This window comes from Ensifer sp. ENS11 (genome assembly GCF_014851895.1).
Taxonomy (GTDB): Bacteria; Pseudomonadota; Alphaproteobacteria; order Rhizobiales; family Rhizobiaceae; genus Ensifer; species Ensifer canadensis.
In genome coordinates, this window is record NZ_JACVAN010000002.1 from 169,966 (window position 1) to 226,820 (window position 56,855).

Here is a 56,855-nt window from a genome sequence, read left to right on the forward strand (position 1 = left end):
CAGACACCTATTCGCCCGCCATGATCATGGGCCTGATGCGTCTTTTCGAGTTCTGCGCACTGTTCGCCATCGGCTATGTCATCAATGCGCTTTATGTGCAGCCCGGCTTCGATCAGCTGCCGCTTTACCTGACGATCCTCGTTGGTGGCTCCGCACTAGCCGTTGCCGCGATGCAGATCGCCGACACCTACCAGGTCCCTGCTCTTCGCGCCTGGTTGCGCTTTACTCCGCGTATCCTCGCCTCTTGGGCGATCGCATTCGGCGGCATTGCCATCGCGCTTTTCTTTCTAAAGTCCGGTCATCAATATTCGCGTGTGTGGTTCGGCGGCTGGTTCGTCGCCGGTGCGCTCTTCCTCGTGGCAGAACGCGCATTCATTGCCTATTCCATCCGGCATTGGGCCCGCAACGGAACGATGGAGCGTCGTGCCGTCGTCGTCGGCGGCGGCCAGCCGGCCAAGGATCTGATCCGCACACTCGAACATCAGACCGACAACGACATCAGGATCTGTGGCATCTTCGACGATCGCGACGAACGTCGGTCTCCGAATGTCATCGCCGGCTACCCCAAGCTCGGAACGGTCGACGAGCTGGTGGAATTCGCGCGCCTGGCGCGCATCGACATGTTGATCATCTCGCTGCCGTTGACGGCGGAGAAACGCATCCTGCAGCTCCTGAAGAAGCTCTGGATACTGCCGGTCGACATCCGTCTTGCAGCGCACGCCAACAACCTGCGCTTCCGGCCGCGCAGTTATTCCCACGTCGGTGAAGTGCCGATGCTGGATATCTTCGACAAACCCATCGCAGACTGGGATTCCGTCGCCAAGCGTGGCTTCGACATCTTCTTCAGCATCGTCGCCCTGGTGTTGTTGTGGCCGGTGATGCTGGGGGCTGCGATCGCGGTCAAAGCCACCTCGCCCGGCCCCATCATCTTCAAGCAGAAGCGCCACGGTTTCAACAACGAGACCATCGAGGTCTACAAGTTCCGCTCGATGTACACGCATTTGAGCGACCCGAGCGCCCGCAACGCTGTGACGAAGGGCGACCCCCGCGTCACGCCGGTTGGGCGTTTCATCCGCAAGTCCTCGATCGACGAACTGCCGCAGATCTTCAACGTGCTCAAGGGCGAGCTCTCGCTCGTCGGCCCGCGCCCGCATGCCGTGCTAGCGCAGACGCAGAACCGCACCTATTCCGACGTCGTCGAAGGCTATTTCGCCCGTCACCGCGTCAAGCCCGGGGTCACCGGCTGGGCGCAGATCAACGGCTGGCGCGGCGAGATCGACAGTGACGACAAGATCCGCCTGCGCACGGCCTTCGACCTCCACTACATCGAGAACTGGTCGCTGCTCTTCGACCTGAAGATCCTGTTCCTGACACCGTTCCGGCTGCTCAACACGGAAAATGCCTATTGAGCACCGTCGACACACCACCGCCGATCGTCTTTAGACCCCAGCTCGCCGCGCTTTCGCTCTTCGGCTCATGGCTGGTTGCGCTTGTGGTGTTTCTGTCGGGTTTCGTGATTGCCGAACCAGCGCCCTACGAGCTATTCCTGGTGGTCCTCATTGGGCTCTGGGCGCTCTTCGGCCTGAAAATCTCGCGCTATGTCGCGCCGCTTCTTACTCTGCTCACCCTGTTCATGATCGGCGGGATCCTGTCGCTGATGACGATGGTCGACCTGACCAAGGGGCCGATGTACATGGCGGTCTCCGGATTTCTGGCGCTGTCGGCGGTCTTTTACGCCGCCATCATCGAGGATCGCTATCAGCGGCTCCGGCTGATCTTCAACGCCTGGGTCACGGCTGCCGTCCTGACCGCCCTGCTTGGTATTCTCGGCTACTTCGGCGCAATCCCGGGCGCTGAAAACTTCACACTCTACGACCGGGCCAAAGGCGCCTTCCAGGACCCGAACGTGTTCGGCCCATTCCTGTCGGTTCCCGCACTCTATCTAATCCACGGGTTGTTGACGCAGCCGATCCACAAGGCCCCGCCCAAGATCGCCGCGCTTCTGGTGCTGGCGCTCGGCGTGTTCCTGTCGTTCTCGCGTGCTGCATGGGCGCTCAACCTTTTCTGCGTGGTTGCCTTCGTCTTCGTGATGCTGCTCAAGGAGCGCAACGGCCTCTTCCGCCTGCGCATCCTCGTCGTCGCCCTGGTCGGCGGTGTCTTTGTTGTCGGCGCCCTGCTGGCCGCGCTGCAATCGGAGCAGGTGGCAACGCTCTTTTCCAGCCGCTCGCAGCTCGTGCAGGACTATGACGGCGGCCACCTCGGCCGCTTCGACCGTCACCGCATCGGTTTCCTGATGTCGATGGAGAAACCGCTCGGCATCGGTCCGATGGTCTTCAGCACGATCTTTCCCGAGGACGAACATAACGTCTGGCTGAAGTCGCTGACATCCTACGGCTGGCTCGGTTTCGTCAGCTACGTCACGCTTATCATCTGGACGCTGTCGCTCGGTTTCCGCTTCCTGCTGCTCGAGCGCCCCTGGCAGGTTTATCTGATGATCGCCTGGGTCGCGCTGATCGGTCATGTGGGCGTCGGCAATGTCATCGATACCGATCACTGGCGTCATTTCTACATGCTTCTCGGCATCATCTGGGGATGTGCCGCCCTCGAATACCGCCATCGTCGAACAATGCGGGCCGGATGGCAGCAATGAACATGGAATATCCTTTGCCAAATCGCCCCGCCGCCGCGCCGCTGCGCCTGCTCGAAGTCCTCGAGCCGAGCGGTGGCGGATCGGGCCGGCATTTCATCGATCTCTGCCGCGGCATGCATCTCCGCGGGCATCACGTCGAGGCGGTCTACTCACCGGTGCGAGCCGAGGAAAGTTTCGTGCGCGAGCTGAAGGCTATTGGCCTTCCCGCTGTTCACGCCGTCGACATGAAGCGTGCCCCAGGGCCCACCGACATCCCAGCCTTCCTGACGCTGCGTCGTATTATGCGCGATCATGGCCCTTTCGATATCGTTCACGGCCACAGCTCCAAGGCCGGAGCGTTGACGCGCCTGCGCTTGCCCGGTCGCCATTTGCCGCGCATCTACACGCCGCACGCTTTCCGTACGCTGGATCCGACACTGGGACGCGGCGGCAGGCTGATCTATGGCGCGATCGAATGGGGTCTCGCCTGGTTCTATACCGACCATCTCATCTGTGTGTCCGACGACGAGCGCTCCCACGCCGTTTCGCTATACATGCCGGAGGAGCGGATGTCGGTGATCGTCAATGGCGTTGCTCCGCCCTCACGGGATATGGCAACGACCATAAGGGCTAGTTTCGGCATTGCGCCGAACGCATTTGTCTTCGGGTTCATCGGCCGGCTGACCGCGCAGAAGGCACCCGAACGGCTCGTTGCCGCCTTTAAGAACATCGCCGCGACGGTGAAAGACAGTCATCTCGTCATGGTTGGCGCCGGCGAGCTCGAAGGCACGGTTCGCACCGCCATTTCCGAGAGCGGCCTACAGAACCGGATGCATCTGACATCCGCATTCACAGGTCCGCAAGCGGCCCCTGCCTTCGATGTGCTGGTCATGCCGAGCCGCTACGAGGCGATGTCCTACGTCATGCTGGAGGGGGCGGCGGCCGGAAAGCCGATCATTGCCAGCGATATCGGCGGCGCACGAACCGTGATCGAGGATGGTCACAACGGCTTCATCGTGCAGAATACCGACGATATCTCGGAACTTGCCAAGACTATGGCTGCGTCCGCTACGCCAGCCACCTTCAGGAAGCTCGCGGCGGCAGCCGACAGCCTCAAGGAGCGCTTCACGCTCGACGCGATGCTCGACCAAACCGAGATGCTCTATTGGAAGCTGGCGGAACGACGACGTATCAGGGTAACCGCCTGATTACATAACACGGTTTTGGGACGACGACCTGCATGACGACATGTAGGCATACCGCAAACATTGCGAAACCGTAGCTTTTCATCTAAGTCGAAATAATATCTGGAAGCTATACTGGGGCGGGAATGGCCGAAATCAACTATCCCTTCAGGGCTCAAGCCGACGCGACTTCGATCGCTGACAGGGGGGTACTGGAGCGTCTCTCCACTTGGTATGAAACGCTGAAGGTCGAACGGCGCGAACGGCGCAAAGCGACATCCGTTAGCCTGCGTTGCGTCAGTCATCACGGCCAAACGTCACTATATCCCGACGAACTTCCGCTTGTTTTCCTGACGCACAACGACGCAAAGCTGGTTCCCGCATTCCTTTCGCACTATCGGCAGCTAGGTGTAACGCGCTTCATTTGCGTGGACGACGTCTCCACGGACGGAACAAGAGAATTCCTCCTCAAACAGGACGATGTGGACCTGTGGGTTTCGCCTGTCCGCTACAAGGACGCACGCCGCGGCCGAGCATGGCGCGAGACACTTTTGGGCCTCTATGGCGGCCCAAGGTGGTACGTCAATGTCGATTCCGATGAATTCCTCGTCTATGACGGGTTCGAAACCAGGACACTCTGGTCTGTTATACACTGTCTTGAAAAGGCAGGCGCGCTGAGACTGCCGGCGCCCATGCTCGATATGTATCCCATCGACCTATCTAAAGCGGACGCCAATCTGCTGAGCTCGCGCGCGCCTTGGGAAATCGCGGACCACCTCGATAGCTCCGGGTACACGCTGTCTACAACCAAACGGGCGATTTCAATCAAGGGCGGAGCGCGCAAACGAGAATTCGACGCAGACCTCGAACTCATCAAGTACCCCCTGATATACTGGGACGATGACTGTCGCTTCGGCCCCAGCATACATCAACCGCTTCCATATCGGAGAAACTTCGCGAGCATGATGGGCGCCCTGCTCCACTTCAAGTTTTTCTCAGACTACGAGAAGGAAATAACGGAGGCTGCACGCGACGGGCAATATTTCGACAATGCGGCTGCGTATTCGAAGATGACGGATGTCATCGCGAAAAAAGGGACGCTGCAGCTACAGTCCGACGACTCATTGAAGTTTACCGGCTCGCAGCAGTTGCTCGACCTTGGCTTCATTACGCCAATTGCTCCAACTGAGCCCAGACGGTAACACGTGTAGCCATGCCTGAAAAATCCAAGATCGTCGTCGTCTTTCCGGTCCACAACGGCGCAAAAACGCTTGAGCGAAGTCTGCAGAGCATTGCGGACCAATCCCTGTCCGATTTCAGGGCACTTATCCTGGAAAATGGCTCGACCGACGACACCTTAGAGATCGCCAGAGCATTTTGCGCAAGGGATCCGCGATTTTCCGTTATTCAGAACGCCAATTTTCTGAGCGCGCTCGAGCAATTTGCCAAGGCGTTCAGAATAGGCGCATGCGAAGGCGAATACTTCTGCCTTCGCGCGTGCGACGACACGTCAACACCCGACTTCCTGCAGGAACTCGTCGCATCGCTGGATGCGGATCCAAGTAAAATGCTGGCCGTGGGCAACGTCGAGCGCGTCGACGGCACAAAAGTAAAACACGCCAAGCCGAACCAGGACATTTTCCGTTTCAAGGAACGCTACGTACGCGGCCGAGCCCCGCGGAATCTCATGTATCCGTCCGAGTGGATCTACGGCGTCTTCCGGTCTGCTGCAGCCGACGAGATCGTTCTCAAGCGGTGGCACGAAGGCGCGGTCTGGGCGCTCAGCTCCTATGTCGTCACGGAGTTCGTCGTTCGCGACCTCGTCGCCTACACCGACGGCCCTGTCTACGAATTCACCGAGGGATCCGGTTCGGACAAAAAATACATGGTGACATCCATCACAGCAAAAATTCGAGCTCGCTGGCAATACACGATCGGCTGCTACAAGCTCAAAGACAAGCTTCCTCCCGCATCCCTCTACAGCCGATTGATGCTATTCCGCATGTGCTGGAACGATGCCAGGCGTAAGACCAGGTATCGGATTTTCGGCCTCTGACGCTCAGACGGGTGAGTTGGCGGCGCCGTATAGCCGCCTAGTTGGCGACAACGGAAAATCAACAAACGAAGGAATTTATCAATCACCCCTTGGGGGCTTGGTGATTGAAATGGTCGGAGCGGCGGGATTCGAACCCACGACCCCTTGACCCCCAGTCAAGTGCGCTACCGGGCTGCGCTACGCTCCGGACCGAGGAAATCCCTATATTCTCAACGCTTAGAGCGCAAGCGGGAATTTCGGGCCCGGCAGGAAAAAGGAACAAACGGCGTGGATAAGTGGAAAATGGGACGAGAAGTCCCACAGGTCAAAACTTTGCGATTGTCGGTCTAGAATACACTCCATGTGAACGCGGCGGTCACTGCCGGCAACGGTTGTCGCCACACCGCCGCTTCGCCCCTCCCTTCACAGGGCTGGCAACCCAGCTAGGCCCGTCTTTCTGCAGCGCAAACGAGCGATTGGTCTCCCGCAGAATTAAGCCGTTGACTTCTGACCAGCATCAGAACATTTGTAGAACAAATTGGAGGCTTTGCCATGTCAGAGAAATTTATCATCATGCCCTTTAAACGCGTTCGCGGTGGGCTCGCGCCCGGCGAGATGCGTGCCGCCACGACCGCGGCTGGGGCAGAGAAGGTTGCGGCGGCTATGGCGCCGAGGCATGTCGGCGTCGCCGCCTATGCTGTCCAGGTGGACGAAGAAAGCGGCGACATGAGTAGCCCTCGCCTATTGGTCCAGTTCGGCGAGATTGCGGATCTGAACGCTGCCTGACATGCAGGACCGCTTTCCGCCTATCCGCGATCTTCCAGAACCATCAGGACCTCGCGCAAAATAGCTCAGGCCCTGGGGTCCCTTTGCGATCAGCTCTCGCTCTCAGGCGAACGCCGACGGGTGTACGTCGAATGAGTCACGGCTAAAGGCCCGCCGCAGCCCCCTTGAATCACCGTCAATTTAAGGAGTTGTGCAGTCCATCAAAGGACACCCAAAGAACACCCTTAGCGCGCACCTGCATCGGTGAAGTGATTCGACTATGCGACAGGATCGAGGCGTGCTTCATCAGCTCGGGACCGGCGTAGTTGCCGCAATCCTCCGGCGTGACCTGCACAGCCCCTCTACTTTCGCGGCCTGCGCCTCTGCCTCGCCGACGCGCAACCTTCGCTGCCGAATCAGCAGGCGCCAGTTACCGCGCCTGATCAAGCAAACGCTTGCATTCCAGGAGATCGTAAAGCGCCTCTTGAAGCAGCGCCCGATCTTCCTTGCCGACGGAGGAGGACTTGCCGAGAGAGATTTCCGGAACGTCGTCATTGCCGCCGCCGAAGGAGAAAAAGCGGCGGCTGGCTGGCGCCTTGGCGCGACCGACGATCTGATCCTCGTCGGACAAGCCGGCCTTCGGCGGTAGCGGCTCCTCGTTGCTCGAGGCGGCCAGGGCCTCAACCGTCGCCAGATCGCCGCTGGCGATCGCCGCCACGAATTTGTTGCCGTTGGCCTTCAGCAGCTTCTGCACGCCTTTGATCGTGTAGCCATGATCATAGAGCAGGTGACGGATGCCCTTCAGCAGGTCGACATCTTCAGGGCGATAATAACGCCGGCCGCCACCACGCTTCATCGGCTTGATCTGCTGGAAGCGTGTTTCCCAGAAGCGCAGGACGTGCTGCGGCAGATCGAGATCGTCGGCGACCTCGCTGATGGTGCGAAAAGCGTCGGGGCTTTTTTCCATTTCGTTCCCATTCCATGTCATGCGACTCAGGGCAAGCCTAAGCGCAATGAACCGATGTCGTGCGATGATCGCACGAATCGGCTCCATTTCAACGGCTTATGGATGGGTTTTCAACCACATTGTGGTTGCCGACCTCCGCTTACGATACGGGAGAGGCCGGCTTCAGCTTGGCCTTGCGGCTCAGATGCGATTTCAACACCCGCTGCTTCAGGACGTTAGACGCCTTGAAGGTCATCACCCGCCGCGGCGAAATCGGCACTTCCTCACCGGTCTTCGGGTTGCGGCCGATGCGCTCGTTCTTATCGCGAACTTGAAAGGTCGCGAAGGAGGATAGTTTCACACTCTCGCCACGCACGATTGCGTTGCATATTTCGTCAATGACGGTTTCCACCAACTCGGCAGACTCTGTACGAGACAGACCCACCTTGCGAAAAACCGACTCAGCCAAGTCTGCTCGTGTTACTGTTTTTCCGCTCATCTTCCCCCACCGATGTCTGGCACGCCGATCAGCGACCGAAGACTATTGCCCTTGCCTTTTGCGGTCAAGCGCCTGCGTTGCCTCAGCATTTTTTACCAGCGTATCAGAACGGAGCCCCATGTGAAGCCACCCCCCATGGCTTCAAGCAGAACGAGATCGCCCTTCTTGATCCGGCCGTCCGCCGCCGCGGTGTTCAGAGCCAGCGGAATGGACGCGGCAGAGGTGTTGCCATGGAGATCGACTGTTACCACAACCTTATCGAGCGGGATGCCGAGCTTCTTGGCCGAACCATCGATGATACGGCGGTTGGCCTGGTGCGGCACGAGCCAATCGATGTCTTCCGCCGTCGTTCCCGTGGCCTCGAAGGCGGCCTCGATCACGTCGGTGATCATGCCGACGGCATGCTTGAAGACTTCGCGGCCTTCCATCTTGAGATGGCCGACGGTACCCGTTGTCGATGGTCCGCCATCGACATAAAGCTTTTCGCGATGCGCACCATCGGAGCGCAACTTGGCAGTGAGCACGCCGCGATCGGCAATCGTGCCCTCGCCTTTCTGGGCTTCCAGGATGATCGCGCCAGCGCCATCGCCGAAGAGCACGCAGGTCGTGCGATCGGACCAATCGAGAATGCGTGAGAACGTCTCGGCACCGATCACCAGAACACGCCTTGCCAGCCCACCACGGATATAGGCGTCCGCCGTCGTTACCGCGTAGATGAAGCCCGAACAGACCGCCTGCAGATCGAAGGCCGCGCCATGGTGCATGCCGAGCCGGTTCTGAATGTTGACCGCAGTTGCCGGAAAGGTGTTGTCTGGCGTTGACGTCGCCAGAATGATCAGGTCGAGATCAGCCGCCGTCAGCCCGGCATTGTCCAGTGCTGCGCGTGCAGCGGCCTCGCCAAGCGACGCCGTGGTTTCGCCTTCGCCGGCGATGTAGCGCTGGCGGATGCCGGTGCGCTGCACGATCCACTCGTCTGACGTATCGACCTTGGATTCCAGCTCCTGATTGGTGACAATGCGCTTCGGCAACGCTGCACCGAAGCCGCGAACGACGGAACGGATCATTTATTCAAACCTCATCATTCATGCCGGCGGGAAGCGCGCTCGGCGGCTCGGCGCCATGGTACTTCGCCAGATCGATCTCGATCTTCGCCTTCAGGCCATTTTTCACCATGTCATAGCCGACGTCGATAGCGGCCGCAAAGCCCTCGCCATCGGCGCCACCATGGCTCTTGATCACGACACCATTGAGGCCGAGAAAGACGCCGCCATTAACCTTGCGCGGGTCCATTTTTTCGCGCAGGCGGTCGAAGGCACCTTTGGCCAGGATGTAGCCGATCTTGGCCATCAGCGTGCGCGACATGGCCGCGCGGAGATATTCGGCGATCTGTCGCGCCGTTCCTTCGGCGGCCTTGAGCGCGATATTGCCGGAGAAGCCCTCGGTGACAACTACGTCGACGGTGCCGCGTCCGATATCGTCGCCTTCGACGAAACCGTAATAATCGAAGCCTTCGATATTGGCGTCACGGATGAGGCGCCCGGCTTCCTTGACTTCTTCCTGGCCCTTGATTTCTTCGACGCCGACATTGAGCAGGCCGACGGTCGGGCGTTCTATCTCGAACAACGCTCGTGCCATGGCGCCGCCCATCAGCGCGAAATCCATGAGCTGCTGCGCATCGGCACCGATGGTGGCGCCGACGTCGAGCACGATGCTCTCGCCCTTGAGCGTCGGCCAGATCGCGGCGATCGCCGGGCGCTGGATGCCCCGCATCGTGCGCAGGCAGAAGACCGACATGGCCATCAGCGCGCCGGTATTGCCGGCCGAGACGACGACGTCGGCCTCACCGGCGTTGATCGCATCGATCGCCCGCCACATGCTCGACTTGCCGCGGCCGCGCCTCAGCGCCTGGCTCGGCTTCTCATCCATGGCGACTGCGATCTCGCAATCGTGGAAGGTGCTATTGGCCTTGAGCTTGGGGTGTTTGGCCAAGATATCAGCGCATTGCGCTTCTATGCCGAACAGGACAAACCTTATGTCCGGATGACGTTCAAGCGCCCGTGCGGCGCCCGGGATGACGACTTCAGGACCATAGTCGCCGCCCATCACGTCAAGAGAAATTCTGACCACGCGTGTCTTATCCTTTTTTCCTGCCACACAACACGTGCTGCCGTGGCGCACGCTTTCGAACGCAACGACGATACATATTGCTTCTGACGCTTGAGCCAGGCACGCGGCAGGTCGCTGCGGCGGCTCATTTGGCCGGAGTCGGGCCAAAATACTGCTTTTCGCCCGCGTGACAACCGAATTGTAGGGGAGGCTTTGGCGGCCTCAGTCCTTTTTCCAGTCCTTCAGCGCTGCAAACGGGTTCGGCTTCTCGTCGTCGGCCGCCGTGCTTTCGATGCGCGCACCGAAAGTCACGCCCGGTTTGCGCGGATAAGGTTCGATCGCCAGCGCCACATGCTCGCTGACGACGACGCCGGCATCGATCGTGTCGCCGGTAAAGGTATCGGGGATATCGGGGCCGTCGGGGCTGAGGATCATCTCACCGCCATCATTGCTGGCCTGGCGGGCGAGCCTCGATCCTTCCGGTACGAGGATAGAATCGATGGATTCCTTGATATCGGCCTCGACTGGCTCGAGGGTCACGACGCAGGACTGCACGATCCGAGCGGTAACGTCACCCTTGATCTTGACACCGTCCTTCTTCCAGCGCGCGATCTGCAGATCCGCTGAAAGCGACAGGACTTCGCGCACATCCCAGAGTTCGGCAAGCGCTTGCCGTTCGCTCTCGTTTGCCGAGAGCCGCACGGTCACGGCATTGGCCGAGATATGCCCGACCTTCACCGGGTAGGAGAATGCCGGTCGGCTATCGTCTTTCATGATCAGATCCTTCCTCGCGCGGGCGCCGTTGCCGGCACGCTCTTCGCGGATAGTGCCGCACGCCAGGTTCAAGGGCGCACGGGCATCGATGGCGTCTCTTACTCTCCGGCGGTGGGGATGCGCAACTGGCCGGTTTCGACGCGCTCTTCCGGTTCAGTCGCGAGCCGCTCCTCGACAGAGAGGAGATAGGCAGCCAGGCCATCCATCCCCGGCTCACCCTGATCGCCCTTCGGATAGAAGTTACGCTTCAGCGCCGCAGCAAGCGAGGACGCATCTCGACCTTCGAGTGCCGCCGCATAGGATTCGAGCCGGCCATAGAACATTCCGGCCAGCTTCTTCATCTTCTTCGGCACGCCGGCATCACCGACGCCAAGCTCGCGGATCGAATGGTCGACATCCTCGAAGAAGGCGTCGACGATCTCCTGAGCGATCTCCTGGCCGGCGCGCGCCGACCCGCGCGTGCGCCGGAAATAAAGGATCAGCACGGCCGACAGCATCTCGAAACGCCCCATCACCGTGTCGGGCACGTCGAGGTCCGTATAGAGGTGCGGCTGACGTGCCGCCGCGGTCAACAATGCATATTGCCGTTCGACAATCGCAATATTGCCGCTTTTTCTTTTGAACAGTCCAAAAATCATCACAAAGCCCAGCTTTGGCTTTCTCGAAATGCGCGCAAGCGCCCATGACGTTGTTGCATGATAGCCGAAGCTGGTTTACCGAAGCATGCACGAATTGCAATGGCGGATATGCCATCGTTACTCCAAAGGGAGCTGTCGTTGACGAAGCGGTTTTTCAGAACAAATTTGAAGGTCCTAGGCCGAGTTGCGGCCGTAGCGACTGTTAGCACCATTGCTCTCTCCGCCTGCCAGTCCGCTAATGTCGGTGAAGTTCTCCACCAGGGTTATGTGGTTGACCAGGAAACGCTAAATCTCGTTCCGGTCGGTTCCAGCCGTGAACAGGTCATGCTTTCGCTCGGCACACCGTCGACGACCGCGACCTTCGACAACGAGGTATTCTACTACATCTCGCAGACCCGCAAACGGCCTGTCGCGTTCATGAAGCCGCAGCTCGTCGACCAGTCGATTCTTGCCGTCTATTTCGACAAGGAAGGCACGGTCAGCCAGCTCGCGCACTACACGCTCAAGGACGGCAAGGTCTTCGACATGCTGACGCGTACGACGCCGACCGGCGGCAAGGAAACGAGCTTCCTCGGCCAGTTGCTGACCGGCCCCGGCGCCGGACAGGCTGCAGCGCGAAGCCTGTTCAAGGACTTCGGCAACTAAGTTCACCCGATCGCAAAGAAAAGGCCCGCGGAACGATGTTCCGCGGGCCTTTTGCGTTTTGGGGATAGGATCAGGCAAGGACTGCCAGAAGCAGCAACGCCACGATGTTGGTGATCTTGATTGCCGGGTTCACCGCGGGGCCTGCCGTATCCTTGTAGGGATCGCCGACAGTATCACCGGTCACCGACGCCTTGTGCGCTTCGGAGCCCTTGAGGTGCCGAGTGCCGTTCTTGTCGACGAAACCGTCCTCAAAGCTCTTCTTGGCGTTGTCCCAGGCGCCGCCGCCCGAGGTCATCGAGATCGCCACGAACAGGCCATTGACGATCACGCCAAGCAACGACGCGCCAAGTGCCGCGAAAGCGGATGCCTTCGAGCCGGACAGCAACAGCACGCCGAAATAGACGACGAGCGGCGCCAGAACCGGCAGCAGCGACGGAACGATCATTTCGCGGATCGCCGCCTTGGTGAGCAGGTCGACCGCGCGACCATAGTCCGGCTTTTCCGTGCCGGCCATGATACCCGGCTTTTCGCGGAACTGGCGGCGCACTTCCTCGACGATCGAACCTGCCGCACGCCCGACGGCCGTCATCGCGATGCCGCCGAAGAGATAGGGAATGAGGCCGCCGAAGATCAGTCCGGCAACGACATAGGGGTTCGAGAGATCGAAGGAGATCTGACCGACATCAGCGAAGTACGGATATTTGTCGCCATTGGCGGCAAAGTAGCTGAGGTCGTTGGCGTAGGCCGCAAACAGAACCAGCGCGCCGAGCCCGGCCGAGCCAATGGCATAGCCCTTGGTTACGGCCTTCGTCGTATTGCCGACGGCATCGAGCGCGTCGGTAGACTTGCGCACTTCCGGTGGCAGATGCGACATCTCCGCGATGCCGCCCGCATTGTCCGTCACCGGACCGAAGGCGTCGAGTGCAACGATCATACCGGCAATGCCAAGCATCGCGGTTACGGCAATCCCGGTGCCGAACAGGCCGGCCAGTTGGTAGGTCGAAATGATGCCCCCGACAATGACAATCGCCGGCAATGCCGTCGATTCCAGCGAGACTGCAAGGCCCTGGATGACGTTCGTGCCGTGACCGGTGACCGACGCCTGCGCGATGGAGTTCACCGGGCGCTTGTTGGTGCCAGTGTAGTATTCGGTGATGACCACGATTAATGCGGTGACCACGAGGCCGAGGATACCGCACAGGAACAGGTTCCAGCCGGTAATATCCTGGCCCGCGACGGTGCCGATCGAACCCCAGCCGATCGTCAGCGATGTGGCCGCACCCAGGCCGACGATCGACAGCGCACCCGTCACGATCAGGCCGCGGTAGAGAGCGCCCATGATCGAGTTGTTGCTGCCGAGCTTGACGAAGAAGGTGCCGATGATCGAGGTGATGATGCAGGTCGCGCAAATCGCCAGGGGGTAAGCCATCACGGTCGAGAGCACTGGCGTGCCGGCAAAGAAGATTGAAGCCAGCACCATGGTTGCGACCACCGAGACAGCGTAGGTTTCGAACAGGTCGGCCGCCATGCCCGCGCAGTCGCCGACATTATCGCCGACGTTGTCGGCAATCGTCGCAGGGTTGCGCGGATCATCTTCCGGGATTCCGGCTTCCACCTTACCGACGAGGTCGCCGCCGACATCAGCACCCTTGGTAAAGATGCCGCCGCCGAGACGGGCAAAGATCGAGATCAGCGATGCGCCGAAGCCGAGCGCCACCAGCGCGTCGATCACTTCACGCGAACCGGGCTCGTGACCCAGACCTGCTGTCAGGATGAGGTAATAGACCGATACGCCGAGCAGGGCGAGGCCTGCGACGAGAAGGCCGGTGATCGCGCCGGATTTGAAGGCAATATCGAGGCCGGATGCGAGGCTGACCGAAGCCGCCTGCGCGGTGCGCACGTTTGCGCGAACGGAAATGTGCATGCCGATGAAACCGGCAGCGCCCGAAAGCACTGCCCCAACGAGAAAGCCGAACGCGGCTGCGGAAGAAAGTAGAACCCAGGCGCCGATGAAAACGACGACGCCGACGATGGCAATGGTTCTGTACTGACGTGTGAGATAGGCCTGCGCCCCCTCACGAATGTAGCCTGCGATTTCTTGCATGCGGGCGTTCCCCTGGTCGGCGGCAAGCACCGACCGTGTTGCCCAGATGGCATAAGCCACCGCGAGCAACCCGCATGCGATAACGCCCAACAAAATGGTCATTTCGCATTACCCTCCGTTTCAACCCGCGGACTCACTCCCGGCCGCAGGCCCCTCAAATCCGCGAATCACGCACCACCTCCTCAAGCAGCACCCCTCACGGCGCGGCCAGAGTGCGGTTGCAACGAAAGATCGTCAAGCCCCGGAAAACTAACTACCGGCGGACCTTTGCGAACGGAAGATTTTGGAGAAAAGCGGTGGCTCAGGCCGCAACGCTGGGACGAGTACGCATCAGCAAGAAGAGCAGAAGAAGGCAGACTGATGTCACCGGCCAGACGACGGCGTTCAGCATATCCCAGCCATAGACCGAGAGAACCTTGCCAGAGGCAAAGGACGAGAGCGCGACGGTGGTAAAGAGGATGATGTCGTGGAAGGCCTGCACCTTGTCGGCCTCTTGTGGGCGATAACTGCCGGCAACAATGGCGGTCGAGCCGATGAAACCGAAATTCCAGCCCAGACCGAGAAGCACCAGAGCGCCCCAGAAGTTCCAGAGTTCCAGACCCATGTGGGCGACGGCCGCGCAGGCCATGAGCAGCAGCAGCCCGCAGGCGACGATGCGCTCGGCGCCGAAGCGTGTGATCAGCCACCCCGTAAAGAAGCTGGGCGCAAACATTGCGAGCACGTGCCACTGGATGCCGAGCGTGGCAAGCTCGGTGGAAAAGCCGCAGCCGACGACCATGGCGACCGGTGCACCGGTCATCATGAATGTCATCAGCGCGTAGCTGGATATGCCGCAGACCATGCCGGTGATGAAGCGTTGGTTGCGAACGATCTCACTGAGCGAGCGGGCGGCCTGGCCATGATGCTCGCTAGCCACGGTCCCCTGCTCCGGCAGACGCAATGGCGCGAAGAAGAATGCGGCCAGCAGGCAGACCGGCAGCAAGGCGATGAAGGCCCCGACAAAGGCAACGGGCGCGAAGAGATCACCGGCGAAAATGACGATCTGTGGGCCGAGAATCGCGGAAACGATGCCGCCGCCCAGGATCCACGATATCGCCTTCGGTTTGTAGAAGGACGGCGCAGCATCGGCGGCCGCGAAGCGCAGCTTTTGTGTAAACCCGTTGGAGGAGCCGAGAATGGCAAGACCGAAGGCAAAGAGCCAGAAGCTCTCGCGGAACAGCGCAACCGCGGCGATTGCGGCGCCTACCGACGCAATCCCGGTGCCGACCATGAAGGCGAAGCGTCGGCCGATGAGGCGCGAGAGCGTTGCCACGAGAATGACACCGAGCGCCATGCCGACGTTGTAGGCAGTCAGAGGTGCTGTCGCCAGCGACTTGTCGTCTGCCAGCAATTGATAGCCGGCAACGCCGCCGACGGCAAAACAGATCGGGCCGACGACGCCAAGGATCGCCTGCGCCGCCGTTAGAAGGAAAACGTTGCGGCGCGCTTCGCGAAGGGCAGAGCCCATATCATCGACGGCAGCCGCAACCATGGCCGCGCTACTTCTTGGGTTCGCCGCGAACCTGCCGGGCAATTCGGTCAAGAACGGCGTTCACCAGCTTCGGCTCGTCGTCTCCGAAGAAAGCCTTGGCAATTTCGACATATTCGGTGACGATCACCGCAACAGGCACGTCCTTGCGCTCCAGCATCTCGAATGTCCCGGCGCGCAAGATGGCACGAACGGTGGAATCGAGCCGCGACAGCGCCCAGTCGTCCTGCAATGCCGAGCCGATCAGCGGGTCGAGCTTGCGCTGATCGCGCACGACGCCTGCAACGATCGAGCGGAACCAGGACGCATCAGCCTTCAGATAGGTATCGCCGTCCAGTTCCTGGCCGAGGCGGTGCATTTCGTATTCAGCGACGACTTCGAGCACGCCGGTGCCGCCGATATCCATCTGGTAGAGCGCCTGCACGGCCGCGAGACGCGCCGCGCCGCGTTGGTTAGCCTGTTTCAAAGGCTGATCCGAGGGGGTGTTCGTCACTGTTCCGTGCCCAATTTGTTCTTCAGTTCAATCATCGTCAACGCAGCGCGCGCTGCAAAGCCGCCCTTGTCGCCTTCCGACCGGCGCGCCCGCGCCCAGGCCTGATCATCATTTTCGACCGTCAGGATGCCGTTGCCGATGGCAAGGCTTTCGCTGACGGCGAGGTCCATGATCGCACGCGAGGATTCGTTCGCGACGATATCGAAATGATAGGTCTCGCCGCGAATGACCATGCCGAGCGCGACGAAGCCGTCGTAGCCCGTGCCGCCGTCGTCCGCGCCATCGAGCGCCATGGCGATTGCCGGCGGGATTTCGAGTGCGCCGGGAACTGTCACGATATCATAGGTCGCGCCGGCTGCATCCAGCGCATGTTTGGCGCCATCGAGCAACGCGTCGGCCATATCGTCATAGAAGCGTGCTTCCACAATCAGGATGTGGGCAGCCTTGGTCTTCGCCATGGGTCACCTGTCTTGAGATTTCTGCGCCGGTGCGACCGGCTGAGGCGGCGGTCAAACCATGACCGGCGTCGAATGGCAAGCAAATTCCGCTCTCGGCGCCCTTTTGCCGCGTCGCACGCCGGTAGCGCCCTGCCCGCTCCAGATGGGGCGGTACGCTTGTGTCACGCTTGAGGGGGTAGCCAGGCGTTGCCGACAATGACAATAATCAAACCTTACACAACGCCTGGCCGGAGAGAAAGCCGGCCCGGACAATGGAAGTCGAGCGAAGGTTGTCCCTAATGCATGATGTCGATCCGTCGATATCTATTCGTCTGCCCAGTATGCCTCAGGCCGTCGTCTTCGACATGGACGGCCTGCTCTTCGATACCGAGGCACTCTATCGCGACGCGATGCTTACGACTGCGCAGGCGCTCGGGCAGATCATGCCGCTGTCGCTTTATCTCGCGACCATAGGGCTTTCCGGCGAAGCGACGCGACAATCACTCAGCAGACATTTCGGAGCAGACTTCGATCTCGACGGGTTTTGGCGGCAGGCGTCCGCCACCTTCCATACCCTGACAACGACCGAACTGCGGTTGAAGCCGGGTGTGGTCGAACTCATCGACCTATTGGAAGACCTCGGCATTCCCTTTGCGATCGCCACATCGTCAGAGCATCACGATGTCGAGCGAAACCTCGGCCTTCATGGATTGTTCGACCGCTTCCCTGTCGTCGTCGCTCACGGCGACTACCAACTGGGCAAGCCGCATCCCGAACCTTTCCTGACGGCTGCTCGGCGGCTCGATGTCCCGCCCGAGCTTTGCCTTGCGCTTGAGGACAGCCATAACGGCGTGCGCTCGGCATCATCGGCCGGCATGATGACGATCATGGTGCCGGATCTGCTGGCGGCAACGGAAGAGATCCGCAGCCTTTGCGTCAATGTCGCCGCCCACCTCGGCCAGGTTCACCACGCGCTCCTCAACCATTCGCGAGGCGCCCATGCCCCTGCCTGAAGACAGAATTGCCACGCGCCTTTCTTCACGTTTCGAATGCAAATTTTCCCGTAAGAACGAATGGCCGCCGCCGGACACCTGACCGATTGTCGGCAGACCAAAAATCAAGCGCGACACGGAGGAGCCACTAAGGTCGCCCCGTGCGACGCCGATAGCGCCAGGGAGGAATACATGGCGGACACCAACAAACCCATCATCAACCCGAGGGATCTTGCCCTCGACCATTGGTCGGAAGGCACGTTTTTCGAGTCACGCGACGCGTCTTTCGGCGGCCGGCTGGGGCTGAAAGACCTAGGCATCGGCTATGGCGAAGTGCCACCGGGCAAATCCGGTTGCCCGTTCCACAACCATCATGTGGAAGAGGAACTGTTCGTCATCCTCGAAGGCGAAGGCACCTATCGGTTCGGCGCCGAGCGCTACGCTGTCGGGCCTGGGGACATCCTGGGCGCACCTGCCGGCGGCCCCGAGACGGCACACCACCTGATCAACACCGGAACCGTGCCGCTCAAATATCTCTCCATCTCGACGATGGCCGCAACCGAGATCTGCGAATACCCGGATTCCGGAAAGTTTCACGCCAGGACGCGCACGGCCGGCGGCGAACGCCGGTTCCAGTTCACCGGCAGGCCTGAAAGTGCCGTCGACTACTGGGACGGCGAGCCCGGCATCTGATCCCCTTTCCAAACCAATAGCAGTGGATAAAACATGCACAGTGTTCCTATCATCGAGACCGAACGCCTGGTCCTGCGTCCCTATCGACGTGACGACTTCACGGCCTATGCCGCCCTGTTTGCCGACAGTGAGGTAACGCGTTTCGTCGGCGGCGTTCCCTACACGCGAGAGCAGTCCTGGACGCGGTTCCTGCGCCAGGTCGGCATGTGGCACTATTTCGGCTTCGGCTTCTTCGCCATCCAGGATCGAGCGACCGGCACCTTTCTCGGAGAAGCGGGTTTTCATGACGTTCATCGGCTGATCACGCCATCGCTCGAAGGAACCATGGAAACCGGATGGGCGCTTTCGCCCAAGGCACATGGCCAGGGGCTTGCAACCGAGGCTGTTACCGCCGCGCTCGAATGGGCCGACCGACAGTTTCCGAAGTTGCGGAAGACCTGCATCATCGATGTCGGCAACAATGCTTCGATCCGCGTCGCAGAAAAGCATGGCTTTAAGGAATTCTGGCGCACGTCCTATCACGGAACCCATGTGATCATGTTTGAACGGCAACGACCGCTTGCTGGTGCCACGGCCCATTTGGGGCAAATGCCTGCGAATTTGGCAACGTAAACAATCCTGAATTGCCAAACGCCTAGATCGCAAGTAAGGTTGCTGGGCCTCGGGTGGAGGCGAATTATAACCTTAGGCAACACCACCTGATCAGTCGACGTCCAACAAATTTCGCTGCGGGTAAGTCACCCGTAATACAGCCCGCTGGCGACTGCCATGCGCATCCCCAGCAGGCCCGCCAGAAACCCGCACTGGGTAATATGTTCGGGTATCAGGTTACCGGTTACTGCGCCGCAAACAACCAGGGAGCATGACCATGAATCGCATTGCCAAGCTATCAATCATTGCTGCTTTCTCTTCCCTCGCCTTCGCAGCTATCCCCCACGCTCAAGACGCCAAAATGGAATGGCCGGCTGAAATCGAGAAGACGGTGCAAGAGTTCAAGGGAGACAACTTCACCATCGTCGATGTCGGTACGCTGAGCGAACAAGATCAGACACGCATGTGGATCGAGCATGCGACGCCAGAACAGCGCGCCGCCTTGCAAGCGGCGGTCAACAGCAACGCTGGATTAGCCGCCGCGCTGAAGGCCAAGAACGTCGAAATGGGCAATATAGCGGGCGCTGTGCAGAGTGCCAACGGAAGCCTCACCCTATACGTGCGTTGAACCGCGCGCGGTCAACCTAAAAAGGTGCACCATCTCCACATTCGAGGTGGTGCACCTTGTCGGGTCTCGGCGGCTGCGATCGCCTATTCAGCCTTCGGCGCGGGAAACTCCGCAAGGCGGGCGGCGTAGCGCGCCATCGTATCGACTTCGAAATTGACGAAATCGCCAGCCTGGCGTTCGCCCCAGGTCGTCACCTCAAGCGAATGCCGGATCAGCAGCACGTCGAACTCGGCGCCATCGACCTTGTTGACTGTAAGCGACGTGCCGTCCAGTGCGACGGACCCCTTGGGCGCAACGAACTTGGCCAGATGCGCTGGTGCACGCAACCGGAACCGGACAGCATCACCTTCAGATTCGATCGAGAGAATCTCGGCCTTGTCGTCGATATGACCGGAAACGAGATGGCCGCCGAGTTCATCGCCGATCTTCAGTGACCGCTCGAGATTGATGCGTGTGCCCTTCTTCCAGCCGGCTATGGTCGTCAGCCGCAACGCCTCCTCCCATGCCTCGACCTCGAACCAGCGCTCGTTGCTGCCACCATCAGGCAAAGCCGTGACCGTCAGGCAAACGCCGGAATGGGCGATGGACGCCCCCATGTCGATGGTCTTCGGATCGTAATTGGTGGCGACGCGCAGCTTCACGCCTTCCTTCAGCGGCGTAACGGCGTCAACGGTACCGATATCAGTGACAATGCCTGTGAACATCAGTTCTCTCTTTCGTATTCTTCGAAAAGGTCGTCGCCGTATCGTGCGGAATTGACGAGCGTGAAGCCGGCAGGAACGGACTTCCGATCAAATGGGGACGCGATACCGTTTTCGCCAATCTGTTGCGGACCGGTATAGATCTGGATGCGATCGACGAGGCCACTCTCCAGGAAAGCACGAGCGGCAACGGCACCACCCTCGACGAGCAGCGAGGAAATGCCGCGAGAACCGAGCGCTGTCAGCAGATCGGCGACCGATCCGGTTTCCAGCACCTCGACACCGGCGGCCTCCAACGCCGCGCGGCGGCCAGCCCGGTCGCCAGCCGGCTCCAGTTCCGGTTGCCCCGACGGCTCGCCGGAGACGACAATCAGCGGGACATCGCGTGCTGAGCGCACGAGCTTCGATCCGGGAGAAAGGTCCAAGCGTCGATCGAGAACGATGCGGACGGGCGAGCGGTCTTCAAGTCCGGGAAGACGCACGGTCAATTCCGGATCGTCGGCGGTCGCCGTACCGATGCCCACCAGGATCGCGTCGCTTTGCGCCCTGAGGATCTGAACCTGCGCCCTGGAAATCGGACCGGTAATACGGACCTGTCCAGCCCCTTTGCGGCCGATCATGCCGTCGGCAGAAATGGCAAGCTTGAGAGTCACATGCGGACGTTTGCTGACCTGCCGCATGAGATAGGCTTCGAGCGCGCGATGCCCCTCCTCCGGCAGTAGGCCGATATCGACCGTGATTCCAGCATCGCGCAAACGCACGACGCCGCGGCCGGCAACGCGTTCATCGGGGTCGAGGATCGAGATGACGACACGGGCAACGCCGGCGGCGACAAGCGCATCGGCGCAGGGCGGCGTCTTGCCGTGATGCGAGCACGGTTCGAGGGTGACATAGGCGGTCGCGCGCCGCGCCCGTTCTCTGGCTTCGGCAAGCGCCTGGGCTTCCGCATGCGGACGACCGCTGCTGGCGGTTACCGCCCGTCCGACGACAATGCCATCCTTCACGATCAGGCAGGCGACCGATGGGTTTGTGGATGTCTGTCCGAGATGATGGCGTGCCAGCCGCAGCGCCGCCGCCATAAACCTCTCGTCCTCACGGGTGGGATTGGCCATGGCGATCCGGGCGCTTTCCTATTCGCCGGGGTCGCGCGCAATCTTGGCGCTGATCTCGGCGATGACCTTCTCGAAATCTTCGGCGTGGGAGAAATCCCGATAGACCGATGCGTAGCGGACGAAAGCGACATCGTCGAGGCTCTTCAGCGCTTCCAGCACCTGCAGGCCGATCTCTTCCGAAGGGATCTCGGTCTCGCCGGAGCTTTCGAGCCGTCGCACGATGCCGGAAACTGCCCGCTCGATGCGGTCGCGATCTACAGGGCGCTTTCTCAGTGCGATCTCGAAAGACCGCAGTAGTTTGTCCCGGTCGAAAGGCACCTTCCGACCGGTCTTCTTGATGATCATCAGCTCACGCAGCTGCACCCGTTCGAAGGTCGTGAAGCGACCACCGCAATCCGGGCAGATACGGCGACGACGAATGGCGTTGCCGTCCTCTGCCGGACGGCTGTCCTTCACCTGGCTGTCTTCGGAACCGCAATAGGGGCAGCGCATGATGAGCCGATCACATGTAGCCGTACATCGGGAAGCGTTCGGTGAGCTTCATCACCTTCTCGCGCACACCCGCTTCGACGGCAGCATTGCCTTCGTCGGAGTTGGCGACCTTGAGGCCGTCGAGCACTTCGACGATCAGTTCACCGATTTCCTTGAATTCGGCTTCCTTGAAGCCACGCGTCGTGCCGGCCGGAGTGCCGAGACGGACACCCGACGTGACGAACGGCTTTTCGGGATCGAACGGGATGCCGTTCTTGTTGCAGGTGACATAGGCGCGGCCAAGGGCTGCCTCGGCGCGCTTGCCGGTCGCGTTCTTCTTGCGCAGGTCAACCAACATCAGGTGGTTGTCGGTGCCGCCGGAAACGATGTCGAGGCCGTTCGCCTTGAGCGTCTCTGCAAGCGTGCGGGCGTTGTTGACGACCTGGGCCGCATAGTCCTTGAAGGACGGCTGCAGCGCTTCGCCGAAGGCAACGGCCTTGGCGGCGATGACGTGCATCAGCGGGCCACCCTGGAGACCCGGGAAGACCGCCGAGTTGATCTTCTTGGCGATATCCTCGTCATTGGTCAGGATCATGCCACCGCGCGGGCCGCGCAGCGACTTGTGTGTGGTCGTCGTTGCAACGTGGCAATGCGGAACCGGCGACGGATGCTGGTCACCGGCAACGAGGCCGGCAATGTGCGCCATGTCGACCATCAGATAGGCGCCGATTTCGTCGGCGATCTCGCGGAAACGCTTCCAGTCCCAGATGCGGGAATAGGCGGTGCCGCCGGCGATGATCAGCTTCGGCTTATGCTGGCGCGCTTTCTCGGCGACGGCGTCCATGTCAAGCAGGTGATCGCTCTCGCGAACGCCGTAGGAAACCACGTTGAACCACTTGCCGGACATGTTGACCGGCGAGCCGTGCGTCAGGTGACCGCCCGAATTGAGGTCGAGACCCATGAAGGTGTCGCCTGGCTGCAGGAGTGCCAGGAACACGGCCTGATTCATCTGCGAGCCGGAGTTCGGCTGCACGTTGACGAACTTGGCACCGAAGAGCTTCTTGGCACGCTCGATCGCCAATTCCTCGGCGATATCAACGAACTGGCAGCCGCCGTAATAGCGCTTGCCCGGATAGCCCTCGGCATATTTGTTGGTCATGATCGAGCCCTGGGCCTCGAGCACGGCGCGCGAAACGATGTTCTCGGAGGCGATCAGTTCGATCTCGTGGCGCTGGCGACCCAGCTCCTTTTCGATCGCACCGAAGATTTCCGGATCGCTGTCGGCGAGAGAGCGGGTGAAGAAGGCATCATTGTTCTGTGCAAGCATCGGGCGAGGCTCCTCTCAAAGGTGGCAGTTCTTTAGCTTCCTCGCACGGCGAGAGCAATATCCGCTGTGCGGTTTGCGTCATTTCCCCCATCTGCCGCGCCTAAACATCGCAGCCATGGACCAACGAAAAAGCCGCACTGCCAAGGCAAGCGCGGCTTTTTCAAATTATTGTCCCGACTTTGCTTATTGCGGCAGAGCGTCCTGCTCGACCGAGCCGGAGGACTGCTCGACGCCATAGGGCGTCTGCAGTGCAAGTTCTGTCGCGCCATCGCGCTGATAGATGTCGTCGCGGAACTGGACGACGCCATCTGTCGCCGACCAGGCGGTGATGTAGGTGAAAAAGACCGGAACTTCTTCGGCCAACGTGATCGGAGTGTTGACGCCGGTCTTGATCGTGGCTTCCATCTGCTGGCGCGACCAGCCGGGTGTTTCCTTCAACAGCCAGCTCGAAAGGTCGCGAACGTTCTGGACGCGAACGCAGCCGGACGATTCGAAACGCATCAGCTTGTTGAACAGGCCCTGCTGCGGCGTATCGTGCATGTAGACCTGATGCTCGTTGTGGAAGTTGATCTTCGTCGACGACATCGCGTTGATCTTGCCCGGATCCTGACGGAACATCAGGTTCGGCGCCTTCTCGGCATTCCAGTCGACCGTTTCTGGCGACACTTCGCCACCGCTGCCATCGAACAGGCGGATGGCATTGCGCTTCAGGTAGGTCGGATCCTTGCGCATCAGCGGCATGATATCCTTCTGGATGATCGAGCGCGGCGCGGTCCAATAGGGGTTGAGAATGACCTCGTAGATCTTGGAATTGAGGATCGGCGACTGGCGGTCGATCTTGCCGACGATGGCGGTGTGGCGCAGCGCGACGCGGCCGTTCTCCACAGCTTCGATGTAGGCAGCCGGGATGTTGACCATCACGTAGCGGCGGCCGAGGTCACCGGACATCGACTGCAGGCGCACGAGATTGGTCTGCAACTGGCCGAGACGGGTGGTCGCCGGAACGTTGATGGCCTTCAGCGTGTATTCGCCAATGACGCCGTCCGCCGGGAGGCCGTGGCGGGCCTGGAAGCGCTTTACGGCGCCGTCGACGTAGGAATCGAACTGCGACGAAATGCCGGCCGAACGCGGCAGGTCGCCGGAAACCATCAGGCGCTGGCGCAGTTGCTGCACCGAAGGATCGGTAACGCCGATCTCGAGCTTGAGGCTGGTTGCCACCATCGGCCAACCGCCTGACGAAACGATGTTCTGATAGTCGAAGATCGCCTGCTGGACATGGCTGATCGTCTCCGGGCCGAAGACCGGCGTATTGGACACGACCGTGGTCGCCGTGCGCGATGCCTTGGCGTCGTACTGGTCGTCCCAGGAGCCGCGGCGTGGCGAATTGATGATCTCGTTCAGGGCGTCCTGTGCGCCCGCGGCTCCCGCGCAAGCGACGGCACCGAAGGTTGCGGCCGAGCGCAGAAATGCACGGCGCGAGAATGCATCAATTCCATTCTTTTTCGACATATTCCTACCATCCCAATGCGTTGGCACGCGCCCTATGCGCAGGCACGCATGTTGCCGGAGCCCTAACACGATCGTGGTTAACAAAGGTCAACCAACGAGCCACCCTGCCCTCGCATTTCACGATACCGCGAGCGAGGTCCCTCATCCGGCAGGCGTACGCGAAACGAAACCACATCGATGAAAACACGTGGGCGCACCTACCGCATGCTCTCGTCGCTGTCACACCAATATGGCCAATTCGTGTCTCGGGCGGCGGCCGAAGGCATGTGGCACGCCTCTTGCTTGGGCCCACTGCGGCCTTTCGGCAACATCGCCGGGACCGAAAAACGGCAAAGGCCGGACACGCAAGGATTGCGTCCGGCCATTGAACTGGAGGTAAGCGACGCCGATTACAGGCGGTACATGATCGAGTCGTTCCAGAAGCGATCGAGGCGCTGCAGCAGCTTGTTCATCTGGGTGAACTCATCTGAACCGATGCCGCCAACCTTCTGGATCGAGCCGATGTGACGCTCGTAGAGCTTGGCGACGGTTTCGGCGATTTCCTGACCGTCTTCCGTCAGGCTGATGCGGACCGAACGACGGTCGACCCGTGAGCGCTGGTGGTTGATGAGACCGAGGTCGACGAGCTTCTTGACGTTGTAGGAGACGTTCGAGCCGAGGTAGTAGCCGCGGGAGCGAAGCTCGCCGGCGGTCAGCTCGGAGTTGCCGATGTTGAACAGCAACAGAGCCTGGACGGCGTTGACATCGTCGCGACCCTGACGGTCGAACTCGTCCTTGATAACGTCGAGCAGACGGCGGTGCAGACGCTCGACGAGGTGGAGGGATTCCATGTAGAGACCGCGGATGGTTTCTTCCTGAGGGTCTCGGGGCGCAGCGACCTGCGGCTTCATCTTCGTGTTCATTTGACTGCCTCACTGTTTTGTTTGGCGGTGTCTGTTTGTCTTCCCGCCTTGAGTGAGACCCTATCGAATACGTCTAAAATTCTACTTAAACCGCAGCCTTAACATGAGCTTACCATTCGGCGAGTCTGTCTCAGGGTGAATCAACTCTTACCTGTCTCGCCTGCCGGTAGCGTTGATAGAACAGCGCGGCCCTGAAAAGGATGAAGGTAACGGCGACGGCCCCGTGCAGCGCAATCAGCAACGGACGGGCGCCGAAACTGACGGGATAGAACTCGTACATCGCGATTTCGATCGCTGCCGCTACCACCCAGACCACCGGTCCCCAGGAGACCAGCAGCCACAGCCCGAGGGCAGCCACGGGGTAGACCACGGCAAGCGCGGTAGCCGCTGCCCGCCACTCCGGCGTCAATAGATCGAAACGGCCGGCACCGCCATGGGAGAAGCCGATCAGCATGGCCCAATAGTTCAGCGCGAACCAGAAGCACGAGGCCGACACCAGCCGCAGGAACAGACCGAAAAGGATCTCGGTCAGCGATGGTTTCGGCACATGGGCAGAATCATGAAGCATGGGCGGCAAGATAGGGCGGGTCGACGCCATCCGCCAGCACGAAGGAAGCCCCTCCCCCCCTTTGTCGATTGGCGACGGGGAAGAAATGCCGCAGGCCGGTCGTGCGCGGCGCGGTTTCCAAGCGTGGCCCCCACATGATAAAGCGCATGCCACCTCACAGTTTCCAAGGAAAGGCGCGGCGCGATGAACGACAGGACGAATCTTGTGGACAGGATTACCGGACACCGCCGCATGCGCCGCAACCGCAAGGCCGATTGGACGCGCCGGCTGGTGCAGGAAAACCGCCTGACGGTCGACGACCTGATCTGGCCGATCTTCATCGTGCCGGGCAGCAACATCGTGCAGCCGATCGATGCCATGCCTGGCGTCAACCGCATGAGCATCGACACGGCGGTGGAAGCGGTGAAAGAAGCCGCCGATCTCGGCATCCCGGCAATCGCCACCTTTCCCAATATAGATCTGTCGCTGCGCGACGAGACCGGCTCCAACAGCCTTGCCGCCGACAATCTCATCAACCAGGCGACGCGCGCCTTCAAGAAGGCCGTGCCCGAGATCGGCGTCATAACCGACGTGGCGCTCGACCCGTTCACCAGCCACGGCCACGACGGCATCCTGCGCGATGGCGAAATCGTCAACGACGAGACGGTGGAGACGATCGCCAGGGCCGCTGTCGGCCAGGCCGACGCCGGCGCCGATATCATCGCGCCTTCCGACATGATGGACGGTCGCATCGGTGCGATCCGCCAGGCGCTCGACGCGGCGGGCCACCAGAATGTCGGCATCATGGCCTATGCGACGAAATTCGCTTCCGGCTTCTACGGTCCCTATCGCGAGGCGATCGGCACCGGCGGTCTGCTCAAGGGCGACAAGAAGACCTATTATATCGACCCGGCCAACGGCACCGAGGCGATCCGCGACGCCGCACTCGACGTCGAGGAAGGCGCCGACATGCTGATGGTCAAGCCCGGCCTGCCCTACCTCGACATCTGCTGGCGCATGAAGGAGGCCTTCGGCCTTCCGGTTTTCGCCTACCAGGTGTCGGGCGAATACTCTCAAGTCAAGGCGGCGGCCGCCAATGGCTGGATCGACGGCGAGAAGGTGATGCTCGAAACGCTGCTCGCCTTCAAGCGCGCCGGCTGCGACGGCATCCTCAGCTACTTCGCCATCGAGGTCGCAAGGATCCTGGCCAAGGGGCGGTAACGCCCTCACCTTTGCAAACTGCAGGCGGCGCGTGGCGGGCAATCCTTGTTTTGCACGCAATGCCAACCCATATCGAGCTTACAACTATGCGGGGCCTATAGAGATGACGATGCACAACGAAGAACTGCGGCTGCCGAGCAATGACTGGCGCGCCTATCAGGGTGTGCTGTCGCGGCGGGTGTTCGCCTTCATTCTCGACTATGTCATCATCGCGCTCTTGTGGATCCCGGCCGCCGTCGTTGTGTTCTTCCTCGGCATCCTGACGCTCGGCCTCGGCTTCCTGCTCTATCCCGTGCTTTTTGCGCTGGTAGCGATGCTCTATTTTGGCGTGACCGTGGGCGGCCGCGAGCAGGCATCGCCCGGCATGCGGATGATGGGACTGGCGATTGCGCGCACTGACGGACGACCAATGGACTTCCTGACGGCGATCGTGCATCTCGTCATCTTCTGGATCGCCAACGCGCTGTTGACGCCGCTGATTCTGCTGATCGGACTGTTTACAGATCGCAGCCGCCTGCTGCACGATCTGCTGATTGGCACCGTAACGGTCCGTCGCGACACCTACTGAACCCTGCCGAAGCAATCGACGACGAACAATCCGCGCGCAAGGGGCGACCGCCCCAAACGTGTGAGTTGACGTTTTCCATTCTTCCGCCATGCTACTGTCATGAACAACCGCGCGAAGAGTGACCGCCGCACTCGATGAACACACAGACCACACCGTCTCCGCAATTCTATCTCACTGCACCGGCAGCCTGCCCTTATCTGCCGAATGAGATGGAGCGAAAGGTGTTTACCCACATGGTGGGCGAGCGCGCACCGGAGCTCAACGACCTCCTGACCCAGGGCGGCTTCCGCCGCTCGCAGAACATCGCCTATCGGCCCGCCTGCGAAACCTGTCGCGCCTGCATTTCCGTTCGAATTCTCGCCAACGAATTTTCGCCGAGCCGGTCGATGCGCCGCGTGCTCGCGACCAACAGCGACGTGATCTCATCGGAATATCCGGCCGAGCCGTCGAGCGAACAGTACAACCTCTTCCGCCGCTATCTCGACCGACGACACCAGAAGGGTGGCATGTCCGACATGTCGGTTCTCGACTATGCGATGATGGTCGAAGACACCCATGTGCACACCAAGATCATCGAGTATCGCTTAAGGACCGAAGGCGACGGCATCAGCGAGAGAGCGCGCGGACCGCTGATCGCGACAGCGCTGACCGACCGCATGGGTGACGGGCTTTCGATGGTCTATTCCTTCTTCGACCCTGCGCATGAGGAGCGCTCGCTCGGCACCTTCATGATTCTCGATCATATCCGGCGCGCCAAGGAGCGCGGCCTCCCGCATGTCTATCTCGGCTATTGGGTCAAGGGGTCGCGCAAGATGGGATACAAGACGAAATTTTTGCCGCAGGAGCATCTTATGCCGCGCGGCTGGGAGCGCTACGATGGTCCTGACGCTCCTTCAGAAATGCCCTCGACGGAAACGGATTGAAAATTGAACCCTTCCACTGATGCCGCGCTGCACCGGCGCGGACTTGCGATCACCGGCCTTGGCGGCCTTGCTCTCTCCTTCGACATTCCGCTCATCCGATCCGCCGGCGGCGAGGTCTGGTCGCTGCTCGCGGTGCGCAGCCTTTCGACTTTCTTCATCGGCCTCCTGGCATGGTTCGTGCTCAATCGGCTGCTTCGCCGCAAGATCTCACTCATTCCGGGCAAGACCGGGCTGGTCGTCGGTCTGTTTTACGGCATCAACTCGTGCACGTTCCTGCTGGCCGTCTTCAACACGTCAACGGCAAACGTCGTCTTCATTCTTGCCTTCACGTCGATGTTCGCGGCACTGCTTTCCTGGATCTTCCTGAAGGAACGCCCTTCCAACGCAACGCTCGTGACGATGGCAGCCATGGTGATCGGCGTGGGGCTGATCGTGCAGGACGGGCTTGAAAGTGGCCATATCTTCGGCGACGCGATGGCGGCAAGTTCCGCCTTCCTGCTCGCCAGCGCCATCACCATCAGCCGGGCAAGCGGCCGCGACATGGCTTTGGTGCCGCTGGTGACCGCCATCTTTCCGGCCGCAGTCGCGCTTCTGCTCTTGCCTGCCGGCGGCTTCGCGATCGCGGCTCCGCAATACATCCTGTTCAACGGCCTGGTGATGATCCCGCTTGCCTTCTTCTGTCTGGCAACAGGGCCGCGGTTCCTGTCGGCACCGGAAGTGGGTATGTTCTATCTGCTCGAAACCATCCTGGCACCGATCTGGGTCTGGCTTGTCTTCGCCGAAAGCCCGACGACGCAGACGCTTGCCGGCGGCGCCGTCCTTATCCTTGCGCTTATCGGCCACTCTCTCTGGCAGATGCGCAGCCGCCCCGTCCGCGCGGCTCTGCCCTGCCCCGAATAGGTAGCGGCCGTCCGCAAGGCGGCGAAATAACGATTGTCAGCGAAGGTTCGTCAGGCTGACGTTCTACCGCCCTCCAAAGAGTACGCCACTTGGCTGTGCATCGACCAAAGCGCACGGTTCATGTCGATCCAGGCGGCAGCGACATCAAGAGGTGCGGGATTGCCGCACACGGCCTCGCCATCACGGGCAGGTAGACGCGAAACCAGGCTGGCTTCCTCAAGGATGCGCAGGTGCTGCTCGAGTGCATCCGGCGTCACGGCGACGGCGGCGGCCACCTCGACAACCCGCGTTTCTCCGCCGAGCAATATCTCGAATATCCGCCGGCGAACCGGATTCGCGAGTGCGAGCAGAATGTCGTCAAGGGCAGCAGAATTTGGCATGGTCTTCATCCTGTTGGACGATTATTGATCCACGACCGCACGTTGCTTTCAAGCGCCGAAAACGGGGCATTCTACTAAATTTCAGATTGCTTTAGAAGCAGATGGGTATCGGCCTGCGCAGCCAAGCCGCGCAGGCAGCGATGGATCAGCCGCTGAACTTGCCGCTGCGCGGGAAGCCCTTGGGCACGACGCGACCGGCAGAGGCGCGATCGGCCAGCCACTCAATCAGTTCGTCCTTGCCCTTGGTGAAGACGCGGCCGGCGCTGTCTTCCCAGACGAGGCCGTCTGCGATTGCAAAGCAGCGGATATCGGAGATGCCGCCATCCTTGTAGCGCTGCAGCCGGACGCCCTTGCCCCGCGCCATTTCCGGAATCTGCGCCAGCGGGAAAACGAGCATCTTGCGGTTTTCGCCGACAACGGCGACATGGTCGCCCTTGACGGAAACAACCAACTTCGCCTCATCGTTGTTGGCGACATTCATCACCTGCTTGCCCTTGCGGGTATTGGCGACGATATCGCTTTCCGTCACGACAAAGCCGTTACCGGCAACAGAGGCCACGATGAGCTTTCTCGCCGGGTCGTGCACGAATGCCGTCAGCACGTCCTGGTCATTTTCCATATCGACGATGATGCGCAAGGGTTCGCCATGACCGCGACCGCCGGGCAGCTTGTCGCCGCCGAGCGTATAAACCTTGCCGCCCGTGGTGAAGACGAGGATCTTGTCGGTCGTCTGCGCTGGGAACGCCACCTTGAGCGCATCCCCCTCCTTGAATTGCAACGTCGAGGTATCGGAGATGTGGCCCTTCAGCGCCCTGATCCAGCCCTTTTCAGAGATGACGACGGTGATCGGTTCCTTCTCGATCATCGCCTGCTGGATGGCTTCGATGTCGGCGTCCGGCGCATCCGCAAAGGTGCTGCGCCGCTTGCCGATCTCGGTCGCCTTGGCAAACTTTTTCTTCACCTCGCCGATTTCCCAGGCGACAGTCTGCCACTGCTTCTCCTCGGAAGCGAGCAGCGCCTCGATCTCGGCCTTTTCGTTCGACAACGCGTCGAACTCCGTGCGAATCTCGAATTCTTCCAGCTTGCGCAAAGAGCGCAGCCGCATGTTGAGGATCGACTCGGCCTGGAGGTCGGTGAGCGAAAACCGCTCCATCATCACGGCCTTCGGCTCATCCTCCTCGCGGATGATGCGAATAACCTCGTCGATATTGAGATAGGCGACGAGATAACCGCCAAGAATCTCGAGGCGCCGCTCGATCGCAGCCAGGCGGTGGCGCGAACGACGCTGCAGGACGTCGCGGCGGTGAGCAAGCCACTCCGTCAACACTTCGTTGAGCGCCATGACGCGCGGCACGCGTCCCATCGACAGCACGTTCATGTTGAGCGGGATGCGGCTTTCAAGCTCTGTCAGCTTGAAGAGCGATTCCATCAGGATGCCGGCATCGACGGAACGGCTCTTCGGCACCAGCACAATGCGGATATCTTCCGCCGATTCGTCCCGGATATCCTCCAGCAGCGGCAGTTTGCGCGCAACGAGCAGTTCGGCGATCTTCTCGATCAGCCGCGACTTCTGGACCTGATAGGGGATCTCGGTGATGACGATCTGGTAGCCGCCGCGACCGAGCTCTTCCGAAACCCAGCGCGCCCGCACGCGAAAGCCACCGCGACCGGTGCGATAGGACTCCGCCATGCTCGCACGGCTTTCGACGATGATGCCGCCGGTCGGGAAATCCGGCCCTTCGATCCCGCCCCGCTGCGGATTGGCAGGATCGTAGAGCAGATCCTCGACGGTCGCCTCGGGATGGCGGATCAGATGCAGCGCTGCGTCGCACAGTTCATGGGCGTTGTGCGGCGGGATCGATGTCGCCATGCCGACGGCAATGCCGGTCGCACCATTGGCAAGCAGGTTCGGGAAGGCGCCGGGAAGCACCGCCGGCTCCTGGTCTTCCTCGTTGTAGGTGGGACGAAAATCCACCGCGTCCTGATCGATGCCCTCAAGCAGAAGCGAGGCGACGTCGGTCATCTTCGCTTCGGTGTAACGCATGGCAGCGGCGTTATCGCCGTCGATATTGCCGAAGTTGCCCTGCCCGTCCACCAGCGGATACCGGATCGCGAATTCCTGGGACAGGCGCACCAGTGCGTCGTAGATCGAGGCGTCGCCATGGGGGTGGAACTTACCCATGACGTCGCCGACGATGCGGGCGCATTTCTTGAACGAGGTGTTCGGCCTGAGCCCCATCTCGCTCATGGCATGAACGATGCGTCGATGCACCGGCTTCAAGCCGTCGCGGACATCAGGAAGCGCGCGATGCATGATGGTCGACAAGGCATAGGCGAGGTAACGCTCTTCCAGCGCCGCCTTCAGGTCAACCGGCTGAATATGATCATCCCCGCCAGACGGGGGAGTAAGGCTTTGTCCCATATGTTCTTGCTAGCGCAACAAACCCGGAACATCAAGGATTTCAGGGGATCGCGCTGTGGAGAACCACAAGTCGCCGCCGGCGCGCTATTGAACGGCGCAGACCGGGCGCTGCAATGTTCATGCAACGCTTAGACGGTTATGCCATGGATGAGCGATCGCCACCAGTAACGCCCTGGAAAGCATCCGGGCGCGGAAGCTGTGTGATTTCATCAAGCGAATATAATTTCGCCCTGTTTCGTATTAGGTTCGGCTGCTGTTGATTTGGATGATTTGCGAGGGGGACATTGCGGGACGCGAACTGAGGGGAGATGGAGCCATAGGCACGGCATATTTCGTCGGCCGACACGGCTGTCCACCTCAGTTGACGCAGCTTGCCGATATGAACCAGATTAGCGACACCGCTTCTTCAACACAGCTAAACAATCAAATATTTTCACGAAGGAACTCCACAATGATGCATACGCGCAAGATCCGCCTGATGATGGCCAGCGCCGCACTCCTGACCCTGACCGGCCCGGCCTTCGCGCTTGATGGTGCGGACATGATGAAGAAGCTCGATGCGGCGACGAACTCGAACGGCACCACGCTCACCTTCGACAAGGCCGAAGTCAGCGGCGACACCGTCACGGCCTCGGGCGTCCAGGTCAAACTCGCGGGCCAGCCCGGCGACGCGCTGAAGATCGGCGACATCACTTTTGAAGGCGTCGAAGAAACCGAAGGCGGCGGCTACTATGCCGAGACCGTCTCCTTCCCCGACGTCAATGTCACGCAGGACGCGGGCAGCTTCGCCGTCAAGGATATTCTCGTTTCGGGTCTGTCGATCCCCGCCAACCCGGCCGGCGGCACGATCAACGATATCCTGCTCTACGAGAGCGCCAGCACCGGCCCGATCACGGTCAGCGCCAAAGGCAAGGAAGTTTTCTCGCTCGAAAGCAGCGAAGCAAACCTCGCCCGCCAGGAAAACGATGCCGGCTTTGACTTCGACGCAACGGCTGCCGGCCTCAAGGCCGACCTTTCCGAAGTCGAAGACCCCAAGACCAAGGACGCCATCGAGAAGCTCGGCCTGACCAAGCTTGATGGCGCCGTGACCATGAAGGGCAGCTGGGAAATCGAAAGCGGCAACGTCGCGCTGGAAGAATATGCCTTCGACTTCAAGAATGTCGGGCGGCTGAACCTCGCCGTCGACATCTCGGGCTACACGCTTGCCTTCATGAAGTCGCTCCAGGAAGCCATGAAGACCGCAGAAGCCAACCCGAACAAGGAAGAGGCCAATCAGGCCATGGGCCTTGCTATGATGGGGCTGATGCAGCAGTTGACCTTCAACAGCGCCGAGGTCCGCTTCGACGACGCCTCCATCACCAAGAAGGCGCTCGACTATGCGGGTTCGCAGCAGGGCGTTACCGGCGATCAGCTGGCCCAATCGCTGAAGGGCCTCGTTCCATTGATGATGGCGCAGCTCAACGTGCCGGAACTGCAGAATCAGGTATCGTCCGCGGTCAACACCTATCTCGACGGCCCGAAGAGCCTGACGATCACCGCCGCACCGGAAAAGCCGGTGCCGTTCCCCATGATCATGGGTGCGGCAGTGGGCGCGCCGAACACCATCCCTTCGGTGCTGGGCGTCAAGGTGACGGCGAACGATTGATCGCTAAAGTCATAGTCTGACAATCGCCGCCGGCGACTTCGCAAGACACTGTTGTCATCGAAGTCGCCGGCGTTTTAGCATCGGCGCCCGGTGCCGGCGCTGCCGGTTAAACGGACGATCAAGCCGGCCGGCGCGTACTGGAATAGCTGTTGCCCCGCGCTTTTCGGTTGAAAACCCGCATTTCCGTGCGCCGTTTTATTTCGCCTGCCTTGCTTCCCCATGTCCGCGCAGCCACTATTACTGGCGCGCCTCTCGCGGGCGACTGCATCTTTTTTCAGCATGACTTGCAAGCGTAAGACCTGAATGGCGCTTTGCCTGACACCTCTTTCTGCGCGACTTTTTCGACCGCATACCGATACCGACAGCCAAACAAATCCACGCTGACGACTTCGATCCAAGGAAGAACAGCTAAGAATACAAGCGGCGGATTTCCTGTTTGGAGAGCCGTTTTCTTGCGAACAACCAGCTGAACTGAACGCCGAACGCAGAAGTAATCATCTCTCTTTTTTCGACAGATCGGACGTCAATGGCTGGGTGGTTCCATCAACCGGTAAAGTTCAGGGAAGAGCTGTCGGAAGAAAAATTTGAGCCTGCGCGCGCCGAATATTATGCAGGCCCACCAGGCAAGCCCCTCAGACTTCTGCTTCAGGCGAGAACAGATTTCCTATCCATCTGGCGAAACAACGACTTTACCGAGAAGGTTTCCCAGATCCGGCTGATCGGCCGGCAGGTCATTCTGGTCAACTCGCCCGACCTCATCCGTCAGGTCGTCGTCAAGCGTCATGAGAACTTCGAGCGCAAGAGCCCGCAGATGCGCCGGGCGCTCGAGTTCCTTTTGGGCGACGGCCTCTTCATCTCGGACGGCGAAACCTGGAAACAGCGGCGTCCCCTGGTCGCCGACATCGTGCATGCCAAAAGAGTGCCGGCCTTCGGTCCGGTGATGGAGCGCACGACCACCGAATTGGTCGAGCGCTGGAACGGGATGCCGGACGGCACGCAAGTCAACGCCCTGCACGAAATGGCTGGACTGACCGCCGAAATCATTGCCCGCAGCGTTTTTGGAAACCAGCTCGGCGACGACAGTGCTGCGGCGGTCACCGACAGCTTCACGAGCTACCAATCGCTGGTCGATTCGATCAACCTCGGCTACTTCCTCGGTTTCGACGACGGGCTACCGATCTTGCGAACGCCGACGCTTCGCCGCTCGGTCAAGCGTATCCATCAGATCATCGACAAGGTGGTCGAGGATCACCTGGAAGGTCGCGGCGATCACAATTCGATGGTTGAGCTGCTGATCCGTCGACAACAACGAAACCCGGAGTTGAAACTCGACCTGGTTGCCCTGCGCAACGAAGCGGCGACCATCTTCATGGCGGGCCATGAAACGACAGCCGCCACGCTGACCTGGGCCTGGTATCTGCTGTCTCGCGCCAAATGGGTGGAAAAGGCGCTCCATGAAGAGATTGGCCGTGTCTGCGGCGATCGCGTTCCGACGATCGACGACGTACCGCAACTCGAATGGTGCAAGGCCATCATTGAAGAGACCCTTCGCCTCTATCCGCCCGTCCCCATTCTCGCGCGCCAAACGCGCCAAGCCGAAATGATCGGCGATATCGCCGCTGAACGCGGATCGCTCGTTCTGATCGTCCCGTGGCTTCTCCACCGAACGGAAAGCCTGTTTGAGGACCCGCACCATTTCCGCCCGGACCGCTTCATGGGCGGACGTCGCCCGACGCCCTATAGTTACATTCCGTTTGCAAGCGGACCACGCGTGTGCCCGGGCTTGCATTTCGGCCTGACCGAAGCAATCCTGTGCCTGGCGATCATTGCACAGCAGTTCCGGGTGACCGTCGTCGACGGCCACAAGGTCGAGCCCATCTGCCGCCTGACGCTGCGGCCAAAGGGCGGGCTTCCGGTGACCCTTCATCGACGGCAGAAAGCATCCCATGACCACTGAAGAGCCGAGCCAGGCCGAAAGAATCGCCAAGCGAAAGGCGTGGACATTCGCCAGCGAAGGGCGGCCCTCCTTTGTGGATGCCCTTTCCGGCCGCGAAGGCTTCCGCGCCTTCTGGCGCTATTGGGTGACGGACAATCTCTGGAACCTCGCGCACCTCTCCGGGCATTTCGGGATGAAACTCCTGCCGATGGACGCCTGCTCCAACCTTGGTGCAGCCCTTGGTCTGTTTGCCGTGCCGCGTTTCCACAAGGTGGCATCACGGCGTGCGCAAGAAACGATCCGCGCACTGCGACCCGATCTCAACGAGGCCGAGCAGGCGGCGCTCTTTCGCGAGAACTGCCGGGCACAGGGTCGGCTGATGACCGAATTCTCCGTCGTGAACCGGTTGCAAAACAACCGTGACCGCCTGACATTGCACGGCCTCGACATTATCGGCGAAGCGGCCAAGGCCGGCCCGGTCATCATCGTCGGTATGCATCTTGGCAACTGGGAAGTTGGTCCGACTGTACTGCAGAGCATCAATGTCCACCCCCATGCCTTCTACCTCCCGCCCAAGGGCCGCGCCAAAGCCTGGATCGCCGAGCGCGTCCGCAGCAAGGCGGGCTTGCGGTTCCTGCCGCCGGGCGCCGAGGGCATTCGGCCGGCGATCAAGATCCTGAAGAATGGCGGCGTCGTCAGCACGTTCTGCGACGAAGGTTTTGGCGGCTTCATTCGCGGACCATTCTTCGACCGCAAGCCGCATCTCGAAGGAAACTTTGCCATTGCCATTCGTCTGGCACGCATGACCGGCGCCACCATTTGCCCGTGGTACAATCTGCGCACCGAGGGTTTCCGCTTCGAATGCCGCGCGCTGGCGCCTATCCGGCTCCCGCCCGAAGAGCGCCCCGGGGCACGCCAGCTTGACGATATCCTGATGCTGAACAACGCCATCGAGCCGGTTATCCGGGCAAATCTCGACCAGTGGTACTTTCTCGACAATTCGCTCCGACCGGAGTGACCCGAACCGGGCCATGGCAAGTATAGCGACTTCCGCCGGGCTTTTTCGCGCGCGTGCGTTCCATGTTATGATCGTATCTGCTTGATGCCCGCGAGCAGTCGCCTATCTACATCTGTCTGAAGACAAGACTCCATCCCGCATTCCTGACCGATCACACGGAAGGAGAACGCCATGGGACTGAAACACGCGGATATCACCGCCATTCTTGGCCCGGTCGACGAAACGCTGATGGCAGAGCTGCTGGCTACCGGGGCCAGTGCGGCCGAACTCGCCGAAGCGATCGCCTGGGTCAACAACGACGAAGCGCTGATCGGCGAAGGACGACATCTGCCGGCCGGGCGCGTTGCGGCTTTGATCGACATCCTGACGCCGGATGACGGCGAGGAATGAACTTTGGGGCGCTGAGGAGACGCCCGACGAGGCAGATGTAATGACCAAGACGTCAGGAGCCATCTCGTGATGGCTGGCCACGTGACTGCGAGTTTCGTGTTGAGGGAGGCCGACTATGACAGCCAAGGAAGTCAAGTTCAGTAGCGATGCCCGCGATCGCATGCTGCGCGGTGTCGATATTCTTGCCAATGCCGTGAAAGTGACGCTCGGGCCAAAGGGACGAAATGTCGTCATCGAAAAGTCCTTTGGCGCCCCGCGCATCACCAAGGACGGCGTGTCCGTCGCCAAGGAGATCGAGCTCGAAGACAAGTTCGAGAACATGGGCGCGCAAATGCTGCGCATGGTGGCGTCACGCACCAGCGATGTTGCCGGCGATGGGACAACGACGGCAACCGTGCTCGCGCAGGCGATCGTGAAAGAAGGCGTCAAGGCGATTGCCTCCGGCATGAACCCCATGGACCTCAAGCGCGGCATAGATCTCGCCGTCGACGCCATCGTCGCCGAACTTAAGGTCCGCGCCCGCAAGATCGCCAATAATGAGGAGATCGCCCAGGTCGGCACCATCTCCGCCAACGGCGATACGGAGATCGGCCGATATCTCGCCGAGGCGATGGCCAAAGTCGGCAACGAAGGCGTGATCACCGTTGAGGAAGCCAAGACCGCCGAGATCGAACTCGAAGTCGTAGAGGGCATGCAATTCGACCGGGGCTACCTTTCGCCCTACTTCATCACCGACCAGGAGAAGATGCGGGTCGAGTTCGAAGATCCCTACATCCTCATCCACGAAAAGAAGCTCTCCAACCTGCAGGCGATGATCCCGATCCTCGAATCGGTCATCCAGGCGAGCCGCCCGCTGCTCATTATCGCCGAAGACGTCGAAGGCGAGGCATTGGCGACGCTGGTCGTCAACAAGCTGCGTGGCGGGCTCAAGATCGCCGCCGTCAAGGCACCGGGTTTCGGCGACCGGCGCAAGGCGATCCTTGAGGATATCGCGGTGCTGACGGGCGGGACGGTGGTTTCCGACGACGTCGGCATCAAGCTTGAGAATGTCACGCTGGAAACGCTCGGCCGCGCCAAACGCGTGATGATCGAGAAGGAAAACACCACCATCGTCGATGGCGCCGGCACCAAGGCCGACATCGGTGGCCGCATCAGCCAGCTCAAGGCGCAGATCGAGGAGAGTACCTCCGACTACGACCGGGAGAAGCTGCAGGAACGGCTTGCTAAGCTCTCGGGCGGTGTTGCCGTGATCCGCGTCGGCGGCTCGACCGAGGTCGAAGTGAAGGAAAAGAAGGACCGTGTCGATGACGCGCTGCATGCGACGCGCGCGGCCGTCGAGGAAGGCATCTTGCCGGGCGGCGGCGTCGCCCTGCTTCGGGTCGTCAACGCGCTCGACAATATCAAGACTGCCAATGCGGAACAGCGCGTCGGCGTCGAGATCGTCAGGCGTGCAATCGAGACGCCCGTGCGCCAGATTGCCGAGAATGCCGGCGCCGAAGGCTCTATCATCGTCGGCAAGCTGCGTGAGAAAACCGATTTCGCTTACGGCTGGAATGCTCAGACCGGCGAATACGGCGATCTGTTCAAAATGGGCGTCATCGATCCGGCCAAGGTCGTGCGCGCCGCTCTGCAGGACGCAGCGTCAGTCGCCGGGCTCCTGGTCACAACCGAGGCGATGATCGCCGAAAAGCCGAAAAAGGATGGCGTCGCGCAACTGCCGGGCGGACCCGGAATGGATTTCTAGGATCAACGGGCTAGCGCCATCGGCTGCGAGTTGGCGTGGGTCAGACCGAGGAATCGGACGGCACCGAGTTCACCCGGGGCGTTCGCGACGCGCTCTATGCCCAGCCGTAAGCCCTTGGATTGCCGAAATGAAAAAACCCGGCAGCGAGCGCTGCCGGGTCCGTTGCTTCTTTGATCGCTTCGGACCTTAGTCCTTCTTCTGCGGGATCGGGCGAAGCGCCAGTTCGCGCAGTTGGGCTGATGTCGCCTCGGACGGCGCGCCCATCAGCAGATCGACAGCCTGCTGGTTCATCGGGAAGATCGAGATCTCGCGCAGGTTCTTGGCGCCGACCAGCAGCATGACGACGCGGTCGATGCCGAAGGCCATGCCACCATGCGGAGGCGCGCCGTACTGGAACGCTCGGTAGAGACCACCGAACTGCTCTTCCACTTCCTGCTGCGACTTGCCGGTCAGCTCGAACGCCTTGACCATGACTTCCGGCAGCTGGTTACGGATCGAGCCGGACGCGATCTCGAAGCCGTTGCAGACCATGTCGTACTGGTAGGCCTTGAGCGACAGCGGATCTTCGCTGTTCAGCGCCTCGAGGCCACCCTGCGGCATCGAGAAGGGGTTGTGGGCGAAGTCGATCTTCTTTTCGTCTTCCAGCCATTCGTAGAACGGAAAGTCGACGATCCAGCAGAATTCAAAGCGGTCACGGTCTACGAGGTTCAGTTCCTCGCCTGCCCGCGTGCGGGCTTCGCCTGCAAACTTGTAGAATTTCGACGGGTCGCCGGCGACGAAGAAGCAGGCATCGCCATCATCGAGGCCGAGTTGGGTGCGGATCGAATCGGTGCGCTCCTCGCCGATGTTCTTGGCAAGCGGACCGGCGCCTTCGAGCTTCTCGCCTTCCTTGCGCCAGAAGATGTAGCCGAGACCCGGCTGGCCCTGGCTCTGGGCCCAGGCGTTCATGCGGTCGCAAAACGCGCGCGAACCACCGGTCTTGGCCGGGATGGCCCAGACTTCGACCTTCGGGTTCGAGGCGATCATGTTGGCGAAGACCTTGAAGCCTGAACCGGCAAAGTGCTCGGTAACGGCCTGCATCTCGATCGGGTTGCGCAGGTCCGGCTTGTCGGAACCGTATTTGCGGATCGCCGTGTCGTAAGGAATGCGCGGGAACTTTTCCGTCACCGGCTTGCCGTCGGCAAACTCGACGAAGATGTCGCGGATCACCGGCTCCATCGTCGTCCAGACGTCTTCCTGCTCGACGAAGCTCATTTCGAGGTCGAGCTGGTAGAATTCGCCCGGCAGGCGGTCGGCGCGCGGGTCTTCATCGCGGAAGCACGGCGCGATCTGGAAGTAGCGGTCGAAACCGGCGACCATCAGCAGCTGCTTGTACTGCTGCGGCGCCTGCGGCAGCGCGTAGAAGCTGCCGGGATGGATGCGCGACGGCACGAGGAAGTCGCGTGCGCCTTCCGGCGACGACGCCGTCAGGATCGGGGTCGTGTATTCGGTGAAGCCGACGTCGCCCATGTGGCGGCGCATCGACGAGATGATCTGGGTGCGCTTGACGATGTTCTTGTGCAGCGTGTCGCGGCGCAGGTCGAGGAAGCGGTACTTCAGGCGCACGTCTTCCGGATAGTCCGGCTCGCCGAACACCGGCAGCGGCAGTTCCTTGGCGGCCGAGAGAACCTCGATCTCCTGGGCGTAGAGCTCGATTTCACCTGTTGGCATGCCCTTGTTGACGGTGTCGTCCATACGGGCCTTGACGAGGCCATCAATACGGACAACCCATTCGCCGCGGACGGTCTCGGCGGCCTTGAAGGCAGGGCTATCGGGATCGGCGACGACCTGGGTGATGCCGTAATGATCGCGCAGGTCGATGAAGAGCAGGCCGCCATGGTCGCGGACGCGGTGGACCCAGCCGGAAAGGCGAACGGTGGAGCCGACATCCGACTTGCGGAGGGCGGCACAGGTGTGGCTGCGGTAGCGGTGCATGGTGTTATCCCGGAATTGCAAAGCGCCGCGCAGGCTCGCCGGAACGGCGCGCGGCAACATGATCAAAATCGGGCGGAAAAGCGCATGATGCGCCGGCTTTGTCAAGCCGAGACCTCCGCGCTCCCCGAGGGAAGCGCCGCTCAACCGGGACAAGTTCGACCCTATTCATGGGCTTGAGACAAGTGCATTCGCCCAAACGGCGCGAAAAGAACGGATATCGTCACAATTCGCGACTGTGCGCCACGGGAATGCGCCGCTACACATAATGGGTCCGCCTTATCCGACTCGCGAGCACCATTCGGAAGTCGCCTGCCCCATGTCGCAAATTCGTCCGCTCATTCCGCTTCTCGTCACCGCAGGCATCCTCATCGGTGGCAACGGACTACAAGGCACCTTCATTTCGCTGCGGGCGCTGGAAGAAGGCTTTTCGACCTCGCTGATCGGTGTCATCGGCGCCGGCTACAACATCGGCTTCGCGCTCGGCTGCGTCTATGTCACGCGCATCCTGCGCTCGATCGGCCATATCCGCACGTTCTCGGCGATGGCAGCGATCGCGTCGGCGGCGGCGATCGCCATGGTGCTGATCATCAATCCGTTCATGTGGTTCCTGATGCGGCTCGTCGCCGGTATCGCTTTCGCCTGTCTTTTTGCGACCGTCGAAAGCTGGCTGAATGCCAGCGTCACCAATACTAACCGCGCGCGCACGCTTTCCGTCTATCGTCTGGTCGATCTCGGCTCGGTCACCGCGGCCCAATATATCATTCCCGGCGTCGGTATCGGCGGCTTCGAACTCTTCGCGATCATCTCGATGGCATTGACTTTGTCGCTCGTGCCGATTTCCTTTGCCGACCGGTCGAGCCCGGTGGCGCCGGAAGCGATCCGCTTCGACGTCAAGGCGCTCTGGAACATCTCGCCGCTCGCGACCGTCGGCTGCATCGTCGTCGGCCTCACCAACGCCGCCTTCCGCTCGCTAGGCCCCATCTACGCGCAGGGGATCGGCCTCTCGGTGACGGCAATCGCCACTTTCATGAGCGCCGGCATCATCGGCGGCGTGGTGCTGCAATATCCGCTCGGCCATTACTCGGACCAGATCGATCGGCGCCTGATCATCCTGATCGCCACCCTCGGATCATTGCTCGCCGGACTTTTCCTTGCGTTTGGCGCCGGCAATGATGAGTGGCTCAATTTCGCCGGTATCTTCCTCTTCGGCGCCTTCGCCATGCCGCTCTATTCGCTCTGTTCGGCCCATGCCAACGACCATGCGGCGGAAGGTCAGCATGCGCTGGTATCGGCGGGCATGCTGTTCTTCTGGTCGCTCGGCGCCATCATCGGCCCGCTGTTTGCCTCTTTCCTGCTCGAAATTTTCGGTCCGCAGGCGCTGTTCATCTATACCGCCGCGATCCTCTTCCTCTTCATGCTCTACACGGTCAGGCGCATGACAGCGCGCAGCGGCGTTCCCGCGGAAGCGCGCGTCATGCCTTTCCGCAACCTGCTGCGGACCTCATCGTTCTTCAACAAGCTCGCCGGCGGCAACCACGCCCGCAAAGACGACTGATACCAACCTGCGGCAAGATGTGCCTGCGGCAAAGAATTGCTGATTGCGGCGATCAGGTTTAAAAACCGAGCAGTCGTCCTATCCAGTTGCCGAGATTGCCAAAATGTCCCTGATCAGCCGCCGTACGTTCCTCCAGGGCTCTGCCGCTTTGGGAGGCGCCTTCGCATTCGGAGCCGGCATGGCGGCACGCGCCGGTGCGGCACCGGATCCGCAGGTCCTGACGGCACAGCTGACGCAGGCACAGATCGCCTCAGATGGCGTGACACCCAAGGTGATGACCTACGGGCTGGGCGATGCGACCACTAACGGCATGCCGCCTGTCTTGCGGATGCGCATGGGCGAGCCCTATGCCGCAAGACTGATCAACAAGCTCGACGAACCGACGACTGTCCACTGGCACGGACTTCGCATACCCAATGCCATGGACGGCGTGCCCGAGATGACCCAGCCCTATGTCTATCCGGGCGATCCCTTCGACTACATCTTCACGCCGCCGGATGCCGGCACCTTCTGGTATCACCCCCACTGCAATACGCTGACGCAGATGGGAAGCGGGCTGACCGGCGTCATCGTCGTCGAGAACCCGGATGATCCAGTATTCGACGCCGAGATCGTCTTGAACCTGCGCGACTGGCGGCTCGGCAAAGGCGGCGTTTTCATCGACCCGTTCAAACCGAGGGACGCTGCGCGCGGCGGCACCTACGGCACGGTTCGCACCGCAAACTGGCAGCAGGAGCCGAGCTACGACGCGCCGGCCGGCGGCCTCGTGCGGGTCCGTATCGCGGCGACGGATGTCACGCGGATATATACGGTCGGCCTGGAGGGGGCGGAGGCCATGGTCGTCGCGCTAGATGCAAATCCGGTCGACAAGCCCTTCCCGCTCGACCGCTACGACGTCGGCCCGGGCCAGCGCATCGACCTCGTCGTCAGGATGCCCGACAACGAAGGTGCGACGGTGAAGCTCGGCAATCTGCGTGGCTCGCATCCCTGGACGATCGCCAATTTCCGCGCAACGGGCCAATCCTTGAAGCGCGATATCCGCGATGTGGCTGCCCTTCCCGCCAATCCGATCGCCGAGGCGGACCTGTCGGTTGCCACTCGCGTTCCGATCGATCTGACGGCCACGGCAGAACACAAGGCGACGCCGTCGATCTGCGGCTCGCTCGGCTACACCTTCTGGGCAATCAACAAGGTACCGTGGCCGGGCGACACGCCCGATCCGATCGCGCCGATCGAGGAGATGAAGCTCGGCAAGAGCTATGTCCTGCAGATCGCCAATCGGACGCCGCATGCCCATCCGATCCACCTGCATGGCATGAGCTTCCGAATTCTCAATTCGAACAAGCGGACCTTCCTGCCACCACCGACGGACACCATCCTGCTTTTGCCCGACGAACAGGCGGAAATCGCGCTCGTCGCCGACAATCTTGGCGATTGGGTGTTCCATTGCCACATCATCGAGCACCAGAAGACCGGCATGACCGGTTATTTCAAGGTGGTTTGAGATTTTCGATTGTGACGGATGGCATGAAGGGCTACACGAAAAACCTAGCCGCATTTTTGCCACAGTGATTTAAATCCGATGATTGAAACAACCGCAGATCTAGAGGCCGCCTGCCAGCAGCTGGCCCGCTCAAGTTATATTACGATAGACACGGAATTCCTGCGTGAGACCACCTTCTGGCCAGAGCTTTGCCTGATCCAGATGGCAAACCCGGATATGGCCGTCATCGTCGACCCGATGGCCAAGGGCATCGATCTCACGCCGTTCTTCGCGTTGATGGCCAACCCCGACGTGATCAAGGTCTTCCATGCCGCGCGCCAGGATATCGAGATCATTTTCCATCTCGGCAATCTGATTCCGCATCCGATCTTCGACACCCAGGTTGCGGCCATGGTCTGCGGCTTCGGCGACAGCGTCTCCTATGACCAGCTCGTCAACCGCATCAAGGGCGAGCAGATCGACAAGTCCTCGCGCTTCACCGATTGGAGCCGGCGGCCGCTGACCGAGAAACAGCTCGATTACGCGCTGGCCGATGTCACGCATCTGCGCGACATCTATCAGTACCTGAATGCGCAGCTCGAGCGCGAAAGCCGCTCGCTATGGCTTTCCGAGGAAATGGCGATCCTCGAAGCCCGCGATACCTACGACCTGCACCCGGACGATGCCTGGCAGCGCCTGAAAATGCGCGTCAAGAAGCCGATCGAGCTTGCCGTGCTGCAGAAGGTCGCAGCCTGGCGTGAACGCGAGGCACGCAACCGCAACGTTCCGCGCGGGCGTATCATCAAGGACGATGCGATCTATGAAGTCGCGCAGCAGCAGCCGAAGGACACCGAGGCGCTGGCGCGGCTGCGAACCATTCCGAAGGGCTGGGAACGATCGAGCGCCGGGGCTGCGCTGATCGAGGCGGTCAACGAAGCGCTCGCCATCCCCAAGACCGACCTGCCACGGCTGCCGCGGCAGAGCCATACACCTGAAGGCGCAGCCGCCGCCACCGAAATGCTGAAGGTGCTGTTGAAGCTGATCGCCGAGAAGCAGGGCGTGGCTGCCAAGATCATCGCCAACAGCGAGGATCTCGACAAGATCGCCGCCGAGGGCGAGAACGCCGATGTCGGCGCGCTCAAGGGGTGGCGGCGCGAGCTGTTCGGCGATACGGCACTGAAATTGATCAATGGTGAAGTGGCTCTGCGCTTCGTCGACAAGAAGATCGAAGCGATGGAAATCGGTGACTGAAAAACGGACGGGCGGACAACAACTTTCCGCCCGAATCCGGCTCTAGCCAAGGCCCTGCAGCGGGACTGATTCGCAATCGCGTCGAGCAGACATCAGAGCGCTGACGCGTGACGCGACAACCAGGGTGTCCGACGCGTTTTTTCTTCGTTGTCCGGGTTCGAGGCTCTTCCGCATGCGCTGGCGTTTCTCCATGTTCGAGGGAATTTTGCTGCTGTTGATCGTCAGTAGCGCCGGCGCCATCTATGCGACGATCGCCTTCGACGGTGGCGGCGGATTGATCGGCGCCACGTACGCATTGTGCGTCTGCGTCCCGATCCTCGCCTTTGAACGGCGCATCATTCTCCGGCGTCTCAACCGCAAGATCCATTCCTATTCGACGCCCGCTTTCTTCCTCGCTTCGATCGCCGTCTATCTGGTGTTTATCGAGCTGGGCTACGGCGTCGCCGGCTTCCTGATGCAGATGAGCGGGCAAATAGACGCGGATTGGAAGGACGCGGTCGTCCCCTCAAGCACGGCGCTTCTGTTCGCCCTGGCGGTCTCGGGCTCGATCGTTTTCGCGCTTCGCGTGCGCGAACTGTTGGGCCGTGACGTGTTTCTGAGCCTTTTGACCGGGCGCTATCGCAAGCCGATGCAGGAGGAGCGCGTCTTCCTCTTCATCGATCTTGCCGGCTCCACCGCCTATGCCGAGCGATACGGCGATCTCAGGATGCAGGAATATCTCAGCAAGCTGTTTGCAACACTTGCCGACCCCGTACTGCGCTATCGCGGCGCGATCGACGACTATGTCGGCGACGCGGCCGTGATTACCTGGCCCTTCGACCGTGCTGTCAAAAACGCCGCCTGCGTGCACTGCGTTTTCGACATTCTCGAAGAGATCGAAGCCGGCGCCCACCGTTGGCGCAAGGAGTTCGGCGAGGTTCCGCGCCTACGGGCAGCGCTTCATGGCGGCACCATCGTCGCCGCGGAAATTGGCGTCGACAAACACAAGATCACCTATTTCGGCGACACGGTGAACACCACCGCTCGCCTCGAAGGCCTGTGCAAGTCACTGAACCATCAGGTGCTGATTTCCACCGACCTCGCCCGCAAGATGCGGCTGCCGCACTATGTCCGCGTGGAAGATCTTGGCGAGCACGCCGTGAAGGGACGCGGGCAGAAGCTCGGCGTCCTGGCGCTTCGGGCCGGGGGCACGCCTGCACCGCCAGTGGCTGTCAATTAGCCGTCAACCGTGCAGTTTTGCACCCTTGGTGATCTTGTCGGCCAGCTTCTTGTCGGCATGAATGGCGATGCCGGCGACCTTCGCGCCGTCGGGTCGCGTTTCGGCGAAGACCGCGCGGTTGGCGCTGTCGTGGCCGGTCGAAAACATCGCATCGACATAAACAGAGGTTTGTATTTCCCTTTCGATCGCACGGCGTTGAATATTGCCAAGCGTCGCACCATCTGCCGATAACACGATGATCGGCTGAACGCTCAGAGCGTTGTAGATGTGGCCGGCGCCGTCGCGATAGGGTTCGCCGATAATCGCCGGTTTCTGCCCGGCGATGCCGGTTGCCAGAAACGCGGTGACGTTCAGCTTCTGCCAGGTGGCCAGATCGTCGCGCAAAACGATCGCAAACTTGGTGTCGAACATGACGGGTATCTCCATTTCAGGACATCAGGGCGTGCCCAAGGAGGCCTTAACCGAGGACGCAGCGATCAATCTTGAACGATTGTGCGGATCGCCGGGCGATGGCATCCGCGTCGCGGCACCGGTGGACGGCATAGAGCGCATCGAGGCCCGGCTGCACGGCAAGGTCTTCGAGCCGCATCGCCACGACACCTATGCGCTTGGCGTGACGCTTGGCGGCATCCAGACCTTCCAGTATCGTGGCGAGAGCCGCTACAGCACGCCTGGAAGCATCATCATCATTCACCCCGACGAACTGCACGATGGCGGCGCGGGCACGGAAGCGACGCTTCGCTACAGGATGATGTATCTGCAGCCGGAGCGATTGATCGCGGCGCTTGGCGACAGTGGCGGCGCCTTGCCCATCATAGCCGCCCCGGTTGTTGGTGACGTGGCCCTGCGCCAGGCGATCGGCGAGGCCGTCATGGATCTCGACGGCGGTATTGACGAACTCGCGCTCGACGACATTCTTACACGCATTGCAGAAGGCTTGTGCCGCCATGCCGGCACGACAAGCAAGGCTGCCGGCAGGTCGGCCAAGCGGGCGGTTTCGAGGCGACGGACTATCTCAAAGCCAACCTCGATCGCCCGGTCGGCTCGCAGGAACTCGAGGCCGTCAGCGGCCTTGATCGCTTCACCCTCGCCCGCCAGTTCCGCAAGGTTCTCGGCACCAGCCCGCACCGCTACCTTCTGATGCGGCGGCTGGAGCAGGCGCGCCGGATGATTGCCGCCGGTCACAGCCTGGCAGGTGCCGCGCTCGAAACCGGCTTTGCCGACCAGGCCCATTTCACCCGCCATTTCAAACGTGCCTACGGTGTAACGCCCGGGCGCTGGGCGAGCCTGGCGCTCGCCGGCTGAAGCACCGGCGCCGCTGGGTCGTTGCGGCCCGGAACCAGTGTCCGGTCACGCGCAACAATTCGAACTCGGCGAGTTTCTCCCCTCGGGCGCAGCGCCTTTCGTCTGTCATCAAAGCTTCACCAGCCTGTAAGCCAAGCATCACCCAACCGTCATCAAAGCCGCCTATCGGGTTCCCGTACTTTGGCATCCAACCCACGGTGACTTTCATGACCAAAACGCTTCTCGCCGCTGCGGCGCTCACACTTTTGATGACGACGACCGTCCTGGCCGAGGAAAAGGCCTTTCCCGCAACCCTGAAGGCACATGCGATCCTACCGGCAAACACGATCCTGGCAGCACCGTCCGACGCACCGGAATACCTGAAGACATCGGGCAAATTCACCACGGCGGACCGCAAGCGCGCTGACGCGCTCGGCACCGTGCCCGGCAAGGATGGCGTGCGCCCGACCGGCCTTTCACTGCCGTTCAACGGCCAGCCGATGCAGGGCTTCTCCGGCATCAGGGCCATGGAAGACGGCACCTTCTGGAGCCTTTCCGACAACGGCTTCGGCAACAAGCTGAACTCAACCGATGCCATGCTGATGCTGCACCACGTGAAGATGGACTGGGACGCCGGCAAGGTCGAGGCGCTGAAAACACTGTTCCTCACCGACCCGGACCGCAAGGCCCCCTTCCCGATCGTCATGGAAGGTTCCGACAAGCGCTACCTGACCGGCGCTGACTTCGACGTTGAGTCGATCCAGCCGGTCGCCGACGGCTTCTGGGTCGGGGAAGAATTCGGTCCCTATATCCTGAAATTCGATGTCGACGGCAAGCTGACCGACGTCATCGCGACAACAGTTGACGGCAAGCCGGTTATGTCGCCCGACAATCCGACCCTGACACTGCAGGGCGATCCGTCGAAGAAGACACCCGCCTTCAACCTGAAGCGCTCCGGCGGCTATGAAGGCATGGCACTGTCGAAGGACGGCTCCAAGCTCTACGGTCTGCTCGAAGGGCCGATCTGGACCGACAGCGAAACCGTGGAACAGGCCGATGGCCGTCCGACACTACGCGTCATCGAACTCGATGTCGCAGCCAAGGCCTGGACGGGCCGCAGCTGGCTCTATCCGCTGGCCGAAGGCGGCGAGGCAATCGGCGACTTCAACATGCTCGACGACAAGACGGCACTGGTGATCGAACGCGACAACGGCGCGGGCACGCTCGACAAGGCCTGCGCCGATCCGAAGGATCCGAAGCCGGATTGCTTTGCCGTCGGCTCGAAGGTGAAACGTGTCTACAAGATTGCCTTCGATGACAGCAATGTCGGCAAGGCCGTCCGCAAGATCGGTTACATCGACCTCCTGAAGATCGCCGACCCCGACAACAAGAAGCGCCAGGGCGGTGGTGACGGCTATTACGACATGCCGTTCGTGACGATCGAAAACGTCGATCGCGTCGATGACACGCACATCATCGTCGGCAATGACAACAACCTGCCGTTCTCGGCCGGCCGGGCGCTTGATAAGGCCGACGACAACGAGTTCGTTCTGCTCGAAGTCGGCGAATTCTTGAAAGCCGAATAATCAAAAAAGGGCGCGCGGATTTGCGTCCGCGCGCCCCTTCGTCAAAGATCTGAGTGCGTTCAGCTCTCGAACTGGAACGCCAATCTTCTGCCGGTCAGCTTGCCGAGCTGCTGCAGCCGTCCGTCGAGGCGCTCGCCGGCAAATTCCGAATAGGCCGCAGGCACGACGATCTCCAGATCGACATCCGGCAGGGACGATTTGCGGAAGGTCAAATTCCTCGCCACGCCCGGCATCGACGCCGAGAACAGATAGGCGACGCGCAGCAGGCCGCCGAGCAGTTTCGCCAGTTCCAGCAGTCGCGGCGTGGTAATGCCGGTCAGTGCGCCGGTCGCGCCATCGTCGTTCAGGCCTTCGAAGCGATAGTAGTTGGCGAGCGCGATATAGGCCCGCCCCGCATGGGTGATGCCGGAGAAGGTCGAGTGGGCGATGATGTTCAGCGCCTGCAGACCGCGATAGTCCGGATGGGCGCGCCAGCTGATATCGGCGAGCAGGCAGGCAGCCTGGCGATAGCGGCTTTCCTCTTCGGTTTCCTCGACGCCGAAGAACGGCACCATGCGGCCGGTCCAGTCGGCAAGTTCGCGGGCATGCTCGGGGGAACGCGCCCGCAGGATGGCGATTTCGCCGGCGGCGGTCAGCAGCGGATCCTGCGCACGCTCGCTCTCGTTCAGCAGAGAGAAGAGATAGCCTTCGCGCACGCCGAGCGCCGAGAACGAAATCCGCTCCGGCTTCATGATCGACAGTGCTTCCTGCATCGCGATCGCGCCAAAGGGAAGCAGGCTGCGGCGGCTTTTGGAGATCGTCGCATAGGCCGATGGCTTGATGTTCCTCGGCTCGATCACCTCCGGCAGCAGCGCCATCGCCTCGTCGTAGGAGATCTCGTAGCCTTGCATCATATGCAGCGGATAGTTTCGGATTTCCATGTGCAGCTTGGCGATCGAGCGCCAGGTGCCGCCGACGGCATAAAAGGTGCGGCCGGTGCCGGTCTTCAGCACCGGCGAGCTTTTCATGAATTTGCGCACCCAGGTGCGAGCCTTCGGCAGCGAGCCGCCGCTATGCTCGAAGAGGCGGATACCCCCGAGCGGCAGGGTGATGCCCTTGCCGATCTTTGTGCCGCTGACCTCGACAAGTTCCAGCGAGCCACCGCCAAGGTCACCGACCACTCCATCAGGGTCGTGATAGCCGCTGACGATGCCCATGGCGGAGAAATAGGCTTCCTCTTCGCCGGTGAGGATGCGCACCTTGTGGCCGAGGATCGCCTCGGCCTTCTCGATGAAGGCAGGTCCGTTGCTCGCCTCGCGAGCGGCTGCGGTGGCCAGAACATACATGGAGGTCGCACGCGCCTGCTGCGACAGCGCATGAAAGCGATGCAGCGCCCGGAGAGCGCGCTCGACGCTCTCCTCGTCCATGCGTCCGGTGGCATCGATGCCCTTGCCCAGACCGCACATGACCTTCTCGTTGAACAGCATGGCCGGAGCGCGGCTCAGGCCTTCGTAGACGACAAGGCGAATGGAGTTGGAGCCGATATCCACAACGGAAACCGGGCGGATGCCGGGCAGACGCCCCTGCGCTTCAGATTCGACCATGCAATTCCGTTTTACTTGTGCCAGCTGCTCTTCCAGCCGGCAATCAGCTTCGGTGCACTGGACTTCAGGGCTTCACCCCGGCCGGAGAGGCTGGGATTGGTCATGAAATAGTGCTGCGCGTTGAAAGGTTCGGCGTCCTTGCCGACTTCCATCCGGCGAGACGTACCGTCGGGAAGAATTTCGTAGCTCTGCTGGTTATCGATGAGATTGCCCAGCATGATCTGCGAAAGTACCTGTTCGTGCACAGTCCGGTTGATAAGAGGCACAAGCGTCTCAACCCGCCGGTCCAGATTTCGCGGCATCATATCCGCCGAGCCGATATAGACAAGCGCATTCTCCGATGGAAGGCCGTGACCGTTGCCGAAGCAGAATATGCGGGAATGTTCAAGGAATCTGCCGACGATGGACTTGACACGAATATTGTCGGACAGCCCCGGCACCTGCGGCCTCAGGCAGCAGATGCCGCGTACCACCAGGTCGACTTCAGCCCCGGCACGGCTTGCCTTGTAGAGCGCGTCTATGATTTCCGGATCGACGAGCGAGTTCATCTTCATCCAGATCGCCGCAGGCCGGCCGGCCTTGGCGTGCTCGATCTCCTCCTCGATATGCTTGAGGATGCGGGGGCGAAGCGTGTGCGGCGAAACCGCCAGCTTCATGCCGGCTTCCGGCTCGCCGTAACCGGTGATGAAGTTGAAGATGTTCGCCATGTCATGGGCGATGACCGGGTTGCAGGTGAAGAATGACAGGTCAGTGTAGATCTTCGCCGTGACCGGATGGTAGTTGCCGGTGCCGAGGTGGCAATAGGTGCGCAACCGGCCCTCTTCGCGACGCACCACCATCGACATCTTGGCATGGGTCTTGAGTTCGATGAACCCGAAGACCACCTGCACGCCGGCGCGCTCCAGGTCGCGCGCCCAGCGGATGTTGGCTTCCTCATCGAAGCGGGCCTTCAGTTCGACCAGCGCCGTCACGGACTTTCCGGCTTCGGCAGCGTCGACAAGCGCGCGCACAATCGGACTGTCGTTCGAGGTACGGTAGAGCGTCTGCTTGATGGCGACCACTTCCGGATCGCGCGCCGCTTGCAGCAGGAACTGCACCACGACGTCGAAGGACTCATAGGGGTGGTGGACCACCATGTCCTTTTCGCGGATCGCGGCAAAACAATCGCCGGCGTGTTCGCGCACGCGCTCGGGGAAGCGCGGATTGTAAGGTTCAAAGCGCAGATCGTCGCGCGGCGCCTTGGTGATTTCCGACAGCGTGTTCAGCGCCAGAAGCCCCGGCAAAACGGCGACGCGGTTTTCCGGAACGCTGAGTTCTTGAACGACGAATTGGCGCAGCGAAGCGGGCATTTCCGAATCGAGCTCGATGCGGATCACCGATCCGCGACGACGACGCTTCAGCGCCGTTTCGAAGAAGCGCACCAGATCTTCGGCCTCTTCTTCGACTTCGATATCGCTGTCTCTGATGATGCGGAACGTGCCCGAGCCCTTGACCTCGTAGCCTGGGAACAGCCGTTCGATGAACTGACTGACCATGTCTTCGAGCGTGATGTAGCGGATGACGTTCTTGAAATCGGGCAGGCGGATGAAGCGGTCGAGCGCCACCGGCAGGCGCAAGAGCGCCGTCATTGGCTCACGGCCGGTCTTGCTGACGAGCTGCAGGCCCATCGAGAACCCGAGGTTCGGGATGAACGGGAACGGATGCGCCGGGTCGATCGACAGCGGCGTCAGCACCGGAAAGATCGCCTGGTCGAATTCGTTGGCAAGCCAGCTTTTGTCCTGCGCCGACAAGGACGCCGGGCGGACGATGAGGATATCCTCCTTGGCCAGATACTGCTGCAGGACGGCGAGCGACGCCTGCTGCTCCATCTGCAGGTTGTCGATTTCCTTGAGGATGTCTTCGAGCTGTTCGGCCGGCGTCTTGCCATCAGGCGACCGCATGGCGAGCCCCTGCCGCACCTGGCCCTCGAGGCCGGCGACGCGCACCATGAAGAACTCATCAAGGTTGGCGGCCGAAATCGACAGAAAGCGGACACGCTCCAGGAGCGGATGCGCCGTGTTCAGGGTCTCCTCAAGCACGCGGCGATTGAATTGCAGCCACGAAAATTCGCGATTGATGAACCGTTCCGGGCTGGAGAGCAGGTCTAGCTCCTCCGCGGCCTGTTTGTTCTCATTCACCGCAGACGTCGCATTATCCATTACCGGTCAGACCCCATTTCTTCGCATGCAGGAACTATAACAGTTTGACGACGGAACTGTGACAATCAATCGGAATGGCGTTGATTTCCAAGCTCTTCCAGGACTTCGGCGGCAAGCGATCGGGTCAGCTTGACGCCGCGGGCGAGTGCCAGCCTGTCGATGCGTTCGACGATCGTCTGGGCAGCCTCGAGCGAGCGTTCCATGCGCTGGACGATATAGCCGACGAGCCTTTCGTCGATGAAAAGCTGGCGATCGGCAAAGAGCTTGATCAATACCTGCGTCAACAACTCATCGTCGGGCTCGCCGATCTCGACGACGGTTGCTGCTTTCAGGCGCGAGCGCAGGTCCGGAAGAACGACCGGCCAGGACATCGGCCACAGGCGCGAGGTCATCAAGAGGCCCGTGCCATGCTGGCGAACGCTGTTGATGACATGAAACAGGGTGGTGTCGTCGAACCCCTGACGGTCGGCATCCTCGAACAGCACAGGACCGTTGGCGGCGATCAACGCCACATCCGAGTCCGCAACCGGGTGGATCGCCCGCGCGCCCGCCCTCTCCTTCCAGATGCTGGCGAGATGCGATTTTCCGGAACCGATCGGGCCGGCGATGATGACAACCGGCGACGGCCAGTCTGGCCAGTGATCGACGATCGCGATCGCCGCGCTCAACCGATCGGAAACGAGCAGATCCTCACGACCCGTTGCCGGGTCGTGGTCGAATGCCAGAGGCAGTTGTTCGAAGGGACGTTTTGTCATGCTGTACTCGGGACAAGGATGGGACTATCAGCCGGGCTGACTGCCCTTTGCCTTCTTCGCCGCGACCTTTCCATGCCCATGGTAGAGATCGCTATCAAGGTATCGCTGGATGCCGAAGCGAACAAGCACGCCGATGGCGGCGGCCGCGGGAACCGCAACCAGAAGCCCGACGAAACCGAAGAGGGCACCGAAGGCAAGAAGCGCGAACATCAGCCAGACCGGATGCAGGCCGACGCTCTTGCCCACCAGCTTGGGCTGCAGGATGTTGCCTTCGAGGAACTGGCCGCTGAAGAAGATGGCAGCGACAAGCCCGATCCAGAGATAATCGGGCCAGAACTGTACAAGCGCGACGCCGACGGCCAGCACCAGACCGACCATCGATCCGACATAGGGGATAAAGCTGATCATGCCGGCAAAGAGGCCGATCAGCAGGCCGAAATTGAGACCGACGAGCGACAGGCCGATGCCATAGTAAAGGCCGAGGATGATGCAGAGCGAGCCCTGGCCGCGAACGAAGCCGGCGATCGTCGTGTTCATGTCCCGGGCGATCTGGCGGACGACGCTGACATAGTCGCGCGGAACCCAGCTATCGACCCGGTTGACCATCCGGTCCCAGTCGAGCAGCAGATAGAAGGCGACGACCGGCGTGATCACGAACAGCGACAGAATGTCGAGCAGCGCCATGCCAGAGTTCCAGAGCTGCTGGAACAACGTGCCGAGGAAGCTCGCGCCCTGCTCCAAAAGCTTGGCTGAATTCTGCTTGATCGCCGTCATCTGGTCCGCCAGCCATTGTGGCAGCAGCGTCGACTGGCTGTCGGTCAACAGCGCCTGCAGCTTGGAGATGTAACCGGGCATCTTCTGAATGAAGTCGGCGGCCTGGGTGAAGATCACCGGGATGATGATCATCAGCGACAGGGCGAAGATCACCACGAAGCCGATGAGGATCACCACCGTCGCCATCAGCCGACTGAGGCCGAGGCGCTCAAGGCGGTCGGCGACCGGGTCGAGGAAATAGGCCAGTGCCATGCCCGCGAGGAACGGCAGCAGGATCGAGCTGAAAACCATCAGGAAGGCGATGAAGGCGGCGAGCACCAGCAGCCAGAAGATAACCTGGCGCTGTAGTCCCGAACCGCTGACTTTTATGTCCATGGTGTTCCCCGTAACACGCCAAGCATGCCTTTACCGCATCATATTCTGTATGAGGAGATAGGTGGCGTGGCGCGCACCGGTCAAGTCCGCGTGCTTCTCAGCCCGGTAAATTGAACCCTCCATACCGTTCTTGCCGGTGGGATATGGGCAAAATGTTGAAAAAAGGCCGAGAAGGCAGGCTGTCGGCTTGCACTCCCTTGCCCATCGTGCCAATCGCATCCGCAAAATACCTGTCGCGCGACCAGCCTTGGAGAACCAGCATGAGCCAGTCGGGAAAGAACGGCCTCACCTACAGTGACGCAGGCGTGGATATCGATGCCGGCAATCTGATGGTGGAGAAAATCAAGCCGCATGTGCGCTCGACCCGGCGCCCGGGTGCCGACGGCGAGATCGGCGGCTTCGGCGGCCTGTTCGACCTGAAGGCCGCCGGTTTCACCGACCCGGTGCTCGTTGCCGCCAATGACGGTGTCGGCACCAAGCTCAAGATTGCCATCGACGCCAACAAGCACGACACCGTTGGCATCGACCTCGTTGCCATGTGCGTCAACGACCTGGTGGTCCAGGGTGCCGAGCCGCTGTTCTTCCTCGACTATTTCGCCACGGGCAAGCTCGATCCCGATCAGGGTGCCGCAATCGTTGCCGGCATTGCCGCCGGGTGCCGCCAATCCGGTTGCGCATTGATCGGTGGCGAGACCGCGGAAATGCCGGGCATGTATTCCGGAGGCGACTATGACCTTGCCGGCTTCGCTGTCGGTGCGGCCGAACGCGGCCAGCTGCTTCCAGCGGGTGACATTGGTGAAGGCGACGTCATCCTCGGCCTTGCATCGTCAGGCGTTCACTCCAACGGTTACTCTCTCGTTCGCAAGATCGTCGCGCTGTCGGGTCTTGCCTGGGATGCACCTGCCCCGTTTGGTGAAGGCACGCTTGCCGATCTCCTGATGACGCCGACGCGCATCTATGTGAAGCCGCTCCTGAAGGCGATCCGCGAAACCGGCTCGATCAAGGCGCTGGCGCATATCACCGGCGGCGGGTTCCCCGAGAACATTCCGCGCGTGCTGCCGAAGCATCTTGCAGCCGAGATCGATCTCGACGCCATCAAGGCGCCGAAGGTCTTCTCCTGGCTTGCCCAGACCGGCGGCGTCGCGGCCAACGAAATGCTGCGCACGTTCAACTGCGGCGTCGGCATGATCGCCGTCGTTCCGGCGGAAAAGGCGCAGGACGTTGCAGCCGTGCTGGAAGCCGAGGGCGAAACCGTCTTCACGCTCGGCCGCATGGTTGCCCGCGCCGAAGGCGCGCATGGCACGATCTACAAGGGCAGCCTCGCCCTATGATGAACGACGTGACGGCAGGCAGGAAAAAAGTCGTCGTCTTGATCTCGGGCGGCGGCTCCAACATGCTTTCGCTGGCCAAAGCTG

The 56,855-nt window shown here is 61.0% G+C and carries 53 protein-coding genes, 1 tRNA gene and 1 pseudogene (2 of these 55 only partly in view); 29 read left to right on the top strand and 26 right to left on the bottom strand.

Going from position 1 to position 56,855, the window contains the following annotated elements; all coding sequences use genetic code 11:
* The 5 genes from IB264_RS04900 to IB264_RS04920 all read left to right on the top strand — a co-directional run.
* A protein-coding gene (locus tag IB264_RS04900; protein ID WP_025426543.1) for an undecaprenyl-phosphate glucose phosphotransferase crosses the window boundary here: on the top strand, nucleotides 1–1,409 show its 3' portion. It extends 154 nt beyond the left edge of the window; 1,409 of the gene's 1,563 nt are visible here — the last part of the coding sequence; its start codon lies off the left edge, out of view; its stop codon occupies nucleotides 1,407–1,409.
* Nucleotides 1,406–2,650 (top strand): O-antigen ligase, encoded by a 1,245-nt coding sequence (locus tag IB264_RS04905; protein ID WP_025426542.1) that lies wholly within the window; start codon nucleotides 1,406–1,408, stop codon nucleotides 2,648–2,650. Before IB264_RS04900 ends, IB264_RS04905 begins: the two co-directional genes overlap by 4 nt.
* A 2-nt stretch (nucleotides 2,651–2,652) precedes the next feature.
* Nucleotides 2,653–3,837, top strand: a complete 1,185-nt coding sequence (locus IB264_RS04910; protein WP_025426541.1) for a glycosyltransferase — start codon at nucleotides 2,653–2,655, stop codon at nucleotides 3,835–3,837.
* A gap of 263 nt (nucleotides 3,838–4,100) precedes the next feature.
* Complete coding sequence (locus IB264_RS04915; RefSeq protein WP_025426540.1) at nucleotides 4,101–5,015, top strand: glycosyltransferase family 2 protein; 915 nt, start codon at nucleotides 4,101–4,103, stop codon at nucleotides 5,013–5,015.
* Nucleotides 5,016–5,026: 11 nt separating this feature from the next.
* The gene (locus IB264_RS04920; protein ID WP_025426539.1) at nucleotides 5,027–5,869 is read left to right on the top strand and encodes a glycosyltransferase family 2 protein; all 843 of its coding nucleotides are present in this window, start codon (nucleotides 5,027–5,029) and stop codon (nucleotides 5,867–5,869) included.
* A gap of 110 nt (nucleotides 5,870–5,979) precedes the next feature.
* Here IB264_RS04920 and IB264_RS04925 read toward each other — a convergent pair.
* Nucleotides 5,980–6,056 (bottom strand) — tRNA-Pro (locus IB264_RS04925).
* Nucleotides 6,057–6,400: 344 nt separating this feature from the next.
* Between IB264_RS04925 and IB264_RS04930 the strand changes: the two genes are divergently transcribed.
* Nucleotides 6,401–6,634: a hypothetical protein gene (locus IB264_RS04930; RefSeq protein WP_025426538.1), complete on the top strand. Its 234-nt coding sequence runs from the start codon at nucleotides 6,401–6,403 to the stop codon at nucleotides 6,632–6,634.
* 409 nt (nucleotides 6,635–7,043) lie between these two features.
* On the opposite strand, the gene IB264_RS04935 is transcribed toward IB264_RS04930, so the two are convergent.
* From IB264_RS04935 to IB264_RS04960, 6 genes are all read right to left on the bottom strand, one after another.
* Nucleotides 7,044–7,580, bottom strand: coding sequence for a MerR family transcriptional regulator (locus IB264_RS04935; RefSeq protein WP_025426537.1), 537 nt, complete (start codon nucleotides 7,578–7,580; stop codon nucleotides 7,044–7,046).
* A gap of 139 nt (nucleotides 7,581–7,719) precedes the next feature.
* Complete coding sequence (locus IB264_RS04940; RefSeq protein ID WP_025426536.1) at nucleotides 7,720–8,058, bottom strand: integration host factor subunit alpha; 339 nt, start codon at nucleotides 8,056–8,058, stop codon at nucleotides 7,720–7,722.
* A 92-nt stretch (nucleotides 8,059–8,150) separates the two neighbouring features.
* Nucleotides 8,151–9,122, bottom strand: a complete 972-nt coding sequence (locus tag IB264_RS04945; protein WP_057211437.1) for a beta-ketoacyl-ACP synthase III — start codon at nucleotides 9,120–9,122, stop codon at nucleotides 8,151–8,153.
* 4 nt (nucleotides 9,123–9,126) lie between these two features.
* Nucleotides 9,127–10,185, bottom strand: coding sequence for a phosphate acyltransferase PlsX (plsX, locus tag IB264_RS04950; protein WP_025426534.1), 1,059 nt, complete (start codon nucleotides 10,183–10,185; stop codon nucleotides 9,127–9,129).
* Between the two features lie 201 nt (nucleotides 10,186–10,386).
* Entirely contained in the window at nucleotides 10,387–10,938 is a 552-nt protein-coding gene (locus tag IB264_RS04955) for a DUF177 domain-containing protein (protein WP_025426533.1), read from the bottom strand.
* 98 nt (nucleotides 10,939–11,036) lie between these two features.
* The gene (locus IB264_RS04960) at nucleotides 11,037–11,576 is read right to left on the bottom strand and encodes a ubiquinol-cytochrome C chaperone family protein (RefSeq protein WP_025426532.1); all 540 of its coding nucleotides are present in this window, start codon (nucleotides 11,574–11,576) and stop codon (nucleotides 11,037–11,039) included.
* 138 nt (nucleotides 11,577–11,714) lie between these two features.
* On the opposite strand from IB264_RS04960, the gene IB264_RS04965 reads away from it, so the two are divergent.
* Nucleotides 11,715–12,221, top strand: a complete 507-nt coding sequence (locus IB264_RS04965; protein WP_025426531.1) for an outer membrane protein assembly factor BamE — start codon at nucleotides 11,715–11,717, stop codon at nucleotides 12,219–12,221.
* Between the two features lie 70 nt (nucleotides 12,222–12,291).
* Here the strand turns inward: IB264_RS04965 and IB264_RS04970 are convergent, their stop codons facing one another.
* From IB264_RS04970 to ribH, 4 genes are all read right to left on the bottom strand, one after another.
* Complete coding sequence (locus IB264_RS04970) at nucleotides 12,292–14,427, bottom strand: sodium-translocating pyrophosphatase (RefSeq protein WP_025426530.1); 2,136 nt, start codon at nucleotides 14,425–14,427, stop codon at nucleotides 12,292–12,294.
* 199 nt (nucleotides 14,428–14,626) lie between these two features.
* The gene (locus IB264_RS04975; protein WP_038576864.1) at nucleotides 14,627–15,832 is read right to left on the bottom strand and encodes an MFS transporter; all 1,206 of its coding nucleotides are present in this window, start codon (nucleotides 15,830–15,832) and stop codon (nucleotides 14,627–14,629) included.
* A 31-nt stretch (nucleotides 15,833–15,863) separates the two neighbouring features.
* The gene (gene nusB / locus IB264_RS04980) at nucleotides 15,864–16,346 is read right to left on the bottom strand and encodes a transcription antitermination factor NusB (RefSeq protein ID WP_025426528.1); all 483 of its coding nucleotides are present in this window, start codon (nucleotides 16,344–16,346) and stop codon (nucleotides 15,864–15,866) included.
* Nucleotides 16,343–16,804: a 6,7-dimethyl-8-ribityllumazine synthase gene (ribH, locus tag IB264_RS04985; RefSeq protein ID WP_025426527.1), complete on the bottom strand. Its 462-nt coding sequence runs from the start codon at nucleotides 16,802–16,804 to the stop codon at nucleotides 16,343–16,345. The genes nusB and ribH overlap by 4 nt, the downstream gene beginning before the upstream one ends.
* Nucleotides 16,805–17,082: 278 nt before the next feature.
* On the opposite strand from ribH, the gene IB264_RS04990 reads away from it, so the two are divergent.
* From IB264_RS04990 to IB264_RS05005, 4 genes are all read left to right on the top strand, one after another.
* Nucleotides 17,083–17,796, top strand: coding sequence for an HAD family phosphatase (locus IB264_RS04990; RefSeq protein ID WP_057211439.1), 714 nt, complete (start codon nucleotides 17,083–17,085; stop codon nucleotides 17,794–17,796).
* Between the two features lie 171 nt (nucleotides 17,797–17,967).
* Nucleotides 17,968–18,468 carry a cupin domain-containing protein gene (locus tag IB264_RS04995; protein WP_025426525.1) on the top strand — a complete coding sequence of 167 codons (501 nt, stop codon included), beginning with the start codon at nucleotides 17,968–17,970 and terminating at the stop codon, nucleotides 18,466–18,468.
* 33 nt (nucleotides 18,469–18,501) lie between these two features.
* Nucleotides 18,502–19,080, top strand: a complete 579-nt coding sequence (locus IB264_RS05000; protein WP_025426524.1) for a GNAT family N-acetyltransferase — start codon at nucleotides 18,502–18,504, stop codon at nucleotides 19,078–19,080.
* Between the two features lie 256 nt (nucleotides 19,081–19,336).
* Nucleotides 19,337–19,687, top strand: a complete 351-nt coding sequence (locus tag IB264_RS05005; RefSeq protein WP_025426523.1) for a hypothetical protein — start codon at nucleotides 19,337–19,339, stop codon at nucleotides 19,685–19,687.
* Nucleotides 19,688–19,770: 83 nt separating this feature from the next.
* On the opposite strand, the gene IB264_RS05010 is transcribed toward IB264_RS05005, so the two are convergent.
* The 7 genes from IB264_RS05010 to IB264_RS05040 all read right to left on the bottom strand — a co-directional run bounded on the left by IB264_RS05010 (nucleotide 19,771) and on the right by IB264_RS05040 (nucleotide 26,277).
* Nucleotides 19,771–20,391 carry a riboflavin synthase gene (locus IB264_RS05010; RefSeq protein ID WP_025426522.1) on the bottom strand — a complete coding sequence of 207 codons (621 nt, stop codon included), beginning with the start codon at nucleotides 20,389–20,391 and terminating at the stop codon, nucleotides 19,771–19,773.
* The gene (ribD, locus tag IB264_RS05015) at nucleotides 20,391–21,500 is read right to left on the bottom strand and encodes a bifunctional diaminohydroxyphosphoribosylaminopyrimidine deaminase/5-amino-6-(5-phosphoribosylamino)uracil reductase RibD (RefSeq protein ID WP_025426521.1); all 1,110 of its coding nucleotides are present in this window, start codon (nucleotides 21,498–21,500) and stop codon (nucleotides 20,391–20,393) included. The genes IB264_RS05010 and ribD overlap by 1 nt, the downstream gene beginning before the upstream one ends.
* Before the next feature lie 18 nt (nucleotides 21,501–21,518).
* Complete coding sequence (gene nrdR, locus IB264_RS05020) at nucleotides 21,519–21,992, bottom strand: transcriptional regulator NrdR (RefSeq protein ID WP_003529310.1); 474 nt, start codon at nucleotides 21,990–21,992, stop codon at nucleotides 21,519–21,521.
* A gap of 10 nt (nucleotides 21,993–22,002) precedes the next feature.
* Nucleotides 22,003–23,298 (bottom strand): serine hydroxymethyltransferase, encoded by a 1,296-nt coding sequence (gene glyA, locus IB264_RS05025; protein WP_025426520.1) that lies wholly within the window; start codon nucleotides 23,296–23,298, stop codon nucleotides 22,003–22,005.
* A 183-nt stretch (nucleotides 23,299–23,481) separates the two neighbouring features.
* Nucleotides 23,482–24,807, bottom strand: coding sequence for a murein L,D-transpeptidase (locus IB264_RS05030; RefSeq protein WP_025426519.1), 1,326 nt, complete (start codon nucleotides 24,805–24,807; stop codon nucleotides 23,482–23,484).
* A 389-nt stretch (nucleotides 24,808–25,196) separates the two neighbouring features.
* Nucleotides 25,197–25,709 (bottom strand): transcriptional regulator LdtR, encoded by a 513-nt coding sequence (gene ldtR, locus IB264_RS05035; RefSeq protein WP_025426518.1) that lies wholly within the window; start codon nucleotides 25,707–25,709, stop codon nucleotides 25,197–25,199.
* A gap of 130 nt (nucleotides 25,710–25,839) precedes the next feature.
* Nucleotides 25,840–26,277 carry a DUF6163 family protein gene (locus tag IB264_RS05040; protein WP_025426517.1) on the bottom strand — a complete coding sequence of 146 codons (438 nt, stop codon included), beginning with the start codon at nucleotides 26,275–26,277 and terminating at the stop codon, nucleotides 25,840–25,842.
* A 183-nt stretch (nucleotides 26,278–26,460) separates the two neighbouring features.
* On the opposite strand from IB264_RS05040, the gene hemB reads away from it, so the two are divergent.
* From hemB to IB264_RS05060, 4 genes are all read left to right on the top strand, one after another.
* Entirely contained in the window at nucleotides 26,461–27,477 is a 1,017-nt protein-coding gene (gene hemB, locus IB264_RS05045; RefSeq protein WP_025426516.1) for a porphobilinogen synthase, read from the top strand.
* Nucleotides 27,478–27,580: 103 nt separating this feature from the next.
* Nucleotides 27,581–28,045 carry an RDD family protein gene (locus IB264_RS05050; protein ID WP_025426515.1) on the top strand — a complete coding sequence of 155 codons (465 nt, stop codon included), beginning with the start codon at nucleotides 27,581–27,583 and terminating at the stop codon, nucleotides 28,043–28,045.
* Nucleotides 28,046–28,179: 134 nt separating this feature from the next.
* Nucleotides 28,180–28,968: an arginyltransferase gene (locus tag IB264_RS05055; RefSeq protein ID WP_025426514.1), complete on the top strand. Its 789-nt coding sequence runs from the start codon at nucleotides 28,180–28,182 to the stop codon at nucleotides 28,966–28,968.
* A gap of 3 nt (nucleotides 28,969–28,971) precedes the next feature.
* On the top strand, nucleotides 28,972–29,868 hold the full coding sequence (locus tag IB264_RS05060; RefSeq protein WP_025426513.1) for a DMT family transporter: 897 nt from the start codon (nucleotides 28,972–28,974) through the stop codon (nucleotides 29,866–29,868).
* A 50-nt stretch (nucleotides 29,869–29,918) separates the two neighbouring features.
* On the opposite strand, the gene IB264_RS05065 is transcribed toward IB264_RS05060, so the two are convergent.
* Both IB264_RS05065 and parC read right to left on the bottom strand, forming a co-directional pair.
* Nucleotides 29,919–30,248 carry a helix-turn-helix domain-containing protein gene (locus tag IB264_RS05065; RefSeq protein WP_371412276.1) on the bottom strand — a complete coding sequence of 110 codons (330 nt, stop codon included), beginning with the start codon at nucleotides 30,246–30,248 and terminating at the stop codon, nucleotides 29,919–29,921.
* 145 nt (nucleotides 30,249–30,393) lie between these two features.
* The gene (gene parC / locus IB264_RS05070; RefSeq protein WP_025426511.1) at nucleotides 30,394–32,670 is read right to left on the bottom strand and encodes a DNA topoisomerase IV subunit A; all 2,277 of its coding nucleotides are present in this window, start codon (nucleotides 32,668–32,670) and stop codon (nucleotides 30,394–30,396) included.
* Nucleotides 32,671–33,121: 451 nt separating this feature from the next.
* On the opposite strand from parC, the gene IB264_RS05075 reads away from it, so the two are divergent.
* The 5 genes from IB264_RS05075 to groL all read left to right on the top strand — a co-directional run bounded on the left by IB264_RS05075 (nucleotide 33,122) and on the right by groL (nucleotide 39,403).
* Nucleotides 33,122–34,315, top strand: a complete 1,194-nt coding sequence (locus IB264_RS05075; protein WP_025426510.1) for a hypothetical protein — start codon at nucleotides 33,122–33,124, stop codon at nucleotides 34,313–34,315.
* 526 nt (nucleotides 34,316–34,841) lie between these two features.
* Nucleotides 34,842–36,272, top strand: a complete 1,431-nt coding sequence (locus IB264_RS05080; protein WP_025426509.1) for a cytochrome P450 — start codon at nucleotides 34,842–34,844, stop codon at nucleotides 36,270–36,272.
* Nucleotides 36,262–37,269 (top strand): lysophospholipid acyltransferase family protein, encoded by a 1,008-nt coding sequence (locus IB264_RS05085; RefSeq protein WP_025426508.1) that lies wholly within the window; start codon nucleotides 36,262–36,264, stop codon nucleotides 37,267–37,269. Before IB264_RS05080 ends, IB264_RS05085 begins: the two co-directional genes overlap by 11 nt.
* A gap of 171 nt (nucleotides 37,270–37,440) precedes the next feature.
* Complete coding sequence (locus IB264_RS05090; protein ID WP_025426507.1) at nucleotides 37,441–37,659, top strand: hypothetical protein; 219 nt, start codon at nucleotides 37,441–37,443, stop codon at nucleotides 37,657–37,659.
* 115 nt (nucleotides 37,660–37,774) lie between these two features.
* Entirely contained in the window at nucleotides 37,775–39,403 is a 1,629-nt protein-coding gene (groL, locus tag IB264_RS05095; protein WP_025426506.1) for a chaperonin GroEL, read from the top strand.
* A gap of 186 nt (nucleotides 39,404–39,589) precedes the next feature.
* Here groL and aspS read toward each other — a convergent pair whose 3' ends face one another.
* Nucleotides 39,590–41,377, bottom strand: coding sequence for an aspartate--tRNA ligase (gene aspS / locus IB264_RS05100; RefSeq protein WP_025426505.1), 1,788 nt, complete (start codon nucleotides 41,375–41,377; stop codon nucleotides 39,590–39,592).
* A gap of 316 nt (nucleotides 41,378–41,693) precedes the next feature.
* Here aspS and IB264_RS05105 point away from each other — a divergent pair, with 316 nt between their 5' ends.
* From IB264_RS05105 to IB264_RS05120, 4 genes are all read left to right on the top strand, one after another.
* Nucleotides 41,694–42,932, top strand: coding sequence for an MFS transporter (locus IB264_RS05105; RefSeq protein ID WP_025426504.1), 1,239 nt, complete (start codon nucleotides 41,694–41,696; stop codon nucleotides 42,930–42,932).
* Between the two features lie 103 nt (nucleotides 42,933–43,035).
* Nucleotides 43,036–44,436, top strand: coding sequence for a multicopper oxidase family protein (locus IB264_RS05110; protein WP_025426503.1), 1,401 nt, complete (start codon nucleotides 43,036–43,038; stop codon nucleotides 44,434–44,436).
* A 78-nt stretch (nucleotides 44,437–44,514) separates the two neighbouring features.
* On the top strand, nucleotides 44,515–45,666 hold the full coding sequence (rnd, locus tag IB264_RS05115; protein ID WP_038575996.1) for a ribonuclease D: 1,152 nt from the start codon (nucleotides 44,515–44,517) through the stop codon (nucleotides 45,664–45,666).
* 172 nt (nucleotides 45,667–45,838) lie between these two features.
* A complete protein-coding gene (locus IB264_RS05120; protein ID WP_025426502.1) occupies nucleotides 45,839–46,885 on the top strand; it encodes an adenylate/guanylate cyclase domain-containing protein in 1,047 nt (348 codons plus the stop codon).
* A gap of 3 nt (nucleotides 46,886–46,888) precedes the next feature.
* Here IB264_RS05120 and IB264_RS05125 read toward each other — a convergent pair whose 3' ends face one another.
* Complete coding sequence (locus tag IB264_RS05125; RefSeq protein WP_025426501.1) at nucleotides 46,889–47,296, bottom strand: DUF2000 family protein; 408 nt, start codon at nucleotides 47,294–47,296, stop codon at nucleotides 46,889–46,891.
* Here IB264_RS05125 and IB264_RS35350 point away from each other — a divergent pair.
* From IB264_RS35350 to IB264_RS05135, 3 genes and pseudogenes are all read left to right on the top strand, one after another.
* Nucleotides 47,295–47,750 (top strand): annotated as a pseudogene (locus IB264_RS35350) (AraC family ligand binding domain-containing protein); the annotation flags it as partial. The gene IB264_RS05125 and the pseudogene IB264_RS35350 overlap by 2 nt on opposite strands.
* Nucleotides 47,751–47,824: 74 nt before the next feature.
* The gene (locus IB264_RS35355) at nucleotides 47,825–48,190 is read left to right on the top strand and encodes a helix-turn-helix domain-containing protein (protein ID WP_239637567.1); all 366 of its coding nucleotides are present in this window, start codon (nucleotides 47,825–47,827) and stop codon (nucleotides 48,188–48,190) included.
* A gap of 206 nt (nucleotides 48,191–48,396) precedes the next feature.
* The gene (locus IB264_RS05135) at nucleotides 48,397–49,755 is read left to right on the top strand and encodes an esterase-like activity of phytase family protein (RefSeq protein ID WP_025426500.1); all 1,359 of its coding nucleotides are present in this window, start codon (nucleotides 48,397–48,399) and stop codon (nucleotides 49,753–49,755) included.
* 59 nt (nucleotides 49,756–49,814) lie between these two features.
* On the opposite strand, the gene ppx is transcribed toward IB264_RS05135, so the two are convergent.
* From ppx to IB264_RS05155, 4 genes are all read right to left on the bottom strand, one after another.
* Nucleotides 49,815–51,338 carry an exopolyphosphatase gene (gene ppx / locus IB264_RS05140; RefSeq protein ID WP_025426499.1) on the bottom strand — a complete coding sequence of 508 codons (1,524 nt, stop codon included), beginning with the start codon at nucleotides 51,336–51,338 and terminating at the stop codon, nucleotides 49,815–49,817.
* A gap of 11 nt (nucleotides 51,339–51,349) precedes the next feature.
* Nucleotides 51,350–53,536 (bottom strand): RNA degradosome polyphosphate kinase, encoded by a 2,187-nt coding sequence (locus tag IB264_RS05145; RefSeq protein ID WP_025426498.1) that lies wholly within the window; start codon nucleotides 53,534–53,536, stop codon nucleotides 51,350–51,352.
* Nucleotides 53,537–53,601: 65 nt separating this feature from the next.
* Nucleotides 53,602–54,291 carry a DnaA regulatory inactivator HdaA gene (gene hdaA, locus IB264_RS05150; RefSeq protein WP_025426497.1) on the bottom strand — a complete coding sequence of 230 codons (690 nt, stop codon included), beginning with the start codon at nucleotides 54,289–54,291 and terminating at the stop codon, nucleotides 53,602–53,604.
* Between the two features lie 27 nt (nucleotides 54,292–54,318).
* A complete protein-coding gene (locus tag IB264_RS05155; protein ID WP_038575993.1) occupies nucleotides 54,319–55,440 on the bottom strand; it encodes an AI-2E family transporter in 1,122 nt (373 codons plus the stop codon).
* Nucleotides 55,441–55,700: 260 nt separating this feature from the next.
* Here IB264_RS05155 and purM point away from each other — a divergent pair, with 260 nt between their 5' ends.
* A complete protein-coding gene (gene purM / locus IB264_RS05160; RefSeq protein WP_025426496.1) occupies nucleotides 55,701–56,771 on the top strand; it encodes a phosphoribosylformylglycinamidine cyclo-ligase in 1,071 nt (356 codons plus the stop codon).
* On the top strand, nucleotides 56,771–56,855 hold the start of the coding sequence (gene purN / locus IB264_RS05165; RefSeq protein ID WP_025426495.1) for a phosphoribosylglycinamide formyltransferase. It continues 587 nt past the right edge of the window; the window shows 85 of its 672 coding nt (coding positions 1–85); its start codon is at nucleotides 56,771–56,773; its stop codon lies beyond the right edge, outside the window. The genes purM and purN overlap by 1 nt, the downstream gene beginning before the upstream one ends.

Bases quoted from the DNA above. Each gene is read 5' to 3' on its own strand.
- IB264_RS05135 (WP_025426500.1), top strand. From the start codon at position 48,397: ATGACCAAAACGCTTCTCGCCGCTGCGGCGCTCACACTTTTGATGACG.
- rnd (WP_038575996.1), top strand. From the start codon at position 44,515: ATGATTGAAACAACCGCAGATCTAGAGGCCGCCTGCCAGCAGCTGGCC.
- IB264_RS05155 (WP_038575993.1), bottom strand. From the start codon at position 55,440: ATGGACATAAAAGTCAGCGGTTCGGGACTACAGCGCCAGGTTATCTTC.
- glyA (WP_025426520.1), bottom strand. From the start codon at position 23,298: ATGCTTGCACAGAACAATGATGCCTTCTTCACCCGCTCTCTCGCCGAC.
- IB264_RS05000 (WP_025426524.1), top strand. From the start codon at position 18,502: ATGCACAGTGTTCCTATCATCGAGACCGAACGCCTGGTCCTGCGTCCC.
- ribH (WP_025426527.1), bottom strand. From the start codon at position 16,804: ATGGCGAAGACCAAGGCTGCCCACATCCTGATTGTGGAAGCACGCTTC.
- IB264_RS05065 (WP_371412276.1), bottom strand. From the start codon at position 30,248: ATGCCAAATTCTGCTGCCCTTGACGACATTCTGCTCGCACTCGCGAAT.
- purM (WP_025426496.1), top strand. From the start codon at position 55,701: ATGAGCCAGTCGGGAAAGAACGGCCTCACCTACAGTGACGCAGGCGTG.
- ribD (WP_025426521.1), bottom strand. From the start codon at position 21,500: ATGGCCAATCCCACCCGTGAGGACGAGAGGTTTATGGCGGCGGCGCTG.
- hemB (WP_025426516.1), top strand. From the start codon at position 26,461: ATGAACGACAGGACGAATCTTGTGGACAGGATTACCGGACACCGCCGC.
- IB264_RS04960 (WP_025426532.1), bottom strand. From the start codon at position 11,576: ATGATTTTTGGACTGTTCAAAAGAAAAAGCGGCAATATTGCGATTGTC.
- IB264_RS04935 (WP_025426537.1), bottom strand. From the start codon at position 7,580: ATGGAAAAAAGCCCCGACGCTTTTCGCACCATCAGCGAGGTCGCCGAC.
- IB264_RS04930 (WP_025426538.1), top strand. From the start codon at position 6,401: ATGTCAGAGAAATTTATCATCATGCCCTTTAAACGCGTTCGCGGTGGG.
- ppx (WP_025426499.1), bottom strand. From the start codon at position 51,338: ATGGTCGAATCTGAAGCGCAGGGGCGTCTGCCCGGCATCCGCCCGGTT.
- IB264_RS04910 (WP_025426541.1), top strand. From the start codon at position 2,653: ATGGAATATCCTTTGCCAAATCGCCCCGCCGCCGCGCCGCTGCGCCTG.
- parC (WP_025426511.1), bottom strand. From the start codon at position 32,670: ATGGGACAAAGCCTTACTCCCCCGTCTGGCGGGGATGATCATATTCAG.
- IB264_RS05075 (WP_025426510.1), top strand. From the start codon at position 33,122: ATGATGCATACGCGCAAGATCCGCCTGATGATGGCCAGCGCCGCACTC.
- IB264_RS05085 (WP_025426508.1), top strand. From the start codon at position 36,262: ATGACCACTGAAGAGCCGAGCCAGGCCGAAAGAATCGCCAAGCGAAAG.
- IB264_RS04955 (WP_025426533.1), bottom strand. From the start codon at position 10,938: ATGAAAGACGATAGCCGACCGGCATTCTCCTACCCGGTGAAGGTCGGG.
- IB264_RS04970 (WP_025426530.1), bottom strand. From the start codon at position 14,427: ATGACCATTTTGTTGGGCGTTATCGCATGCGGGTTGCTCGCGGTGGCT.
- IB264_RS04975 (WP_038576864.1), bottom strand. From the start codon at position 15,832: ATGGGCTCTGCCCTTCGCGAAGCGCGCCGCAACGTTTTCCTTCTAACG.
- IB264_RS05055 (WP_025426514.1), top strand. From the start codon at position 28,180: ATGAACACACAGACCACACCGTCTCCGCAATTCTATCTCACTGCACCG.
- IB264_RS04990 (WP_057211439.1), top strand. From the start codon at position 17,083: ATGCATGATGTCGATCCGTCGATATCTATTCGTCTGCCCAGTATGCCT.
- IB264_RS05040 (WP_025426517.1), bottom strand. From the start codon at position 26,277: ATGCTTCATGATTCTGCCCATGTGCCGAAACCATCGCTGACCGAGATC.
- IB264_RS05145 (WP_025426498.1), bottom strand. From the start codon at position 53,536: ATGGATAATGCGACGTCTGCGGTGAATGAGAACAAACAGGCCGCGGAG.
- IB264_RS05105 (WP_025426504.1), top strand. From the start codon at position 41,694: ATGTCGCAAATTCGTCCGCTCATTCCGCTTCTCGTCACCGCAGGCATC.
- IB264_RS05125 (WP_025426501.1), bottom strand. From the start codon at position 47,296: ATGTTCGACACCAAGTTTGCGATCGTTTTGCGCGACGATCTGGCCACC.
- IB264_RS05090 (WP_025426507.1), top strand. From the start codon at position 37,441: ATGGGACTGAAACACGCGGATATCACCGCCATTCTTGGCCCGGTCGAC.
- hdaA (WP_025426497.1), bottom strand. From the start codon at position 54,291: ATGACAAAACGTCCCTTCGAACAACTGCCTCTGGCATTCGACCACGAC.
- groL (WP_025426506.1), top strand. From the start codon at position 37,775: ATGACAGCCAAGGAAGTCAAGTTCAGTAGCGATGCCCGCGATCGCATG.
- IB264_RS05030 (WP_025426519.1), bottom strand. From the start codon at position 24,807: ATGTCGAAAAAGAATGGAATTGATGCATTCTCGCGCCGTGCATTTCTG.
- aspS (WP_025426505.1), bottom strand. From the start codon at position 41,377: ATGCACCGCTACCGCAGCCACACCTGTGCCGCCCTCCGCAAGTCGGAT.
- nrdR (WP_003529310.1), bottom strand. From the start codon at position 21,992: ATGCGCTGCCCCTATTGCGGTTCCGAAGACAGCCAGGTGAAGGACAGC.
- IB264_RS05120 (WP_025426502.1), top strand. From the start codon at position 45,839: ATGCGCTGGCGTTTCTCCATGTTCGAGGGAATTTTGCTGCTGTTGATC.
- IB264_RS05005 (WP_025426523.1), top strand. From the start codon at position 19,337: ATGAATCGCATTGCCAAGCTATCAATCATTGCTGCTTTCTCTTCCCTC.
- IB264_RS04920 (WP_025426539.1), top strand. From the start codon at position 5,027: ATGCCTGAAAAATCCAAGATCGTCGTCGTCTTTCCGGTCCACAACGGC.
- IB264_RS04945 (WP_057211437.1), bottom strand. From the start codon at position 9,122: ATGATCCGTTCCGTCGTTCGCGGCTTCGGTGCAGCGTTGCCGAAGCGC.
- IB264_RS05080 (WP_025426509.1), top strand. From the start codon at position 34,842: ATGGCTGGGTGGTTCCATCAACCGGTAAAGTTCAGGGAAGAGCTGTCG.
- ldtR (WP_025426518.1), bottom strand. From the start codon at position 25,709: ATGAACACGAAGATGAAGCCGCAGGTCGCTGCGCCCCGAGACCCTCAG.
- IB264_RS04940 (WP_025426536.1), bottom strand. From the start codon at position 8,058: ATGAGCGGAAAAACAGTAACACGAGCAGACTTGGCTGAGTCGGTTTTT.
- IB264_RS04995 (WP_025426525.1), top strand. From the start codon at position 17,968: ATGGCGGACACCAACAAACCCATCATCAACCCGAGGGATCTTGCCCTC.
- IB264_RS05010 (WP_025426522.1), bottom strand. From the start codon at position 20,391: ATGTTCACAGGCATTGTCACTGATATCGGTACCGTTGACGCCGTTACG.
- IB264_RS05050 (WP_025426515.1), top strand. From the start codon at position 27,581: ATGACGATGCACAACGAAGAACTGCGGCTGCCGAGCAATGACTGGCGC.
- IB264_RS05110 (WP_025426503.1), top strand. From the start codon at position 43,036: ATGTCCCTGATCAGCCGCCGTACGTTCCTCCAGGGCTCTGCCGCTTTG.